The sequence below is a fragment of the Nocardioides kribbensis genome (assembly GCF_015070375.1).
Classification (GTDB): domain Bacteria; phylum Actinomycetota; class Actinomycetes; order Propionibacteriales; family Nocardioidaceae; genus Nocardioides; species Nocardioides kribbensis.
The window spans coordinates 1204335-1249133 of the sequence record NZ_JADCLL010000001.1 but is presented as its reverse complement, the minus strand read 5'-3'; the positions used below and the strand labels follow the sequence as shown (position 1 = coordinate 1249133).

Annotated in this window: 41 protein-coding genes, 1 rRNA gene, 1 other RNA gene, 2 pseudogenes and 1 other annotated feature (1 of these 46 cut by a window edge); of the genes and pseudogenes, 28 read left to right on the top strand and 17 right to left on the bottom strand. The window is 70.6% G+C overall.

What is annotated here, in order from left to right; all coding sequences use genetic code 11:
• The first annotated feature begins 9 nt into the window (after positions 1–9).
• The 9 genes from rrf (at position 10) to IR170_RS05710 (ending at position 5879) form a co-directional block, all read left to right on the top strand.
• Positions 10–126: ribosomal RNA gene (rrf, locus tag IR170_RS05750) — 5S ribosomal RNA — on the top strand.
• Positions 127–503: 377 nt separating this feature from the next.
• Entirely contained in the window at positions 504–1127 is a 624-nt protein-coding gene (locus tag IR170_RS19345; RefSeq protein ID WP_251534299.1) for a hypothetical protein, read from the top strand.
• A gap of 155 nt (positions 1128–1282) precedes the next feature.
• A complete protein-coding gene (locus tag IR170_RS05740; RefSeq protein ID WP_193661503.1) occupies positions 1283–2554 on the top strand; it encodes a CpaF family protein in 1272 nt (423 codons plus the stop codon).
• Positions 2554–3408, top strand: coding sequence for a type II secretion system F family protein (locus IR170_RS05735; protein ID WP_056903509.1), 855 nt, complete (start codon positions 2554–2556; stop codon positions 3406–3408). Before IR170_RS05740 ends, IR170_RS05735 begins: the two co-directional genes overlap by 1 nt.
• 77 nt (positions 3409–3485) lie before the next feature.
• On the top strand, positions 3486–4352 hold the full coding sequence (locus IR170_RS05730; protein WP_319804918.1) for a type II secretion system F family protein: 867 nt from the start codon (positions 3486–3488) through the stop codon (positions 4350–4352).
• A 33-nt stretch (positions 4353–4385) separates the two neighbouring features.
• Entirely contained in the window at positions 4386–4595 is a 210-nt protein-coding gene (locus IR170_RS05725) for a hypothetical protein (RefSeq protein WP_193661501.1), read from the top strand.
• Entirely contained in the window at positions 4595–4990 is a 396-nt protein-coding gene (locus tag IR170_RS05720) for a TadE/TadG family type IV pilus assembly protein (protein WP_193661500.1), read from the top strand. Before IR170_RS05725 ends, IR170_RS05720 begins: the two co-directional genes overlap by 1 nt.
• The gene (locus IR170_RS05715; RefSeq protein ID WP_193661499.1) at positions 4987–5436 is read left to right on the top strand and encodes a hypothetical protein; all 450 of its coding nucleotides are present in this window, start codon (positions 4987–4989) and stop codon (positions 5434–5436) included. The genes IR170_RS05720 and IR170_RS05715 overlap by 4 nt, the downstream gene beginning before the upstream one ends.
• Positions 5433–5879: a pilus assembly protein TadG-related protein gene (locus tag IR170_RS05710; protein WP_193661498.1), complete on the top strand. Its 447-nt coding sequence runs from the start codon at positions 5433–5435 to the stop codon at positions 5877–5879. The genes IR170_RS05715 and IR170_RS05710 overlap by 4 nt, the downstream gene beginning before the upstream one ends.
• Positions 5880–5897: 18 nt before the next feature.
• On the opposite strand, the gene IR170_RS05705 is transcribed toward IR170_RS05710, so the two are convergent.
• Together IR170_RS05705 and IR170_RS05700 are read right to left on the bottom strand one after the other, a co-directional pair.
• A complete protein-coding gene (locus IR170_RS05705; protein WP_193661497.1) occupies positions 5898–6833 on the bottom strand; it encodes a calcium-binding protein in 936 nt (311 codons plus the stop codon).
• 17 nt (positions 6834–6850) lie between these two features.
• Entirely contained in the window at positions 6851–7768 is a 918-nt protein-coding gene (locus IR170_RS05700) for an alpha/beta hydrolase family protein (RefSeq protein WP_193661496.1), read from the bottom strand.
• Between the two features lie 98 nt (positions 7769–7866).
• Between IR170_RS05700 and IR170_RS05695 the strand changes: the two genes are divergently transcribed.
• Together IR170_RS05695 and prfB are read left to right on the top strand one after the other, a co-directional pair.
• Positions 7867–8367, top strand: a complete 501-nt coding sequence (locus tag IR170_RS05695; protein ID WP_193661495.1) for a CAP domain-containing protein — start codon at positions 7867–7869, stop codon at positions 8365–8367.
• Positions 8368–8399: 32 nt separating this feature from the next.
• Positions 8400–9518 carry a peptide chain release factor 2 gene (gene prfB / locus IR170_RS05690; RefSeq protein WP_056863612.1) on the top strand — a complete coding sequence of 373 codons (1119 nt, stop codon included), beginning with the start codon at positions 8400–8402 and terminating at the stop codon, positions 9516–9518.
• Between the two features lie 12 nt (positions 9519–9530).
• On the opposite strand, the gene IR170_RS05685 is transcribed toward prfB, so the two are convergent.
• Positions 9531–11360 (bottom strand): hypothetical protein, encoded by a 1830-nt coding sequence (locus IR170_RS05685; RefSeq protein ID WP_193661494.1) that lies wholly within the window; start codon positions 11358–11360, stop codon positions 9531–9533.
• A gap of 114 nt (positions 11361–11474) precedes the next feature.
• The gene (locus IR170_RS05680; RefSeq protein WP_193661493.1) at positions 11475–12149 is read right to left on the bottom strand and encodes a hypothetical protein; all 675 of its coding nucleotides are present in this window, start codon (positions 12147–12149) and stop codon (positions 11475–11477) included.
• A 78-nt stretch (positions 12150–12227) separates the two neighbouring features.
• Between IR170_RS05680 and ftsE the strand changes: the two genes are divergently transcribed.
• The 5 genes from ftsE (at position 12228) to IR170_RS05655 (ending at position 16602) form a co-directional block, all read left to right on the top strand.
• On the top strand, positions 12228–12917 hold the full coding sequence (ftsE, locus tag IR170_RS05675; RefSeq protein WP_056864531.1) for a cell division ATP-binding protein FtsE: 690 nt from the start codon (positions 12228–12230) through the stop codon (positions 12915–12917).
• Positions 12918–12986: 69 nt separating this feature from the next.
• On the top strand, positions 12987–13901 hold the full coding sequence (gene ftsX / locus IR170_RS05670) for a permease-like cell division protein FtsX (protein ID WP_056863615.1): 915 nt from the start codon (positions 12987–12989) through the stop codon (positions 13899–13901).
• Between the two features lie 65 nt (positions 13902–13966).
• Complete coding sequence (locus IR170_RS20230; protein WP_193661492.1) at positions 13967–15223, top strand: peptidoglycan DD-metalloendopeptidase family protein; 1257 nt, start codon at positions 13967–13969, stop codon at positions 15221–15223.
• Positions 15224–15260: 37 nt separating this feature from the next.
• The gene (gene smpB / locus IR170_RS05660) at positions 15261–15740 is read left to right on the top strand and encodes an SsrA-binding protein SmpB (RefSeq protein ID WP_056863617.1); all 480 of its coding nucleotides are present in this window, start codon (positions 15261–15263) and stop codon (positions 15738–15740) included.
• Positions 15733–16602, top strand: a complete 870-nt coding sequence (locus tag IR170_RS05655) for an amidohydrolase family protein (protein WP_193661491.1) — start codon at positions 15733–15735, stop codon at positions 16600–16602. Before smpB ends, IR170_RS05655 begins: the two co-directional genes overlap by 8 nt.
• 1 nt (position 16603) lies before the next feature.
• On the opposite strand, the gene IR170_RS05650 is transcribed toward IR170_RS05655, so the two are convergent.
• The gene (locus IR170_RS05650) at positions 16604–18295 is read right to left on the bottom strand and encodes an HNH endonuclease signature motif containing protein (RefSeq protein ID WP_193661490.1); all 1692 of its coding nucleotides are present in this window, start codon (positions 18293–18295) and stop codon (positions 16604–16606) included.
• Positions 18296–18562: 267 nt separating this feature from the next.
• Here IR170_RS05650 and IR170_RS05645 point away from each other — a divergent pair, with 267 nt between their 5' ends.
• Positions 18563–19099: a hypothetical protein gene (locus tag IR170_RS05645; protein ID WP_193661489.1), complete on the top strand. Its 537-nt coding sequence runs from the start codon at positions 18563–18565 to the stop codon at positions 19097–19099.
• Between the two features lie 77 nt (positions 19100–19176).
• Positions 19177–19547, top strand: a transfer-messenger RNA (tmRNA) gene (gene ssrA, locus IR170_RS05640).
• 741 nt (positions 19548–20288) lie between these two features.
• Here the strand turns inward: ssrA and IR170_RS20225 are convergent.
• The 3 genes from IR170_RS20225 to IR170_RS05625 all read right to left on the bottom strand — a co-directional run bounded on the left by IR170_RS20225 (position 20289) and on the right by IR170_RS05625 (position 23392).
• Complete coding sequence (locus IR170_RS20225) at positions 20289–21110, bottom strand: abortive infection family protein (RefSeq protein ID WP_193661488.1); 822 nt, start codon at positions 21108–21110, stop codon at positions 20289–20291.
• 377 nt (positions 21111–21487) lie between these two features.
• Positions 21488–21829, bottom strand: coding sequence for a hypothetical protein (locus IR170_RS05630; protein WP_193661487.1), 342 nt, complete (start codon positions 21827–21829; stop codon positions 21488–21490).
• Positions 21830–21979: 150 nt separating this feature from the next.
• Positions 21980–23392, bottom strand: coding sequence for a Fis family transcriptional regulator (locus IR170_RS05625; RefSeq protein ID WP_193661486.1), 1413 nt, complete (start codon positions 23390–23392; stop codon positions 21980–21982).
• A 180-nt stretch (positions 23393–23572) separates the two neighbouring features.
• On the opposite strand from IR170_RS05625, the gene IR170_RS05620 reads away from it, so the two are divergent.
• Genes IR170_RS05620 through IR170_RS20220 form a run of 5 tightly spaced genes read left to right on the top strand, consistent with a single transcriptional unit; the run spans position 23573 to position 32362 of the window.
• On the top strand, positions 23573–25474 hold the full coding sequence (locus IR170_RS05620; protein WP_193661485.1) for a hypothetical protein: 1902 nt from the start codon (positions 23573–23575) through the stop codon (positions 25472–25474).
• 47 nt (positions 25475–25521) lie between these two features.
• Positions 25522–27084, top strand: coding sequence for a class I SAM-dependent DNA methyltransferase (locus IR170_RS05615; protein WP_227488419.1), 1563 nt, complete (start codon positions 25522–25524; stop codon positions 27082–27084).
• Positions 27077–28267, top strand: coding sequence for a restriction endonuclease subunit S (locus IR170_RS05610; RefSeq protein ID WP_193661483.1), 1191 nt, complete (start codon positions 27077–27079; stop codon positions 28265–28267). The genes IR170_RS05615 and IR170_RS05610 overlap by 8 nt, the downstream gene beginning before the upstream one ends.
• On the top strand, positions 28264–29166 hold the full coding sequence (locus IR170_RS05605) for a hypothetical protein (RefSeq protein ID WP_193661482.1): 903 nt from the start codon (positions 28264–28266) through the stop codon (positions 29164–29166). Before IR170_RS05610 ends, IR170_RS05605 begins: the two co-directional genes overlap by 4 nt.
• Positions 29167–29191: 25 nt before the next feature.
• A complete protein-coding gene (locus IR170_RS20220; RefSeq protein WP_193661481.1) occupies positions 29192–32362 on the top strand; it encodes a type I restriction endonuclease subunit R in 3171 nt (1056 codons plus the stop codon).
• A 164-nt stretch (positions 32363–32526) separates the two neighbouring features.
• On the opposite strand, the gene IR170_RS05595 is transcribed toward IR170_RS20220, so the two are convergent.
• Entirely contained in the window at positions 32527–32940 is a 414-nt protein-coding gene (locus IR170_RS05595; RefSeq protein WP_193661480.1) for a hypothetical protein, read from the bottom strand.
• A gap of 87 nt (positions 32941–33027) precedes the next feature.
• On the opposite strand from IR170_RS05595, the gene IR170_RS05590 reads away from it, so the two are divergent.
• On the top strand, positions 33028–34662 hold the full coding sequence (locus IR170_RS05590) for a hypothetical protein (protein ID WP_193661479.1): 1635 nt from the start codon (positions 33028–33030) through the stop codon (positions 34660–34662).
• 32 nt (positions 34663–34694) lie between these two features.
• On the opposite strand, the gene IR170_RS19835 is transcribed toward IR170_RS05590, so the two are convergent.
• From IR170_RS19835 to IR170_RS20515, 3 genes and pseudogenes are all read right to left on the bottom strand, one after another.
• A complete protein-coding gene (locus IR170_RS19835; RefSeq protein ID WP_264674770.1) occupies positions 34695–35351 on the bottom strand; it encodes an IS3 family transposase in 657 nt (218 codons plus the stop codon).
• Between the two features lie 28 nt (positions 35352–35379).
• Positions 35380–35466 (bottom strand): annotated as a pseudogene (locus IR170_RS19830) (IS3 family transposase); the annotation flags it as partial.
• Between the two features lie 72 nt (positions 35467–35538).
• Positions 35539–35682 (bottom strand) — a sequence feature (AL1L pseudoknot).
• An 80-nt stretch (positions 35683–35762) separates the two neighbouring features.
• A pseudogene (locus IR170_RS20515) lies at positions 35763–35909 on the bottom strand (transposase); the annotation flags it as partial.
• A gap of 71 nt (positions 35910–35980) precedes the next feature.
• Between IR170_RS20515 and IR170_RS05580 the strand changes: the two are divergent.
• Positions 35981–36592: an ATP-binding domain-containing protein gene (locus IR170_RS05580; protein WP_227488418.1), complete on the top strand. Its 612-nt coding sequence runs from the start codon at positions 35981–35983 to the stop codon at positions 36590–36592.
• 187 nt (positions 36593–36779) lie between these two features.
• Here IR170_RS05580 and IR170_RS05575 read toward each other — a convergent pair whose 3' ends face one another.
• On the bottom strand, positions 36780–37037 hold the full coding sequence (locus IR170_RS05575; protein WP_193661478.1) for a hypothetical protein: 258 nt from the start codon (positions 37035–37037) through the stop codon (positions 36780–36782).
• Between the two features lie 33 nt (positions 37038–37070).
• On the opposite strand from IR170_RS05575, the gene IR170_RS05570 reads away from it, so the two are divergent.
• Positions 37071–38519, top strand: a complete 1449-nt coding sequence (locus IR170_RS05570) for a hypothetical protein (RefSeq protein WP_193661477.1) — start codon at positions 37071–37073, stop codon at positions 38517–38519.
• A gap of 45 nt (positions 38520–38564) precedes the next feature.
• Here the strand turns inward: IR170_RS05570 and IR170_RS05565 are convergent, their stop codons facing one another.
• The 3 genes from IR170_RS05565 to IR170_RS05555 form a co-directional block, all read right to left on the bottom strand.
• Entirely contained in the window at positions 38565–40040 is a 1476-nt protein-coding gene (locus IR170_RS05565) for a toll/interleukin-1 receptor domain-containing protein (protein WP_193661476.1), read from the bottom strand.
• Between the two features lie 25 nt (positions 40041–40065).
• Positions 40066–40290, bottom strand: a complete 225-nt coding sequence (locus tag IR170_RS05560) for a hypothetical protein (protein WP_193661475.1) — start codon at positions 40288–40290, stop codon at positions 40066–40068.
• Positions 40291–40764: 474 nt separating this feature from the next.
• Positions 40765–41640, bottom strand: a complete 876-nt coding sequence (locus IR170_RS05555; RefSeq protein WP_193661474.1) for a GyrI-like domain-containing protein — start codon at positions 41638–41640, stop codon at positions 40765–40767.
• Positions 41641–41760: 120 nt separating this feature from the next.
• On the opposite strand from IR170_RS05555, the gene IR170_RS05550 reads away from it, so the two are divergent.
• Positions 41761–42861 (top strand): DNA glycosylase AlkZ-like family protein, encoded by a 1101-nt coding sequence (locus tag IR170_RS05550; RefSeq protein WP_193661473.1) that lies wholly within the window; start codon positions 41761–41763, stop codon positions 42859–42861.
• Here the strand turns inward: IR170_RS05550 and IR170_RS05545 are convergent.
• Complete coding sequence (locus IR170_RS05545; protein ID WP_319804917.1) at positions 42852–43796, bottom strand: TetR family transcriptional regulator; 945 nt, start codon at positions 43794–43796, stop codon at positions 42852–42854. The genes IR170_RS05550 and IR170_RS05545 overlap by 10 nt on opposite strands.
• Positions 43797–43960: 164 nt before the next feature.
• On the opposite strand from IR170_RS05545, the gene IR170_RS05540 reads away from it, so the two are divergent.
• Positions 43961–44799, top strand: the 5' portion of a protein-coding gene (locus IR170_RS05540) for a cyclase family protein (RefSeq protein WP_193661472.1). The gene runs 121 nt beyond the window's last position; only the first 839 of its 960 coding nucleotides appear in the window; it begins with the start codon at positions 43961–43963; its stop codon lies beyond the right edge, outside the window.

The window sequence follows — 44799 nt, the reverse complement described above, 5'->3', positions numbered from 1 at the left end:
CGCAAGAGTTACGGCGGCCATAGCGAAAGGGAAACACCCGGTCCCATCCCGAACCCGGAAGTTAAGCCTTTCAGCGCCGATGGTACTGCAACCGAGAGGTTGTGGGAGAGTAGGACGCCGCCGGACATACACTTCGTAGAGGCCACCTTCGGGTGGCCTCTACGACATTTACACCGAGGAGAGTGACCCCCGTGGCCGACGAGCGACGCGGTAACCAGCGCCCCGCACGCAGCGGGGGTCGCAGCAGTGACCAGCGAGGATCGGGCCAGGGGCGCTCTGCTCAAGGTGGATCGAGTCAGGGCGGTTCCGCCGGGGGCCGCGGTCGCTCGGCGTCCGGCGGTCGCAGCGGCGGGCCCCAGCGTGCCCAGGGTGACCGCCCTGGTCGCAAGAGCGACTGGAAGCGCCCGGCTGATCGCCAGCAGGAGCCTCGTACCGCCTCGCAGGCGGAGTACGACGGCCCGGAGCTCCCGGACGAGATCACCGGGGCCGAGCTCGACCGCTCGGTGGCCAACCAGCTCAAGGGGCTGCCGGACAAGCTGGCCTCGAGGATCGCCCGCCACCTGGCCGCGGCCGGTCTCATGATCGAGGACGACCCGGAGACGGCGTACCGGCACGCCCTGGCTGCACGCGCCCGCGCCCCGCGGCTCGCCGTGGTGCGTGAGGCGGCCGGGGAGGCGGCCTACGCCGCCGGCCACTACTCCGAGGCGCTGGCGGAGCTGCGCGCTGCCAAGCGGATGAACGGGGCCACGGCGTACCTGCCGATCATGGCCGACTGCCACCGGGCGCTGAAGCAGCCCGAGCAGGCGCTCAAGCTGGCCAAGAGCCCGTCGGTGGTGAACTTCGCCCCCGAGGCGAAGGCCGAGATGACGATCGTCGAGGCCGGCGCCCGACGTGACATGAAGCAGTTCGACGCCGCGCTGCGGACCCTCGAGCTCGCGCCCTTGAACAACAAGTCGCGTGCCGCGTGGGTCGTGCGGTTGCGCTACGCCTACGCCGACACCCTCGTCGCGGCCGGTCGCGAGAAGGACGCGCTCGAGTGGTTCCACCGCACGCACGCCATCGACGCCGACGAGCTCACCGACGCCGCGGAGCGGGCTGCGGCGCTGGAGCGCAAGCTCGGCGACTGACGCTCACCTCGTCCGTCACTGCTGTCCCACCGGTCCCGACCGACGTTCTCCACAGTTTGGGGACACCCCGTCGCGGTAACACTCCGTCGTACCTACCGTGGTGGTAGGCGCATCGGGTGCCTACCTCACTCCTCCTCGGGACGGGAGAGACACGCATGGCGCAGAGCACCGCGCACGACGAGCTGGTGGAGCGTCTCGACGTCGACGTGCGCTCGCTCGTGCGCCGCGAGGGAGTCGATCCCCAGCTTGACTCCGCGGTCGTCCGGCGCATCGCCGAGGGCGTGGTGCGCGACCACGACGAGCGCAGCCTCACCGGCGCGGTGGCGCCCGTGGCCGACGTCGAGGCCCTGGTCGGGGAGCTCGTCGCGCGTGTGTCCGGCTTCGGCCCGCTGCAGCCCTTCCTCGACGACCCGAGCGTCGAGGAGGTCTGGATCAACGACCCCAGCCGCGTGTTCGTCGCTCGTAACGGGCGCCACGAGCTCACCCACCTGATGCTGTCGCCCGGGCAGGTCACCGAGCTGGTGGAACGGATGCTGAAGTCCAGCGGCCGCCGGATCGACGTCAGCAGCCCTTTCGTGGACGCCATGCTGCCCGAGGGCCACCGCCTGCACGTGGTGCTCGAGGGGATCTCACGCGGCTTCTCGGCGGTCAACATCCGCAAGTTCGTGCTGCGTGCCGCCCGGCTCGATGACCTCGTGGAGCTCGGGAGCCTCACTGCCCCTGCCGCGACGTTCCTCGAGGCGGCGGTGCGCGCAGGGCTGAACGTCCTGGTCGCCGGCGGGACCCAGGCCGGCAAGACGACCATGCTCAACTGCCTGGCCGCGGCCATCCCGGGCGGGGATCGGGTGGTGTCCGCCGAGGAGGTCTACGAGCTGCGCTTCCCCCACCCCGACTGGGTGCCGCTGCAGACCCGTCAGGCGGGCCTCGAGGGCACCGGTGAGATCCGGCTGCGCGACCTGGTCAAGGAGAGCCTGCGCATGCGACCGAGCCGCATCATCGTGGGAGAGGTGCGTGCGGAGGAGTGCCTCGACCTGCTCCTCGCCCTCAACGCCGGGTTGCCCGGCATGTGCACCCTGCACGCGAACAGCGCCCGCGAGGCGCTGGTGAAGATGTGCACCCTCCCACTCCTGGCGGGGGAGAACATCTCGGCCCGCTTCGTCGTGCCGACCGTGGCGTCGTCGGTGGACCTGGTGGTCCATCTCGGGGTCGACGGCGCCGGGGTACGGCGGGTCAACGAGATCGTCGGGGTGCCCGGGAGGGTGGAGCAGGACGTGATCGAGACCGAGCCCGTGTTCCTGCGCTCGGGCGGGGAGCTGCGCCGCGCCCACGGGTCGGCCCCGCGGCCGGAGCTCTTCGAGCGGGCCGGCATCGATGTGCGAGCGCTGCTGGCGGGGGACGAGAGCGCCGGATACGGGCGGCGGTCCTGATGGGGGCGCTCGTCGGGCTCGGTGTCGGCGTCGGACTCCTGCTCGTCTGGTCGGCCTTCACATCGCCGCGCGCCGCCGCCCCCGGCCCGCCGCGCGCGGGCCGGGTCGAGACCCTGCTGGCCAGGGCGGGTCTCGCCGACGTGTCGGTCACGGCGTTCGTCGTCCTGTGCCTCGTGCTCGGGTCGGTCGCGGCCCTGGTCGTGCAGGTGGCATCTCGCACCCTGCCGGTCTCGCTGGCCTTCGGTGTGCTCGGTGCCTACCTTCCCGTGGCCGTCGTCGCGGGGCGGGCACGGACCCGGCAGGCGGAGCTCGCCGAGGTCTGGCCCGAGGCGGTGGACAACCTCGCCAGCGCGGTGCGCGCCGGGCTCTCGCTGCCCGACGCGCTCGCCAACCTGGCCACGCGGGGCCCGGAGCCCCTGCGCGACGCCTTCGCACAGTTCGCGCTCGACTACCAGGTGACCGGGAGGTTCGGCGACTGCCTCGACCGGCTCAAGACCCGGCTGGCCGATCCCGTCGGTGACCGGGTCGTCGAGGGCCTGCGGGTCGCCAGGGAGGTCGGCGGGGGCCAGCTCGGGCGGCTGCTGCGCAACCTGTCCGGCTACCTGCGCGAGGACGCGCGCACCCGCTCGGAGCTGCAGTCGCGTCAGGCCTGGACGGTGAACGGCGCCCGACTCGCGGTGGCGGCACCGTGGCTGGTGCTGCTCCTGATGTCGTTCCAGTCCGAGGTGATCCGACGCTACGCCTCGCCGGCCGGCGTGGTCGTCCTGAGCATCGGCGCCGTGACCTGCGTCGTCGCCTACCGCGTCATGATGCGCATCGGGCGGCTCCCCACGGAGCGGAGGATCCTGTCGTGACGCCGGCCTGGTGGGGCGCGGTGCTGGGCGCGGTGGCGGGGGCTGGTCTGCTCCTGACGCTCGCGAGGGTGCGTGCGGTGCGACGCCCACAGCTCGAGCCGCGCGTGCTGCCCTACGTGCGCGACCTGCCGCAGGTCGCCGGCACCGCCGTCGCTCGTCCGGGTGGGGCCGCCGGCCGGTCGAGCACCGTGGTGGGACAGGTCTTCGGGCCGCTGGTGAGCAGCCTCGCCGCCACCGTCGAGCGGGTGCTCGGCGGAGCCACCTCGGTGCGCCGGCGCCTGGAGCGCGCCGCCCTCGACTCCTCCGTGCAGGAGTTCCGGGTGGAGCAGGTGCTGTGGGGTCTGTGCGGCTTCGCCGTCGCCGCGGCGTGGGGCCTGCTCCAGGCGCTGTCGGACCCCACGGGCGCCCCGCGGTCGGCGCTGCTGTGCGTGATCGCCTTCGCCCTCGGCGTGCTGGCCCGCGACAACCGCCTCTCCGCGCAGGTCGCCGCGCGGGAGCGACAGGTGCTGGAGGAGTTCCCCACCCTCGCCGAGCTCCTCGCGCTCGCCGTGGCCGCAGGGGAGAGCCCGGTGGGGGCACTCGACCGGGTGGTGCGGCGCAGCGGGGGAGCGCTGAGCGCCGACCTCGCCGCCGTGCTCGCCCAGATCCGCACCGGCGAGCCGGTGGGCGCGGCCTTCGACCGGCTCGCGGCGACCACCGGGCTGCCGCTGGTCTCACGCTTCGCCCAGGGCATCGCCGTCGCCGTCGAGCGCGGCACCCCCCTCGCCGACGTGCTGCACGCCCAGGCGGCCGACGTGAGGGAGGCGGGGCGTCGCGAGCTGATCGAGTCGGCGGCGCGCCGCGAGGTGTTGATGATGGTGCCGGTCGTCTTCCTCGTGCTCCCCGTGACCGTGCTCTTCGCCTTCTGGCCCGGTGTCGTGGGCCTCAGCCTGGTCGCCCCCTGACCCGGCGCTCGACCTCTCGGAAAGGAACCCCCTGTGACCACTGTGCCCCTGCTCCTCCTCCGCCTGCACCTCCTCCTGCGGCTGCGGCTGGCTCTTCCGGGTCGCCGGCGCGACGGCCGCGGTGACGTGCCGGGCTGGGTGCTGGTGACCGTCATGACCGCGGGCCTGGTGGTGGCGTTGTCGGCGGTCGCGCGAGACCAGCTCACGGCCCTGCTGCGGGACGCGCTGAACTCGGTGAAGTAGTGGGTCGGCGGGAGGACGGCTCGGCGGTCGTCGACTTCGTCCTGGTGCTGGTCGTGCTCGTGCCGGTGGTGCTGGGGGTCCTCCAGGTCTCGCTGACCCTCTTCGTGCGCAACACCCTGGCCGCGGCCGCGGCCGACGGTGCCCGGATCGCCGCGACCGCCGACGCCGACGGCGGTGACGGGGCGGCGGCGGCGCGCGAGCAGGTGGCCGGCGTGGTCGCGGCGCGGTACGCCGAGGACGTGCGGGTCGAGCGGGTGCTGCTCGACGGGGCGCCGGCGTACCGGGTGACGGTGACGGCGCGGGTGCCGGCGCTCGGCATCGGCGGCCCGGCCGTGGAGCTCGACGTCGCGGGCCACGCGGTCGAGGAGCCCACCGTGGAGGGGGCGACCCCGTGAGCCGGTGCCGCGGGACGGGTGAGGACGCGGGCAGTGCGCTCGTCGAGCTGGTGTGGCTCGGCGTCCTGCTGCTGGTGCCGATCGTGTGGATCGTGCTCAGCGTCTTCGAGGTGCAGCGCGGGGCGCTCGGCGTGAGCGAGGCGGCCCGCGCCGCGGGCCGGGCCTTCGCCCTGGCCCCCGACGACGCCACCGGCAGGGAGCGGGCCGAGGCCGCCGCCCGGCAGGCCCTCGCCGACCAGGGACTCGAGGACGTCAGGGTCGACGTCGCCGTCAGCTGCGTGCCGAGCCCCGACTGCCACAGCCCGGGCTCGGTCGTGACCGTGCGCGTCGACTCCGGCGTGCGGCTGCCGCTGCTGCCCGACGCCCTGGGCGGGGGAGCGCCCAGCTTCGCCCTGGACGCCAGCCACACGGTGCCGATCGGCCGCTACCAGGAGGCGGGGGCGTGAGGGCGCGCGGCCAGGACGAGTCGGGGCAGATCAGCCTGCTGGTCATCGGCTTCGCCTTCGTCCTGCTGATGGGCGTGGCGGCGGTGGTCGACGCGACCGCGGCCTACCTGCACCGCTCCGGCCTCAACACCCTCGCCGACGGGGCCGCGCTGACCGCGGCCGACCGCGCCGGTGAGGGCGAGCAGGTCTACACCGACGGCCTCGGCGGGGAGCGGCTGCGGCTCACCGAGGCCACGGCGCGCGGCGCGGTGCAGGCCTACCTGCAGCAGGTGGGCGCCTACGCCGAGTACCCCGGGCTCGCCGTCGCGGTGAGCGTGGCTCCCGGCAGCGACGAGGTCACCGTCGGGCTCCGTGCGCCCCTCGACCTGCCGCTCAGCATCCCGGGATCGCCCGGCGGCGCCGTGGTCGGCGCGACCGGGTCGGCGGTGGCGAGCATCGGCTGAGCCCGAGGCTCGCCACCATCAACGGCGCACCTCGACCGACACGAGACGGTCGCGACCCGGGCCGCCCGCGGCGGTGTCACGGTCGGGGCCGCCGTCCAGCAGGTCGTCGCCGGCGAGGCCGCGCAGCAGGTCCCGGCCCCGACCGCCGTCGACGTCGTCGGCGCCGGCCCACGCCACGACCAGGTCGTCGCCCGGCCCGGCGAGGAGCAGGTCGGCCCCCGCGGCGCCGACGAGGAGGTCGTCGCCGCCCCCGCCGCGCACGGTGCCGGCGAGGGTGGCGGGGTCGGCCGGGCCCACCTCGCCCTGGAGGCTGAGCCGGTCGTCGCCCGGGCCACCGGCGAGGCGGTCGCCGCCGCCCTCGCCCTGCACGTCGTCGACGCCGTCGGACCCGCGCAGCACGTCGGCGTGGGGTGAGAGGCGCACGCGCCCCCACGGGCCGACCAGCCGGTCCTCGCCCTCCCCGCGGGCCGTGCCGGCCCCGAGGTCCACGGTCACGGCGGCGGCGGAGCCCTCGAAGGTGACCACGTCGAGGGGCTCGCCCGAGCGCGGGTCGGGTCCGGCGTCGAGGACGTCGTCGCCCGGTCCGCTGACCAGCACGTCGCCGATGCGGTAGGGGCCGTAGGGCTCGGGGGCGTCGACGTACCCGTCGAGACCGCCGAGCAGCACGTCGTCGCCCGCGCCGCCGTCGAGCCGGTCGCCGCCCGCGCCACCGCAGATCACGTCGTCGCCGCCGAGGCCGTCGACGACGTCCTGCCCGTCGCCGGCGTCGATGACGTCGGGTCCCTCGGTGCCCACGAGGTGGTCGTCGCCGGCGGTGCCGAGGAGCGTGGGCTCGGCGCAGGCCCCGCTCGGTGCCTGCGCCCCGGCGGGGGCGACGAGGCAGGTGGCGACGAGAGTGGAGGCGCCGACGGCCAGGGTCACGAGGCGTGCCTGGCGGGCGAGGTGGGAGATCACGCCTTTACTCTAGGGACCTACCACCGCTTGCGCAGGCTGGCCACCTCGGACTCGGACACGATGCGCTGCAGGCGGCCCAGGGCGTGGTCGCGGCTGCGCAGGAAGCGGTCGAGGAACGCTGTGCTGGTCGTGCGCAGCACCGGGTCGCCGCCGGTGTCGAGGTCGTGACCGACCCCGCTGAGGGTGATGAGGCCCTTGGTGCGGCGGGCCTGCTGGTAGGTCTCGCGGGCGCCGGCGTAGGGGATGACGGTGTCGGCGTCGCCGTTGAGCATGAGCAGCGGCGGCCCGCCGACGGGGCGGAAGGTGGGGTCGAAGGACGTGCCGGCCTTGGCCACGACCGCACGGATGCGGCCGTCGCGCTGCTCGCTGTCGACCAGCGCCAGACCGACGATGGCGCCCATCGACGTGCCGATGTAGCCCACCGGGCCGCCCTGGCGGACGCGGCCCGAGAGCAGGCCGCCGGAGCGGTCGGAGACCGCGCGGACCGTGGTGAGGGTGCGTCGCACGTCCTTGGCGTAGCCGGCGATGTCGAAGCCGCCGGGGAAGGTCGGCGCGGCCACGACGTAGCCCGCCTCGACGAGGTAGCCGTGGAGCGCGGCGGCGGAGGCGCCGTCACCGCCCGAGCCGTGGCCGGCCAGGACCAGCGGGGAGACCCGGCACACCGGCGTCGCGCCGGCGCCGTCGGAGGTCGCGGGGTAGGCGACCGTGGCCGGGAGATCGCGGCCGCGCGAGCTCACGGTGACCGTGGTGGTGCCGACGTGGAAGGGGCCGCTGGCCTCGACGCAGCCGGCCCGACGCGGCTCGGCCGCCGCGGCGGGGGAGGGCTGGGGCGTGATGGCCACCAGCGGCGCGAGCATCGCGGTCAGAGCGGCGAGGGCGAGCAGGGCAGGGGAGAGCGGCCCGCGGGCCGTGGAGGTCTGTGGGAAGAGGCGCACCAGCCCGAGCCTGCACCAGGCCGGGAGCGGCGCGCATCGCCAGGATGGCGTATCCCGACCCCGGGACGACCCGCCCGGTTCGTCGTACGGTGGGGTGCGTGAACTCTCGGACCCCCGCCCCGACCACCTCCCGCCCGACTCCCTCCCGCCTGGCCGCCCTCGTGGCCGCGCCCGCCGTGCTCGCCGCCCTGGTGGCGGCGCCCGGACCGGCCGTCGCCGCCGGCGCCGAGGCCCAGCAGCGCTACCAGGGCGCCGCCGTGCGCCACACCAACGGTGAGCGCACCGAGCGCGACCTGGTCGCCCTGAAGCGCCAGAAGTGCGTGCAGAAGTACGCCGTGAAGCAGGCCCGCTGGATGGCGGCCAACGAGACCATGGCCCACCAGGACCTGCAGCCGATCCTCTCCGACTGCGGCCTGCGCAGCGTGGGGGAGAACGTCGCCTACGGCTACGCCGGCGGCAAGGCGGTCGTCGCGGCGTGGATGGACTCGCCCGGGCACCGCGCCAACATCCTCGAGCCGTCCTACCGCCTGCTCGGCCTCGCGGCGCGCACCGACGACGACGGCACCTGGTACGTCGCGCAGGTCTTCGGTCGCAAGTAGGCCCCGCTCGCCCGGGGACGTACCCTGGGCCCGTGGCAGGACCCGATTACGACACCGAGATCAAGCAGCTCCAGGCGACGATGCGCACCATCGAGCAGGTGCTCGACATCGGCGCCATGCACAAGGAGATCGCCGACCTCGCCGAGCAGGTGGCGGCGCCCGACCTCTGGGACGATCAGTCCAACGCGACCCGCGTGACGGGTCGCCTCTCCGACCTCCAGGGCCAGGTCGACCGCTTCGCCGCCCTGGAGAGCCGCATCGAGGACCTCGGCATCCTCGCGGAGCTGGGCCAGGAGGAGGGCGACGCCGACTCGCTGGCCGAGGCCGAGCGCGAGCTGGGCAAGATCAAGGCCGCGGTCGAGGGCCTCGAGGTCCGCACCCTGCTCAACGGCGAGTACGACGCGCGCGAGGCGCTGGTGACCATCCGCGCCGGCGCCGGCGGCGTCGACGCCGCCGACTTCGCCGAGATGCTGCTGCGCATGTACACCCGCTGGGCCGAGCAGCACAGCTACCCCGTCGAGGTCTTCGACACCTCCTACGCCGAGGAGGCCGGGCTGAAGTCGGCCACCTTCGCGGTCCACGGGGCCTACACCTACGGCACGCTCAGCGTCGAGGCCGGCACGCACCGCCTCGTGCGGATCAGCCCCTTCGACAACCAGGGCCGCCGCCAGACCTCCTTCGCCGCGGTCGAGGTCGTGCCCGTGCTCGAGCAGACCGACGAGATCGACGTGCCCGACGAGGAGATCCGCGTCGACGTCTACCGCTCCGGCGGCCCGGGCGGGCAGTCGGTCAACACCACCGACTCCGCGGTGCGGCTGACGCACATCCCCACCGGCACCGTCGTGTCGTGCCAGAACGAGAAGAGCCAGCTGCAGAACAAGGCCAGCGCCATGGTGGTGCTCAAGGCCAAGCTGCTGGCGCTGAAGAAGGCCGAGGAGAAGGCGCACCTCGACGGGCTGCGCGGCGACGTGCAGGCCTCGTGGGGCGACCAGATGCGCAACTACGTCCTCAACCCCTACCAGGTGGTCAAGGACCTGCGCACGACCTACGAGTCGGGCAACCCCTCCGCGGTCTTCGACGGCGACCTGGACGGCTTCCTGGAGGCCGGCATCCGCTGGCGCCGCGGCAGCGAGAAGGCCGACGAGAACTGATCGCCCGACCGCTCAGCGCGGCCGCACCACGCGGGACCACGCGCTGAGCGGGCTCGCGCCCTGCGCGTTGAGCGCCGTCACCGCGAGGCGGTAGCGCCCCGCGCCGAGCCGCAGGCTCGTGCGCCGGCGCTCGGGGGCGAGCAGCGGGCCGGTGCTGCTGCGCACCACGGCACCGTCGCCGTCGAGGCGCTGGGCGGCGACCCGCCACCCGGTCACCGCTGAGCCGCCGTCGTCGACCGACGGCGTCCAGCGCACCGCGAGGGTCAGCGGCCGCCCGGACCGGCCGGGCCGGACCCCGTCGACCGCGGGCGCTCCCGGTGCCGTGACTTCCACCGGGTCGGGGTCGGGCTGCTGCGCTCCGGTGGCGCAGTCCCCGAGCACGGACAGCACGTAGGAGCCCAGGCTGCCGTAGTCGTCGTAGTCCGTGCTCCAGCCGCCGGCGCCGACGCCGTCGACGGCCACCCACAGCGGCTCGTCGGTGACCGCCAGCGACACGGTGGCCCCCATCCCGGTCAGCCGGCCCTGCACCGACTGCACCAGCGGGTCGGCCGTGGCCAGCGTGGCGCCCGAGGCGTCGAGGAGGCTCAGCTCGAGGTCGAGGTCGGGGCTGGCCAGCGCGGTCGCGCCGGTGACGGAGACGGGCCCGGTGCACGGGCCGAGCGCGAACACGTCCACGTCCTCACGCGTCGTGACGTACGCCGGCCCCGCGGGCGGCGCGGCGGCCGCGGTGGCGATGTCGGCCCCGGCCTCGTCGGCCCGCAGCGGCAGGCCGTGGGTGGCGATGAGGGCCAGGTCGTCCTCGGTGGTGGTGGCCCCGGCGTAGGAGCCCTGGCTCCACTGCACGACCGGGCGGCCGGTCGAGCCCATGATGGGGCCCCAGAGCCCGTGGCCGCCGTAGTAGTCCTCGGTGCCCCAGCCGTCGTGGTGCAGCGAGAGGGTGTGGCCGACCTCGTGGGAGACGGTCTCGGCGATGCTGGCGACGTCGTCGTAGTAGGCGGTGAAGGCCCAGGCGGGCTGGTAGCGGGCGTGGCTGCGGGTGGCGTCGAAGACGTCGAGGTAGGCCACGCCGGTGCAGCCGGGGTCGCCGCAGATCGCGGCGTGGGCGCGGGGGTCGCCGGTGATCATGGCGACCGTGCCGTACTCCTGGTCGGCCTCCCCGGAGCGGTCGATGCGACCCGGGGCGGGCGCCTCGGTGGTGACGTCGACGTCGAAGGGCGCGAAGTCCTCGGCGACGCGCTGCCACACGACCTGCACCACGGCGCGCTCGGCGGGGGAGAAGGTGGAGGGGTCGCCGTCGAGGTCGTAGCCGGTGACGGCGCCGTCGGGGAAGGACGCGTCGTTCCACGCCGTGCCGGCCACGGTGCCGCCGTCGACGTCGAGGTAGATCGTGCGCCGCGAGCCGGGGAGGCTGTGCAGCGCGAAGGTCTGGTCGTCGGGGAAGGGGGCCGCGAGGGCCTGCGCCTCGCGGGCGGCGTCGGGGGCCTCGGCGGGCTCGGGCCGGTGCGGGTCGAGGTCGCGGAAGAGGACCCTGCCGCGCTCGTCGACGCGGACCGTGGGGTCGCCGGTCAGCAGGTCGACCAGCGCGGTGGCGGTGAGGTCGTTGCGTGCCGCGGCCTCCTCGAGACGCCCGCCCAGCAGGCGCACGGCGCGCTCGCCGCCCGCCGGGGCGGGGAGGAGCCGGGAGGTGCCGGGCGCCGGGGACGCCGGGTCGGGGGCGGGGGCGCGCGCGGGGGCCGGCGCGGCGCCGGCCCCGGCGAGCGTGCCGCCGAGGCAGGCGAGCGCGGCCAGCGCCGCGACGATCGTGCGGCGTGGACCGGGCCGGGCGTGGTGGCGCAGCGACATGACGGGTCTCCCTCCCGCCGGGAGGCTAGTCGCCCGGGACCCTCCCGCGGGCGGCTTCGCCCGGATCCGCTGCCGCCCGCGGGCGGGAGGTCAGGGTGGAGATCAGCGTGGACGTCAGGAGGTGGCGGAGCCGGCCAGCGCCACGGCGGCGCACCAGCGGCTGCCGCGCTCGAGCAGGTCGGCCCGCTCGGTGGAGCGCGGGAGGGTCAGCGAGCAGGAGAGCCAGGCGTCGCCGAAGAGGCCGGCGTACTGGACGCGGGTGACGGGTCCGGCCTCGCAGACCAGGCCGAGCGAGGGGGCGCCGTAGTCCTCGGCCTGCCGCGGGCGGGCGCAGCCGTCGGCGGTGGCCAGCGTGCGGACCAGCTGCCGAGCCCGGTCCTTCGGCACCGGAGGAGCGAAGACCCAGGCCCGCGCCGCCTCGCGGCCCGCGCCGCTCCAGGTGCAGCTCCACTCGTGGGCGACGTCGCGCACGCCCCCGGTCAGCTCGACGCGCTGGCCGTTGGCGTAGGACTCGGCGTCGGCCGGCGCCCCGCCCAGCGCGTCCTCGACCGCCGCGGGGTCGACGGTCGGGCACAGGTCGCCGCGGGTCACGGCCAAGGTCGTGGTGTCGAGGTCGGCCAGGCCCGCCGGCGGGGCCGGCGACGCCGACGGGGTGGGCTCGCTCGGAGCGGGCGCGTCGTCGCCGCCGGTGCACGCGGTCAGGGCCACGACGAGGGCGAGCGCCGTGGCGCCCAGCCGGGCGACGGTGGCGGCGGTGCGACCCGGGAGGGGGCGGCCGGAGGCGGTCATGTGAGCCACGATACGAGCGTCGCCGGGGCGGGCGTCGAGGTCCCCACGCGGGTGGTGCCCTGGCGTACGCTCCTGCGGGTGATTCGCTTCGAGAAGGTGACCAAGACCTACCCCGGCACGGGCGCGCCCGCCCTCGACCAGGTCAGCGTCGACGTCGAGAAGGGCGAGTTCGTCTTCCTCGTCGGCGCCTCGGGCTCGGGCAAGTCCACGGCCCTGCGCCTGGTGCTGCGCGAGATGCGGCCCACCGACGGTCGCGTCTACGTCGCCGGCAAGGAGATCAACCGTCTGGCGGGCTGGAAGGTGCCGCGGTTGCGGCGCCAGATCGGCACCGTCTTCCAGGACTTCCGGCTGCTGCAGAACAAGTCGGTGGCCGAGAACGTCGCCTTCGCCCTCGAGGTGATCGGCAAGTCGCGCTCCGAGGTCCGCTCGACGGTGCCGGAGACGCTGGAGCTCGTGGGTCTCGAGGGCAAGGCCGACCGCATGCCCGACGAGCTCTCCGGCGGTGAGCAGCAGCGCGTCGCGATCGCCCGCGCCTTCGTCAACCGGCCGATGATCCTCATCGCCGACGAGCCGACCGGCAACCTCGACCCGACCACGTCGGTCGGGATCATGAAGCTGCTCGACCGGATCAACCGCACCGGCACCACGGTGGTCATGGCCACCCACGACCACGGCATCGTCGACCAGATGCGCAAGCGCGTCATCGAGCTCGAGGACGGCCGGGTCATCCGCGACCACGCCCAGGGCGTCTACGGCTTCCAGCACTGACCTGTCCCTCCGGGACCGACACACCCCCGGGCCGCGGCCCGGACCACCTCAGGAGATCTCCCTCCCCTCATGCGCTACGTCTTCTCGAACCTCGGCCAGGGCCTGCGACGCAACCTCTCCATGCACCTGGCGGTGATCCTCACCCTCTTCGTGTCCCTCACCCTCGTCGGACTGGGACTGCTGGTGCGCGCCCAGGCCGAGAAGGCCGTCGACCAGTGGGGCAGCGAGCTGCAGATCACCGCCTTCCTCTGCCGCTCCGACGACCCCGACCCGAACTGCCAGAGCGCCGTGACCGACCAGCAGAAGGAGGAGATCGAGCGGGTCGTCGAGGCCAACCCCGAGGTCGAGTCCTACTACTTCGAGTCGCAGGCCACGGCCTTCGCCAAGGCCAAGGAGCTGCTGGGGCCCGACGAGGCCGACCGCTTCGAGGGGCCCAACGCGATCCTCACCGAGGACGACCTGGCCGAGTCGCTGTGGATCACGCTCAAGGACCGCGACGAGTACCAGGGCATCACCAGCGAGATCGTCGGGCTCGACGGCGTCGCCAACGTGCGCGACCAGCGGGAGGTGATCGCGCCGCTGCTCAAGATCATGACCGCGATGCAGGTCGGCTCGCTCGGGGTCGCGGTGTTCCTGGTCGTGGCCGCGCTGCTGCTGGTGGCCAACACGATCCGGCTGGCGGCCTTCGCCCGACGCAAGGAGATCGGGATCATGCGCCTGGTGGGCGCCTCGACGGTCTACATCGCGCTGCCGTTCCTGCTCGAGGCGGTGGTGACCGCGTTGGTCGCGGTGGGGCTCTCGGTCGTCTCGCTGGGGGCGTTCATGTACTTCGGCGTCGAGCAGCGGTTCACCGACTACCTGGGCTTCATCCCGTGGGTGGGCGTCGACGACTACCTGCTGACCGTGGCTGTCGTGGCCGTCCTCGGGCCGGTGCTCACCCTGTTGCCGACACTCCTGCTGACGCGCAAATACCTCAAGGTCTGAGCGCGGCGGGTTACCGTCGACCCGCTCTCTTCCCCGAGCAGTCCCCGATCAGTCGAAGGCATGACGTGCGCTCCTTCCCCAGCGCCGCCCGCCGTCGCCTGGCGTTGGTCCTCGCGACCTCAGCGCTGGCGACCGGCGCCGTGGCCGTCCCATTCGCCCAGGCAGACGACGACCTCCAGGACCAGCAGAAGCAGGTCGAGAAGCAGATCGAGCGCGCCCACGACGAGCTCGACGAGACCAGCGCCGCGATGCGCCGGGCCCAGGGCGCCCTCGACGCCGCCCAGGCCGAGCTGGACGCCGCGGTCGCCGAGCTCGCCGCCGTGCGCGAGCGGCTCGACGCGGCGCGCGAGCGCGACGCCGAGATGGCCGAGGCCCTGGCCAAGGCCGAGGACCGGCTGGCCACCGCCGAGAGCGACCTCGCCGAGGGCCAGCAGGCGCTCGCGGACCAGCGCACCGAGGTGACCGACTCGGTCAACGAGCTCTACCAGCAGGGCGACCCGCAGCTGATGTCGCTCACCGCCCTGATGAACTCCGGCTCCCTGGGCGACCTCACCCGCCAGCAGCAGACCGACCGCGTCATCTCGAGCAACCAGACCGAGGTCTACGACGAGCTCGACGCCGCCGAGGTCCTGCTCCAGGTGCGCGAGGACCAGCTCTCCGAGGCCCGCGACGACGTGGCGCAGCAGCGCGAGGCGGCTGCGGCCAACCTCGCGACCATGCGCGCCCTCACCGCCCAGGCCGTGGCCGGGCGCGAGAAGGTGCGCGACAAGGTCGCCGTACGCCTCGACGCGCGGCGCGAGGCGTCGGCGGCGCTGGCCAAGGACCGCGCGCTGCTCTCGCGGCTGCGCAACCAGGAGGCCCGGATCAAGCAGCAGATCATGGAGGCGGCCCGGGCCTCGCGCGGGACGAGCGTCTCGGCGCCCGCCGACGGCTTCCTGCTGCCGCCGGTGACCGGCCCGGTCACCTCGCCCTTCGGGATGCGCACCCACCCCATCTACGGCTACTACAGCCTGCACGACGGCACCGACTTCGGCGTCGCCTGCGGCGAGGGCATGCGCGCCTCCGGCGACGGCACCGTGATCTCGAAGTACTACTCCTCGGTCTACGGCAACCGGCTCTACGTCAACCTGGGCCAGGTCAACGGCAAGAACCTCACCGTGGTCTACAACCACGCCTCCGGCTACCGCGTGGACGTCGGCGACCGGGTCTCGACCGGGGAGATCGTGGGCTACGTCGGCGACACCGGGTGGTCCACCGGCTGCCACCTGCACTACACCGTGCTGGTCAACGGCAACGCCGTGGACCCCATGACCTGGATGTGACCGCAACCCGATTGACCCGACCTGGGACAATGGACGGATGGCCAGGGAGCAGGGGCGCAAGCTCATCGCGCAGAACAAGAAGGCGCGTCACGACTACCTCATCGAGGACGTCTACGAGGCGGGCCTGGTGCTCGTCGGCACCGAGGTGAAGTCGCTGCGCCAGGGGCGCGCGTCGCTCGTGGACGGCTTCGTCGACATCGACCGCGACGAGGCGTGGCTGCACGGCGTGCACATCCCGGAGTACTCCCAGGGCACCTGGACCAACCACTCCGCGCGTCGCAAGCGCAAGCTGCTGCTCAACCGGGTCGAGATCGACAAGATCGAGCGGCGGGTCTCGGAGAAGGGCCTGACGATCGTGCCGCTGTCGCTGTACTTCCTCGACGGCCGGGCCAAGGTCGAGATCGCCACCGCCAAGGGCAAGAAGACCTGGGACAAGCGCCACGCGCTCGCCGAGCGGCAGGCCGTGCGCGAGACCGAGCAGGCCGTGGGCCGTCGGATGAAGGGCATGCGTGACTGACGTCGCGCCGGTGCGCGCGTTCTGGGAGGGCCTCGGCCTGCCCGGGCTGTACGACGTGCACACCCACTTCCTCGCGCCCCCGGTGGAGCGCAAGGTCCACGCCGTCTTCGACGCCGCCGGTCCGAAGATCGGCAGGCCCTGGCCCATCCGCTACCGCCTGTCCGTCGAGGAGCGCGTCGCGCTGCTGCGCGAGATGGGGGTGCGGCGCTTCTCGACGCTGCCCTACGCCCACCGCCCCGGCATCGCCGGCTTCCTCAACGACTGGGCCGCGGGCTTCAAGCGCGACGTGCCGGAGTCGCTGTGGTCGGCCACCTTCTACCCCGAGCCCGAGGTCGGCGACTACGTCGCCGCGTCGATCGAGGCGGGCGTCGAGGTGTTCAAGGTGCACGTGCAGGTGGGGGAGTTCGACCTCGACGACCCGCTGCTGACCCCGGCGTGGGGCGCGCTCGAGGACGCCGGCACACCCGTGGTGGTGCACGCCGGCCACGCACCGGTCGGCAACGACTTCACCGGACCCGCGCCGATGGCGCGGCTGCTGGCGGCCCACCCCCGGCTCACCGTGGTCGCCGCACACCTCGGGGCGCCGGACTACCTCGACTTCGCCGACCTGGCCGCGCGCCACGAGCGGGTCCACCTCGACACCACCATGGTCTTCACCGACTTCTGGGACACCGACTACCCCGACGGGCTCACCGAGCGGCTGCGCGACCTGCAGCCCCGGGTGCTGCTCGGCACCGACTTCCCGACCATCCCCTACCCCTATGCCCACCAGCTGGAGTCGCTGGCCCGCCTCGACCTGGGCGAGGACTGGCTGCGCGACGTGTGCTGGCACAACGGGATGCGGCTGCTCGGTCCGGCCTGAGTCACCCGGCGCGGACGAGGGTGGTCCAGCCGTGGGGGTTGGTCCAGGCGTAGGTGCCGTCGGGGTTCCGGTGGTAGCGCCAGGCCGGGCTGCCCTCCGAGCCGGTCGTCTTCAACCGGTGGTGGTGGCGGCACAGCGGCGCGAGGTTCGACGGGTGCGTCTGGCCGGGCTTCCCGCCGTGGTCGAGGGGTCGGTAGGGGGTGATGTGGTCGAGGTCGCAGCGGCGTGAGGGCACGGTGCAGCCGGGGAAGATGCAGCGGGGGTCGCGGATGGTGACGTGTTCGCGCATCCAGGGTGGTGGGTCGTGCCGGTCCACGGCGCCGGCGGTGGTGGGGTCGAGGTCGATGACGGGGCGTAGGTAGACCTTGGTGCCGGCCAGCCAGCGGCGCAGGGTGGTGGTGGAGACGACCCCGAGGCCTTCGACGACCGCGGTGCCGGGTGGTGGGCCGGTGCGGTCGATCTGGGACAGGTGGCTGGTCTCGTGGTGGCGGTGGACCGGGGAGGGGCGCAGGTCGGGTCCGGTGGTGCGGTAGGGGTTGCTCGCGGGCTGCTCCACGGGGGTGGGGTGGCTTCGAGACGCTCGCTGCGCTCGCTCCTCAGCCACCGGGGCCGGGGCCTGTCCGGCGGTGGTCTCGGGGTCGTTGCCCGCGGCGGGGCTTCGAGACGCTCGCTGCGCTCGCTCCTCAGCCACCGGGTTCGCGACCTGTCCCGCGAGGACGGTCTCGTGGTCTACGGGGGTGGGGAGGTCCCGGGGGTCCGGTGGGGGTTCTCCGGCCGGGGCCTCGGTGGGTGGCGGGGGCTCCTGCTCGTCGCGGGTGGCGTCGAGGGCGGCGAGGATCTCGGCGCGCTCGAGGTCCTCGGGGCGCAGGTGGACGTAGACCACCCGCTCCTTGGCGGTGGTGGGTTCGACGGAGTCGAGGGCGGTGAGTCCTTGGGCGCGGTCGGTGATGACGCCGATCGCGCGGGCCTTGCGGACCTCCAGCGACTCGACCGCTGCTCCGGTCGAGGTCTGGTGGCGTCCGAGCTCGGCGGCGGTGGCGCAGATCAGGTCGTGGAACCGGGTGAGGTCCTGGGTGTCACCGAGCACCTCCAACCAGGAGGTGCCGGACGCGGACCCGCGGTCGACGTCGTGGGTCACCCGCACGTTCCACCCGCCGCGGGCCTTCTCCTCGAGCGCGGCCTGGGCGTGGGGGTCGTGCCTGGCCGCGGCTTCTGCGACGAACAGCTCGATGCGTCGCGCGCCCAGGCTCTGTGCGCGGTGGCCGAGGGCGGCGACCTTGCGGTCGACGTACGCGGCCCCGGTGTCGTTGAGGACCTGGGTCTGGGAGGCGATCCGGCGCGCGCGCCAGCCGGGGAGGGTGAGGTCCTCCACCATCGCCCACACCCGGGGCAGGCGGTGGACCAGCTCCATGACTTCCGCGAGGTTGCAGCCGGCGTTGACCGGGGAGATGTCCAGGGCCAGGGCGAGGGGTTCGGCGGCGAACTCGTCGAGGCCGTGGCGGGTCATGCCCGGCACTGACCAGGCGTAGGCCCGGTCGGGGTTGAGGGCTCCCCAGCGGGCCATGACGCGCAGGGTGCGACGCTCCGCGGCGCGTACCGAGCGGGCGGTGTCGGCGGCGTACTCCAGGACGTCGTCGGCGTCGAGGGACTCGATGTCGACCACGGTGCCGGTGGTGTCGATGTCGAGGAGCATGCGCCTAGTTTATTCGAACAGGCATTCGATGACTAGAGGCGTCGGGTGATCTGTGGAGGGGGTTGCGCTGTCGTGTGAGGGTGGTTTCGAGACGGTCGCTGGCGCTCCCTCCTCAATCACCGTGCGGCTGTGGTTTCGAGACGGTCGCTGGCGCTCCCTCCTCAACCACCGGGGACGCTGGGGCTCCCTCCTCCACCACCGGGGACAGCGGGTGGGACAGTGGGCGTGGGGCGTCCTACCGCGCCCTGACCCGATCCGAAGGACACCATGACCTCCCGCTCCGCCGTGCGCCGCACGCTCGCCCTCGTCCCCGCCGCCGTCATGGCGCTGTCGCTGACCGCCTGCGGCGGGTCCGACGACTCCGCCGAGCCGGAGGCCGACGCCAGCGCCTCCACCTCGGAGTCCTCCTCCGAGGACGCCTCGGAGCCCGCGGAGGACTCCGGCGTCGAGGCGACCGGCCAGGACTACGTCGATCTCATCACCGTGCTCTTCGAGCAGCAGGCCCCCGAGGGCGGCTACGACTCCGCGGAGGACTTCAACGCCCAGGCCGACTTCCCCGAGGGCGTGTCGGTCGGCCGCTTCGAGAAGACCGACCAGGAGGTCTGCATCCAGGACACCGACCCGGCGATCGCGCTGGTGTTCTCGGTCAACGACGCCCGGGTCGGCCTGCTCAAGGGGTCCTGCGACGACGGCGAGGAGCAGGCCGCGGTCGTCTCCAGCGGGGGCAACGAGACCGAGCTCGAGGGTGACGAGGACCTCGCGACCCCGGTGCGCGACTACCTGCTCGAGGGCACGGCCGGCTGAGCGGCCCCGCGCCCGACGTCGCCGGGAACAACCGGCGGCGCGGGCGCGCTAGGATGGGCGAGCACTACAACTCAAGAGGGGCTGATCGGTTTCGACTTGGGACGTTAGTCCCAGGGGAAGCGGGTCGAGGAGCCAGCGTCATCTCGTAAACGATCGCTGGAAACCAATAACTGCCAACGCTAAGCGCAGTTCCTTCGCTCTCGCCGCCTGAGCGGTGATCGAAGCGTCAGACCGGGCATCCGTCTCCGTCCCGGACCCTGGCGTCATCTAGGAGACTTGCTGCTCAACTCCTGTCAGGGGGGTTGATCGGGACTCAATCCTGACTGGGCCTGTCGGCGACGCGTCTGCGCGAGCGCCGGGGCCGAGAAAAGCGACATCGCAGACTGCACCCGGAGAAGACCTGGTTCGACGCTCGAGGACGCGGGTTCGATTCCCGCCAGCTCCACCACGGGGTGTTCGCGGAATAGCGGGCACCCACTTCGCGAAATACGGGGTCGTGCGGCAACGCGCGCGCCCATCGCTGATCGCCTCTTAAAGCAAGGCCGCGCCGACATCCGTCGGCGCGGCCTTGCTGCGTTCCACCTTCGCTACACGTCTGCGATACGCCGCTGGCCGGGCTGGGGCCTTGGGCAGTGCGCCTCGTGAGCGCGTTGCGCGCAAGGAACGAGAGATCGGGCGCTCGCCGCCCCGCTCGTCCGCCTAGGTCAAACGTGAGTGCGGCTCCTCGGTCGCGTTTCTTGCGGCGCTAGGTCATGGCGCTTGACAGGTGGGTGCGCAGCGCCAATCTGCTGGCAACCGGAACGCGGCGGCGGTTGTGCGGCCGATGCGGACCGCGGTGACCGGCTCAGCGCCGGCGCAGGGCCCGGAGCAGCGCGATGACGTCTTCCCGGCGGCGCGGGTGAGGTTGTCTCATACCAGCGCAGGATCCGACCCATCAGGTGACCTGCCATCACGGCTGCGGCTGAAGGATGAACGTAGTCATCGTCGGCGAGGGCGACCTGGCGTTGCAGCTCGTCAGCTGAGCGCCACTCGTGGGTGATCGACACTCGGGTCATGTGCCCGCCGTAGCGGAACGGTCGCCAGGTACGGCCTTGCCTGCTCGCAGGCAGGGACCGCTGCCGCGCAGAGCCCGAAGCGGCTAACCGCTCCGGATTCACAGCCGCACCGCCGGGTTCCGCGACCGCGCGGTTCAGCTTCGTCGACCCATCTGACGATCATGAGTGCTGAGCATGAGCTCGGCCACGTGAGCGGCTTCCCGGATGACGTAGCGTCCCGTCTCCGGCGACACCCCCGTCGGCAGGGTGCGCCCATGCCCAGCGCCTTGCAGATTGCGCAGCTCGTTCACCGTCGACGCGACCGTCTTGGCGGACTGGTAGATCGCCCGCAGCTGCTTTCCCCCCGGGCGGGTCGCATCGACCATGCTGGGCAGCAGGCCGAGCTGATCCAACGCAAGGTGCAGCACCTCATCGAAGCTGAGCGTCCGGGGCGGCATCATCGAGCGCTCCTCGAGCACGAACTTGCTGGTCGCCTCCACCAGGTCCTTCGCGGTGCCGAGCAGCGCCCCGGGGTCGTCGACGTTGCGCTGAATGCGCGCCATCTGCTCGTCGAGCGCCTGCCGTCCACCGGTCTCGAGGTCGACCCGCCCCGCTGGTGCGGCGTAGCCGTTCTCATCGAGGATCCAGCCCTGCTGCAGCAGCGCACGCTTCAGATGCGCGGCTTCGTCTGCGAAGTCGCCGGCGCGAGCGTCGAAGCACCCGTGCACCCGCAGCGCCGTGAGCAGCTCCTTCACCAACGTGACCGCACCCTGCTGACGCCGCGACGCCGCAGTCGCCACGCGCACCACACGCTGTTCCTTGTTCGGCGTCTGGGTGGCCGGATCGTAGGGGTCGTCCTGGTGGTACCCGGCCGCAGTGAACACTCGGGTGAGCGTTGAGTGGCTTGGACCGCTGCCGGCGAAGAAGAACCTGCCGAACGCGGCGGCGATCTCACTGCTGATGGGGGTACGACTCACCGCGCTAGTCTCTCCCGCGGGCCTACGACGCGCGGGACGAACGTGCCAAGAGATCCCGATAGGCGCGCGACGCGGGGGTGGACCGCGACCCGGCAACGCCGCCCTTTCGCCAGGATCTCGACGGTCCCGAGTGCTGCGCAAGCTCATCCAGCGAACCTCCCACACCCGTGGCGGTGACAGGGACGTCTGCTGCCTACGGTGCACCGAGGGCGGCAGCCAGGTGGGACCAGAGCGTGTCGGTTCGCCCCCCACACCGGGTCGAGCACTTCGGCTCGAAGGCTCGTCGCGGTGTGACTCCGCTTGCTGGTCGACCGAAACGGCAGAGGGGGGCCGTCGGTGTCGGTGTCGACGAGGTCTGAGCTCTGGCGCCTGGTGTGTCAGAAGCGATCCCGGAACCAGTCAAGGACCCCGCGGGCGTCCCTGATCTCAGTCGACGACGCCCCGTGCTGCCCGCCATCGTCCTGGTATTCGTAGTCCCGGCGGATCCCGACGTCGTCGGTGAACGTGTCGGTGAACGTCTCTTTCCGGGTGTACTTCCCGTCCGAGCTCCAGCTGTCGAAGCTTCGGGTCCAAGTCTCCGAGTGCCCCCGGTGCTTCTCGTCGTATTCGTCGACGAACTCGCTCAGGAAGGTGGCTTCGTCGTCCGTCAGGCGCGCGCCGGAGACGTCCAGGTGCTCGCCGATGTGGTCACGGAGCCGCTTCTTCTCGTTCCGGTCCACACTCGCTCCTCGTCGCGATGATGGCCGTCAAAGTGAGGCTAGGCGTGCCCGCCCTCGAACGGATCGAAACCTGTGCGAACGCCATGGACGAAATCTGCATGGTGAACGCTCGCGGCATCGCGAGCTCTTCGAGCGGAGCGTGTGCTTGGCTCAGGCGGCGCCGGCGCCGGCGCCGACGTCGCCCACGCGGGTCGCGACCGCACCGGTGAGAGAGGTCTGAGCCTCGGTGAGCAGGCGCCGGATGGTCGTGGCGGCGCTCTTCGCCTGCAACCCGATCTTCTCGGCGTCCTTGCCCACGCGGGCCGCAACCGTCTTGAGGTCGTCAACCTTGCCGAGGCACTCGAGCGCCTCCACGATCTTTTCCTCGACGGTGGCGAGCTCGAGCGCGTCGACCCGGGACGACGCGGCAACAGCCATGGTGCGCAGCAGCATCACCACGGTGCGCAGCAGGTCGGGGTCGTCGGTTTCGGGGTCGAAAGCCATGACGATGCGCCGTGCGCCCATCATCCGGATCGTCTGGCCGCCGTTCTGCTCGGCGGTCCGCACGAGGCCGAGCGCGGCAACAGCGTTGCGGTTGCGCTCGGCCTCGTCGAGGTATTCGGTCCACCCCGTCCGCGCCGAGTCGGTCATCTCGAGCACCACCCGGACATCGCCCCCGCCGACGGCGAGGACGCCGTCGCCCTTCTTGTTGCGCGGGAGGACGCCGACCATCGCCCCGGTGTCGTCGTAGGCGTCGCCGAGCCCGGCAGCGACGTCCTGCATGACCGCGTTGATGCCGTCCTCGTAGGCGCCGCCCTTGATGGGGGTGACCTTGGCCAGGATGGCGCGCGCGTCCTGCACCTTGATCGCGGTCGCGAGCTGGTCGACCTTGGTGGTGAGCTCCTGGTGCTGCTCGTTGAGCCGCCGGGTGAGCTGCTCCTGCTGGTGGGCAAGAGACGCCGTGTGCTTGGCCATCGGCGAGGTCGGGTCGGCGGGGTCGAACTGGCGCGCGACCTTCTCGACCAGCGTCTCGGTGCTCGTCACGACGCGGGCGTCTAGCTGGGTGCCAAACCGGTCGAGCACCGGGCGGAGGCGCTCGAGGAGCTCAGGGTTGTCGCCGCCGAGGACCTTGCGCACCTCGGCGGTGAGGCCGGCGGTCGCGTCGGTGACGGCGGTCGTCAGCGTCGCCCGGGTCTGCTGACCGGCCTCGGTGAGCTGGGTGCGCACCTCGGTGGCGGTCTTGGTCATCGCCGCCGACGCCTCGCCGACGACCCGGCTGGTCTCGGCGACGGCGGTGTTGGTGGAAGCAGTGGTCTTGTCGCCGACCTCGCGGATGATCCGCTCCAGCGCCTGGCTCTCCTGGGCCTGGCCGGTAGCCGCGAGGGCGTGGGCGCCCATCTTGACGGCCTCGGCGACGTACGCAGAGAGGTCGGCCTCGACGAAGGCGTCCGGGTCGTCGACGACGGGGCCGCGGGCGCCGAGCGTCCAGCGGCGGGCCTCGCGGGCGACGTCGGCGTCGCGGATGACGAGGTGGTCGACGACGACCCCATCGAGGGACTCGGTGAAGCGGGTGGGCTGGTTCATGACGTCCTCCTGTGGTGAGCCGCGGGATGCGGCGCGGTGGAGTCAGAACGATGCGTGATCCGCCGCTTCGCGGCTATGCAGGGCGGTGACAAGGGGGCTTGTCGCTGCTCTCCGTTGCGGTGTGCCCGGCCGCGTCCTAGGTTGACGGTCGATAACGCCGACGCCGAAAGGAGGCCACCCATGAAGACTCGTGCAGCACGCTTGACACTGCAGGACATCGCGAACCTGGCCCTCGTCGATCGGTCCGTCGTGTCGAAGTGGCGCACCCGCCCGGCGCCGGCGACCGTCCCGGCGCCCTTCCCGGACGCGCTGATGAACGAATCGGGTCTGGAGACCTTCGACCTCGACGAAGTCGTCAACTACCTGACGCAAACCGGTCGCGGCAACAACGACCAGCTCAGGGTCGACGCCCTGGCCGCCGCTCCTCCGGTGGGGGCCGATCTCGACGTCCTGCAGGCGCTGCTGTGCCTCCACGCTCTGACCGGGGAGGAACTGGCCGCACTGGACGGCGGCAAGCTCGCCGCCCTGGCCCTCGTCGAAGACCCCCACGATCGGCGCCTACTCGCCGAGGTGCGCCGCGCCGACCCTGCCCTCGTGGGCTACGTCGACGACTTGGTGGCTGCGTCACTGGGGCCAGGCGACGCCTGGCGCCGCGTCGAGGCCGGACGGCTGTGCCGCGAACGCGGTGAGCGCGGCTTCCACCCCGGCCTCCACGAGCTGGTCGCCGCGGTGACCGCGGCCTGCCGCGAGCACGTCGCCGATCTCGACCCGGCCGTGGCGCCGCCCGCCGGGCTCGACCTCGTGACCTTGGCCGAGGGGTTCTCCGGTATTGCGAGGTCCGACGATCCGTCCGCTCCCGAGGCTCGGCGACTCCGTCGACTCACAGCGATCCACGAGCTCCGGGAGGTCCTGGCCCCGCGTGCCACCGTCCGCGTTGCGACCATCCTGGCACCGGACACGTCGGCCGCGCTCAGCGAACTCGACCAGCTGGTGCTCGACCTCGGGCCCGCCGACATGGCGGTGGTGCTCGGGCCTGCCTCCTTGCTATGCGATGCACTACGCGGGCAGGATCAGTCCGATCGCGCCGAGACACTCCGTCCGGGCAACCTGGTGATGGCGATCCGCCTGCCGCGCGGGTTGTGGAAGCACGCACACCGGCAGAACCTCGCGTTGTGGGTGCTGCGCGGGGGCGCGCGCTACGAACGAGTGCGGATAGCTGACCTCACCGAGGAGGTACGGATCCCGGACGAGCTCACTGCCGACGTCGCCGCCGCCCTGGACCGCAGCGAGCAGGAGCGCGCCTACCGCTACGCCCGATCAAGCGACCTCCCGTCCATCCTCGCCGGCGGCTCAGTCGTGCCTCGCGGGGTTCGGGCGGTGCACTGGGGTCGCGGCGCGGAGGAGGGCCACCTCGATCGCGTCCTCGCCGCCTCCCTGATCACCAGCGAAGCGCTGGCCGGCTTCGACCTTGCTGTGGAGGCTGCGCCGGGAAACGTCGCACGTCGCAGGCGCTCTATTGCCGAACTGCGCGACGCCGGCCAGTTGCGGGTGCTTCGCGGCAGTCGGATCGACAAGCCCCACGCGGTCACAGGCGGGACCGTTTCCGTGCTCACGCCGTCCGGCTCCTACGACGACGTACGCCTCGACCCGTTCGACGTCGAGCGCTACTATCCCCGCGCACGCCGTACCGAGCCCGGCGACGTCGTGTTCGAGCACCAGCCGCCCCGTGCCGTTGTCGACCCAGTCGGCGGCAGCCTGGTCGCCAGCCCCGCGCGCATCATCCGCCTCGCAGAGCGTGCCCCGATCGGCCCCTACTTGCTGGCCTCCGCCATCAACGCGATGACCCACAGCGAGTGGGAGACCTGGGCGGTCGCCGAGATCGACCGCAGTCAGCGCGACCTCATTGAGCGGGCCGTGCGTGACGCCGCTCGGCACCGTGCTGAGCTCACGCAGCGGCTGGAGGCAGTTGACCGTCTCACCACCAGCCTGGTCGAGGGCGTCGCGGCTGGATCAGTCGCCCTCACACCCTCGACCGAGACCTCCAATGCACCATCCCTCCCCGTAGAAAGGCGCACCGCCTGATGCCGCCCCGGAAGAAGCAGAACTCCGAGCCCGAGGCTCCTTCGACCATGAAGGAGCTCAAGGCCACCCTCTGGAAGGCCGCCGACAAGCTCCGCGGGTCGCTCTCGTCGAGCCAGTACAAAGAGGTGATCCTCGGTCTCGTCTTCCTCAAGTACGTCTCGGACGCCTTCGATGAGCGGCGCGAGGAGATCAGGTCTGGTCTGGCCGCAGACGGCTACGACGAGGAGCAGATCGCCGAACTCATCGACGACGACGAGGAGTACCAGGGCTACGGCGTCTTCGTCGTCCCACCCCAAGCGCGGTGGGCCTTCCTGGCGGAGAACGCCAAGGGCCAGCCGGCCAGCGGCGACCAACCGGCCCGCACCATCGGATCACTGATCGACGACGCTATGTCGGCCGTCATGACGGCCAATGAGAGCCTCGGGGGTACGCTCCCGCGGCTCTACAATCGCGACAACATCGATCAGCGCCGCCTCGGCGAGCTCGTCGACCTGTTCAGTAGTGCTCGTTTCAGCCGCCAAGGGGAGCACAAGGCTCGGGACCTGATGGGCGAGGTCTACGAGTACTTCCTCGGCAACTTCGCGCGTGCCGAAGGCAAGCGGGGCGGTGAGTTCTTCACCCCGCCCAGCGTCGTCAAGGTGCTCGTCGAGGTGCTCGAGCCCGACCATGGGCGGGTCTACGACCCATGCTGCGGATCGGGTGGCATGTTCGTGCAGACCGAGCGCTTCATCCGCGAGCACGACGGCGACCCCAAGGACATCCACGTCTACGGACAGGAGTCGATCGAGGAGACCTGGCGCCTGGCCAAGATGAACCTCGCGATCCACGGCATCGACAACAAGGGGCTCGGCGCCCGCTGGGGCGACACCTTCGCCCGCGACCAGCACGCGGACGTCCAAATGGACTACGTGCTCGCCAACCCGCCCTTCAATATCAAGGACTGGTCACGCAACGTCGAGGACCCGCGCTGGAAGTACGGCGTACCTCCGGCGAACAACGCCAACTACGCTTGGATCCAGCACATCGTGAGCAAGCTGGCCCCCGGCGGCCGGGCCGGCGTCGTCATGGCCAACGGGTCGATGTCCTCGAACTCGAACGGCGAGGGCCAGATTCGGGCCCAGATCGTCGAGGCCGACCTTGTCTCATGCATGGTCGCGCTGCCCACCCAGCTCTTCCGCAGCACCGGAATCCCCGTGTGTCTCTGGTTCTTCGCCAAGGACAAGGGTGAGCGCGCCGGGGAGGTGCTCTTCATCGACGCCCGCGACATGGGGTACATGGTCGACCGCGCGGAGCGGGCCCTGTCCGACAAGGATGTCGTGACGATCGGGGACACGTTCCACGCTTGGTTCGGCTCGGACTCAGCCGCGGCGAAAGGGGTGCAGTACGCCGACGTAGCCGGGTTCTGCCGCTCTGTGTCGCTCGCAGACATCAAGGAGAACGACTATGCGCTGACTCCCGGACGCTACGTTGGTGCGGTCCAGATCGAAGATGACGAGGAGACCGCGGCGACGAAGGTCGAGCGGCTGTCGGAAGCGCTGTTGGCCGTGTTTGAGCAGTCGGCCGAAGCCGAGACCCGGGTCCGTAGGCAGATGGAGCGGATTCATGGCTGACTGGCGCCAGATGACACTGCGCGACGTGTGCGCGGAGTCGGGTGGGGGCATTCAGACTGGTCCGTTTGGGTCCCAGCTCCATGCGTCCGATTACGTCGTCGACGGCACGCCGAGCGTCATGCCGCAGAACATCGGCGACAACAGGATCGTCGACGACGGCATCGCGCGCGTGTCTGCGCCAGACATGCTGCGACTCGAGAAGTACTGGTTGCGAGCCAACGACATCGTCTACTCCCGTCGCGGCGATGTTGAGCGGCGTGCCCTGGTCCGTCCCGAGAACGACGGTTGGCTGTGTGGCACGGGATGCCTGCGGGTTCGGATCCTCGATCAGGATGTGCACGACTCCCCCTTCATCTCCTACAGCCTCGGGTTGCCGGAATCACGTGCCTGGATCACGCGACACGCAGTAGGAGCGACGATGCTCAACCTCAACACTGAGATTCTGGGACGCGTGCCCCTTGCGGTGCCTGACATCGAGATCCAGAGGGCGATCGGTGGGGTGCTGGGTGCTCTCGACGACAAGATCGCAGCCAACGACCGGGTCGTGACGGCGGCCGACGCCCTCGCCGAAGCGCTCTTGGCGCGAGTAGCGACTGGGAACGTCGCCTTGAGCGACATCGCACAGATCACGATGGGCTCCTCGCCGCCCGGCGCCTCATACAACGAGTCGGGCGATGGCATGGCCTTCTTCCAAGGCGTCCGCGACTTCGGGGTGCGATCGCCTAGCCGTCGCGTGTTCACGACTGCTCCTGTGCGAGTGGCCGACGCGGAGGACACGTTGGTCAGCGTGCGCGCTCCGGTCGGTCGTACCAATCTGGCGCGCGAACAGCTCTGCCTCGGGAGAGGTCTTGCTGGTCTCCGCTCGCGCAGCGGCCGGCCCATGACGTTGTTTCATCAGATTCGGGCCGCCAGGCACGCTTGGGAGCCATACGAGGCTGAAGGCACGGTTTTCGGAGCCATCAACAAGGGTCAGATGGAGCGCATCACGGTTCCGGGTGTCCCTTCTACCCGGGCTGAGACACTCGAAAGTACTCTTCGCCCCATTGAGGAACGCATCCAAGCGGCACTCAAGGAGTCCGAAGTCCTGAGAGCCACGCGTGATGAGCTCCTTCCGCTGCTGATGTCGGGCAAGGTTCCGGTCCGCGACCTGCCCGACGATCTGACTGAGGCGGCACTACGATGACGACCACAGTCGGCTCCGAACTCGCGGGCGTGGCGGCCTACCTCCACGTCACGCAGCTCGAGCGACGGATGTCCGAGGGTGAGGAGCTGCGCTACGTCGGTGGCGCCCAGCGGATGATGGGCTACGACCTTCACGTGGTGACCAGCGACCGGGTTCTGTGCGTGTCGAGCAAGCGCGACTACGACGTCCAGCAGCAGTTCCAGGTCGCCGAGGTCGTCAGGGCTTTTACGGCCGACGACCGGGGCGACTCGATAGTGCACGTGATCCTTGTGGATGACGGACACTTCCTTATGCGGCCGCACCCCACCGCAGAGAGTGCGGGTGCGCTGGCGCAGGAGATCACGCGTGCCGCCGCAGCGAAACATCCACCTCGCGAGGACCCCCTGATGCCCCGAGATCGGCCCGGACCGACTCTGCTCGAGCAGGCCGGCTTCGACTACCTGCAGATCGTGGTGCCTCGCGAGGAGGTCGAGGCCGGCGACGTCCTGACGACCCTGGGCATGCTGGCACCGCTGATCCAGTCGCGTCGAATCGCACGGGCGTTCATGGAGCGGGTCGCGATCTACGTCGCTGGATACGACGACGTCACCTGGGAGCTGTTCGAGATCGACGCGGTACGCGATTTCGTGCACAGTCTCGATGAGCGGTTTCCCTACTGGCTGTACTTCCTGGACAAGCGGACCGGCTCGTTCGATGCGATCTGGCGCTGCATGATGCCGCCGCTCCTCACCGCCGAGGCGCAGCAGCAAGTGTTCCCGACCCACCTTGAACCCCTGCTGCGCAACTGGTGGACGCCGGCCATGGACAGGGTCGCCGAGTTCGCCGGATTGAGCGAGGCCGAGCACTACGCGCTCTGCGAGCGCTACGCCGACTACTTCCAAGGCCGGCGTGACTTCTGATGACCGATCAAGAGATGAGACGCCCGTGGTGACTGAGGCGGAATGGGAGGAGATCGCACTCGAGGCGCTCTCCACGCACGGCTGGACCACGCTGTCCGGAAGCGAGATCCTCCCCGGCAAGGAGAACGGACGGACGTCCTGGACCGACATCGTCCTTCCCGCCCGGCTGCTCGCGGCGATGCGCAAGCTGAACCCGCTCGTGCCCGGGGAGTACCTCGAGCAGGCGCTCGCGGCGATCCTGACGCCCACCTCACAAGACGCCCTGGCCGAGAACTTCCGAATGCACCAGTTCCTGGTCGACGGCTACCGCGGCATCAGCTACATCGACAGCTCCGGAGTGGATCAGAACCCGACCATCCAACTTGTCGGCCCGCGGGTCGACGACAACGAGTTCCTCGCCGTCAATCAGGTCACCGTCCGCACCGCCGAGCAGGAGCGCCGCTACGACGTGGTGCTCTACCTCAACGGGCTGCCGGTGGTCATCGTCGAGCTCAAGAAGGCGGGCTCTGCTCAGGCCGACCTGGCGGGCGCGCACGCGCAGCTGGCGACGTACCTGCGCGAGTTCCCCATGACGTTCCGCTGCTGTGTCCTGGCGATGGTCAGCGACGGCATCCGAGCCCGCTACGGCACCCCGTTCACGCCGTTGCACCACTTCTCGCCCTGGAACGTCGACGACGACGGTCGCGCGATCACCCCCGGTGCATCGGTGACCGACTCCGACCAGCTCGGGATCGAGCTCGAGTACGTCATCGACGGCGTCGGCAACCAGGAGCGGTTCCTGCAGCTGCTGCGCGGATTCACTGCCTTCGACGCTGGAGCCGATGGCTACAGCAAGCGCATCGCGAAGCCACACCAGTACTTCGCGGTGACCAAGGCTGTCGCCTCCACGGTCAACGCCGTGGAGAGCAACGGGAAGGCCGGAGTCGTCTGGCACACGCAGGGCTCGGGCAAGTCGATGGAGATGGAGCTCTACGCCCATGCGGTGAGCCGCCAACCCAAGCTCAAGAACCCCACCATTGTGGTCGTCACGGACCGCACCGAGCTGGACAGCCAGCTCTTCGAGAGCTTCGCCCGCTCGCAGCTGCTTCCCGAGAGCCCGGTCAGCGTCACCAGCCGGGAGGAGCTACGTCGCGAGCTGACCGACCGCACGACCGGCGGTATCTACTTCACCACCCTGCAGAAGTTCGGTCTCACCGAAGCCGAGCGCGGCGCCGGTCTCGACCACCCTGAGCTCAGCGACCGCCGCAACATCATCGTCATCGCCGACGAGGCGCACCGCAGCCACTACGACGACCTCGACGGCTACGCGCGCCACATTCGCGACGCCCTGCCCCACGCGGCTTTCATCGCCTTCACCGGTACGCCGATCTCCTTCAGCGACCGCAACACGCAGGAGGTCTTCGGGAAGGTCATCGACACCTATGACCTGACCCGCGCCGTCGAGGACGGCGCCACGGTCCCCGTCTACTTTGAGCCGCGACTGATCTCGGTCGTCCTCGAGCAGGACGTCAGCGAGGAGACCCTCGACGCCGCGGCCACCGAGGCCACCAAGGGTCTCGACGAGACGGAGCGAGCGCGCATCGAGAAGTCGGTGGCAGTGATCAACGCGGTCTACGGCGCCCCGGCCCGGCTCAAGGCTCTGGCGGTCGACATCGTCGAGCACTGGGAGACCCGGTCGGAGCAAATGGAGAAGTTCATCTCCTCGCCGGGCAAGGCCATGATCGTCGGGGCCACCCGCGACATCTGCGCCCGGCTGTACGAGGAGATCATCGCGCTGCGGCCCGACTGGCACGACGACGCCGTCGACAAGGGCGTCGTCAAGGTCGTCTACTCCGGTTCGGTCCAAGACCAGGGGCTGATCGCCGAGCACAACCGACCGGGTGCCCAACGCAAGGTCATCCAGCAGCGGCTCAAGGACGCCGACGACCCAATCCAGCTCGTCATCGTCAAGGACATGATGCTGACGGGCTTCGACGCGCCACCCCTGCACACGCTCTACCTCGACCGTCCGCTCAAGGGTGCGCTGCTGATGCAGACCCTCGCGCGGGTCAACCGAACCTTCCGGGGCAAGGCGGACGGCCTTCTCGTGGCGTACGCGCCGCTCGCCGAGAACCTGAGCGCCGCGCTGGCGGAGTACACCGAGACCGACCGGGCGCAGAAGCCCGTCGGCAAGGACATCGACGCCGCGGTTGCAGCAGCACGTGCACTCATTGGGGAACTCGACTCGCTCTGCGGCGGGGTTGCGTGGCGGACGATGCTCGACGGGGGACCGAGGAGCTTCATCAAGGCCGCGGTGAACGTCACCAACTACCTGAGGTCGCCGGCCACCCCCGGAAACCAGGTTCAGGACGGAGAGACGACTGTCGCCGACCGGTTCCGGACGCTCGCCAACCAGCTCTCGCGCGCGTGGGCCCTGGCCGCGGGCAGCCAAAACCTCGACGACCTGCGAACCGAGGCCCGGTTCTTCGAAGAGGTCCGGGTATGGATGGCGAAGTTCGACGCCGAGGCCCGGCAGGCGGAGGGCCGCCCGGTGCCAGAGGAGATTCAGCGCCTCCTCGCGTCCCTGGTCGCAACGTCCACGGCGACCGGCGAGATCGTCGACATCTACGACGCAGCGGGTCTGCCCAAGCCTTCGCTGTCCGATATCGGCCCGGACTTCCAGCGCGAGGCCCTCGCAGCCGACAACCCGCACCTAGCCATTGAGGCACTGCGCGACCTCCTTACCCAGGAGTCCACCAAGGCAACGCGCAGCAACCTCGTTCGCCAGCGTGCGTTCTCCGAACGCATCCGCGAGCTGATGAACCGCTACACGAACCAGCAGCTCACATCCGCCGAGGTCATTGCCGAGCTGATCGAGCTCGCCAAGGAGGTCGGCGGCGAGTCCGACCGCGGTAAGCGCTTCGCGCCGCCGCTCGACTCCGACGAGCTCGCCTTCTACGACGCTGTAGCGAGCAATGAGTCGGCAATCGAGGTCCAGGGCGAGGACGTCCTCGCTCAGATCGCCCGCGAGCTGGTCGAGGTCATGCGCCGGGATGTCAAGACCGACTGGACCGTGCGCGATGACGTGCGCGCCAAGCTTCGGTCTTCGATCAAGCGTCTCCTGGTGAAGTACAAGTACCCGCCTGACAAGCAGCCCGCAGCCATCGGTCTCGTCATCGAGCAGATGGAGTCGATGGCTCCGAGGTACGCGACATGATTTCGCGCACGGGAGCGGACCAAGATGAAGTGGACCGGCGCCTCCGCTCGACGCCTTCTACCTGCAGTTGGCGAGGCCGCTACCGCGCTGGTCAGAGGAGGGCGACGAGGAGGTTTCCGACGTTCGCACCATGATGAGGCCTGATCGAGTAGGAGGCAGCGTGCTCATCGCTTACCGGTACCCCATAGGTCGGACGGGCGTCGCTGTTGGCTGGACACGATGCGGACGTGCAGGTCGATGAGGCCCTCGGCGTACTCCTCGGCGAGCCCGACCAGGACTCGAGAAGCTGGCAGTCCCTCGGCGGCCGCGCGGTTCTTCAGCCCCTCCCAAGCTCCCTCGCTGATGCGCGCTGATTTTGAGGAGGCGCTGCTCTTCGTGACCTCGGGGGTCTCGAGATCGAAGTTCGCATAGTCCCTGGCGAGCGTGGCCAAGACGAACGAAGCGGTCAGGCCATCGCCCGAGGCGCGCCGTTGGATGCGTCGCCACGTCTCATCGCTGATCCGTAGCGATCGAGGTGGGTCGTAGGCGTCGCCATCGGGCTGGCGAGGTCGCCGGGGAAGGTCTGGTCGCCTCGTCATGCGTTATCTCCTGTAGCGAGTATGCCTGTCCAGCCGCATGGCGATGGAAGAGTTCGGTGTGTGACTCGACGACCACACTCCCCAGCCTTGGTGCCCCTGCCTGCGTTCTTCCCGCGATCGACCCCGTCGACGTCGACCGGCGCGGGCGACGTCACTCAACTCATCGAAGGCTGTGAGGCGGCAATGGTCGTTGTGAACGGTATCGGCAATCTGCCGCTCCAGGTCCTTGAGGCGGGCGCAGGAACGGCCGTGCAGTTGCTGGTCGTCTTGCACCCCGGCGCAGGGGACGTGGTGGAGATGCTTCGCCAAGTTGAGCGTTGGGGCCGGCACCGATCACGTCAGATGGTCCGGGTGTCGGCGAGCCCCTGGGGGGCTCGCAATCTCGACCTCGTCATGCTGCTACAGGGCACCGGTGAGCATCGAGACAGCTTGCAAGTGGCCATGGGCTCCGCGGGACCTGCGACCGTCGGAGCCGCAGCCTGTCAGGTGGCGCTCGAGGCTGACGGCGACGTCGCGTACGAGGTGCATGAGTGGTTCCAGGCACTGTGGCAAGAAGCGGCTCCGTTGACGACTGAGGTGATCAGCGCCTATCCGGAGTGGGCACGAGCATCGTCGTCCGGTCTGGTCGACGAGTGGGCAACATTCCGACAGATCTTGCGCGATCACCGTGAGGATGGAGTGTCCCTAAATCCCAGGGCGCTGGGAGTTGAGGACGCGTTGCCTGGTGACGGACAGGCGTTGCCTCAGGAGGCAGAACCTCTAGGGGAAGCCGACCCGGCCGGGAACGGTGGGGCCGACCAGGGCGACGTGGTGGTAGACGCACGTGACAGCGTCATCGAGATAGCGAAGCCCTCACCGTTGGTCCGTGAGATCAAGGCGCTCTACGCGCGTGGTCGGTTGGTCACCGTCCACTTGTCCGAGAAGGTGCCGACCTACCGGCTTGATGTGACTGAGGTGCTCGGTCAGTCCCCGCGCAGCAGGTGGGGGCGTGCATCGGCAACCGGCTCCATCAAACTGGACCTGCTGGTGCCACAAGCCCGGGCAAGAGTGGAGAAGCTGCGCCGTGAGGCGAGCAGCATCCTGTCTCGCCATTCATTTCTGCTGGACGAGAACCAGCACTGGATGCCTCTCAACGTCGAACCTCATTTCGCCCAGCGGCTGGCCTCCATGTCATCGATCAGTGACCTGCCGGAGCTCCTCGGCAAACCCGTGGCTGAGTACATCCAAGACGAGATGGAGACGCTGTTGGAGTCGCTGTACAAGTTGTTGGAAGAACGAAGGACCGACATCGGTATGGGGCGCGACGAGGTGGCCGACCGGCTGGCACAGGCCGCCCACCGCTACCTATCGGAGCGTTCGAAGGTCGATGTGCGACCTCGCTTCAGCAGTGAGGGACTGACCTTCAGCGGCGCGCCGGAGCTGTCGTTCTACCGCCCGTTTCGGCTGTTGTCGGCGGCTGCCGAGACAAGTCGAAAGCGCCTAGTGAATCCCGACACAAACCTGAAGCGAGAAGCCGAGGGCCCGCCGCTGCCCACGTTGGACGTTGTAGGGGGCGATGGGCTACTCCATAGGGAGCGCACCTTCGAGGTGGCAACCATCGCGGAGCGACAACTGCAGCGCATCCGAGCCATCATTGCGAGTGGGCCTTCGGAAGCAGCATGCGTGGAACTCTTCTCGGTTCTCCGCGACCCGGACCCAGAGCCACAACCCTCCCTGTTGTGACCGCATGGGTGAACCTTTGTCGCGTGCCGAGTTCAGTAGAGGCTCTGAACTGACGCGCTGACGGTAGTCGGCGCGGGGTTCTGCGGGTAGTGCTCGTCCTCGAACTCGACGGGTGGGACGAGTCCGATCTCGCCGTGCAGGCGTCGGTGGTTGAACCAGTCGATGTACTCCGCGACCGCGATCTCGAGGTCGTCGATGTTCTTCCACGGACCCTTGTTGCGGACCAGTTCGGCCTTGAACAACGAGTTGAACGCCTCGGCCAGCGCGTTGTCGTAGCTGTCGCCCGTCGATCCCACCGACGCGACAGCGCCGGCCTCGGCCAACCGCTGGGTGTAGCGCACCGCGAGGTACTGAACGCCCTTGTCGCTGTGCGCGATCACGCCGGTGGTGTCCTGACCCGCGTGCTCACGGGTCCACAGACCCATCTCGAGGGCATCCAACGCGAGGTCGGTGCGCAGGCTCTTCGACAGCTGCCAACCCACCACCCGGCGGGAGAAGACGTCGATGACGAACGCTGCGTAGACCCAGCCGGCGAAGGTGCGGCAGTAGGTGATGTCCGCGACCCAGACCCGGTTCGGTGCCGGCGCCTTGAAGTCGCGATCCAGCAGGTCCGGGCGGGTGTCCGGGCCGGTGCCCCGGCACGGTCGTGCGCGGGCCCTTGGCTCTGCTGATCCCGCGCAGGCCGTCAGCGCGCATCAACCGGTGCACCGTGCACCGCGCGATCCGGTGACCGCGCCGGTTGAGCTCGGCGTGCATCTTGCGGACCCCGTAGACGCCGTAGTTCTCCTCATGGACCCGGCGCATCAGCGCCAGCCGCTGCTCGTCAGCGACCGCTCGTGCCGATGGCGGCCTGCTCTTGGCGGCGTAGTAGGTGCTCGGGGCGATCTGCATCCCAGCTGCTCGTAGGACGGTGCAGATCGGCTCGACCCCGAACTTCTCGCGGTGCTGGTCGATGTAGGCGACCAGCACCGCGGTGCTCACTTCAGCTTGCGGTCGAGCTCCGCCGCGGCGAAAAACGCCGATGCCGTCCGCAGGATCTCGTTCGCTCGGCGCAGCTCACGGTTCTCGCGTTCGAGCTCGTTGATCCGCTGCGCCTCGGCTGTTGTGATGCCGGGACGGTGGCCCTCGTCGACCTCCGCCTGGCTGACCCAGTTGCGCAGCGTCTCGGGGTTGATCCCAAGCTGCTCACCGACCCGACGCAGAGCACCAGACCTCGTGGCCGGGTCACGCCGCAGATCGACCGCCATCCGGATCGCCCGCTCCCGAAGCTCCTCGGGGTACTTCCTCGGTGCCGCCATGACTCTCATCCTTCCGTGGAATGAGAGCCTCCATCAGACCCGGCACGCGACATGTGCCCTGGGGCGAGGCAACCTACAAGGTCGGCGACCCAGTGCTTTTCACGGAGACCAACCGCTTCAGGCCGGTGATCTTCAACAACCTGAAGGGCACGATCACCGACATCGAGCGGGTGCCGGGCCGGATCACTTTCGACGTTGAGCTCCAGCGAGAGGTGACCGAGACCGACGTTCGATTCACCGACCTGCGCTGGGTTGAGGGCTCGACCGTCCAGTTCGACGTCTTCGAGAGGCCCGGCTCAGACGACGATGACGACCAGGTCAACACCCTGGTGCCCTTCCAGCTCGCCTACGCCGTGTCGATCCATAAGGCGCAGGGCCTGGAGTACGACTCGGTCAAGGTGGTCATCACCGACGCCAACGAGGAGCGAATCTCCCACAGCATCTTCTACACGGCGATCACGCGGGCCCGGCGTCGGCTCGACATCTTCTGGACGGCGGAAACGCAGCAGCGGATCCTGTGCCGCCTGGCGGTGCGCGAGAACATCAAGGATGAGAGCCTGCTGAAGGCACGCCGCGGCATCGTGCCAGTAGGAACCCGACCAAGGAAGACGAGGGAGCGCCCGCGACCGTAGCCGTCCGCTGAGGCGCCCGTGTGCAGTACTTGCGCTCCGAGCCCCCACCTCGCAAAGTGATGGGCCATCCGACCTCGGTCGAGTGGCCCGTTCGCGCCTGCTCGGGGTTGTCCGCTGTCAGTTGGGGCTCGCCTGTGCGCTCCCCTCGTCTATTCGTTGAGGATGTCGAGCGGAGCCTGTGCTTGGCTCAGGCAGCGCCGGCGCCGACGTCGCCCACGCTGGTCGCGACCGCACCGGTGAGAGAGATCTGAGCCTCGGTGAGCAGGCGCCGGATGGTCGTGGCCGCGCTCGTCGCCTGCAACCCGACCTTCTCGGCGTCCTTGCCCACGCGAGCCGCCACTGTCTTGAGGTCGTCAACCTCGCCGAGGCAGTCGAGCGCCACAATCTTCTCCTCGACGGTGGCGAGCTCGACCGCGTCGACCCGAGATGACGCGGCAACCGCCATGGCGATGTCGGAACCGCATGACAAGATTTGCGTGTGCCAGAGCCGCTGTTCACCTCCTTCATCAAGGAGAACCGTCCCCTGTCGCGCGAGCTGTGGCGGCGGTCCGAGCCGCTGGGTGGACGTATCGGAGGCGTCACCCGGGTCGAGGACTTGGAGTCGTTCGCGCCGCACCTACTCGGCGAGCGCATCGCGGAGCTGGGTATCGAAGCGCCAACGCTCGGCCGGCTACGCCCGGCGTCGGAGCGAGAGGGCGGCACCAGGTGGAACGAGGACCGGAGCCGGGGACTGCCGACACGGCGGTACTACGTCGCCGTGGAGGTCGCCGGCGACTCGTCCTTGCTCCAGCAGTGGCCCGATGTGACAGGGGCTCATCTAGATGCCGTTGATGCGGAGGTCGTCGCCGAACTGGGAGGTCTGGATGCGATCACGCATGGCTCACTAGAGGACGCGGCCCGCTTCCAGCGGGCAGGCGAGATGTGGGAGCTGGGCGCGGATGACGACCCCCGCGAGGGGCGCGCGGTGAGGTTCTCCCTGTACACGTACTTCGATCTCATTGGCGAGGAAGAGGCCGCTGTTGCGCGCGGCGAACTCGTCCTGGCTGACCTGGTTCGGGAGCGGCGCCAGCTCATCGCTCCGATCGTGGCCGCGATGGCAGAGCAGGTGGAGAAGTTCTTGGAGGTCGAGCTTCCTGAACACCTTGCGGAGTTGGTGGAGGCGAAGCGCATCCAATTGATCAACCGGCAGGCTGTTCGCGACAGCCTGAGCTTCCCTGAGGAGTGGCAGGGTGCAGAACCGCAGTTGGAAGACTCCGAAGACCAGTCGGCTGACGTGGCAGTGGAGTCGGTCGCGGGTGAGGAGCCACCGGAGCAGCCCGCGGTCACGATGGGGCCTTCGCCGGGTGTCGCGGAGGAGGTTGAGCTCAACCCCCGGTCGCGGCTCAGTCGAGCGACCTTCGAGGACGTCTTGTTCTCGTTGCGGCACTGGGCGAACGCTGTCGAGCGGACCCCGACTGCGTTCGGTGGGCTCGTAGAGGACCGCATCAGCGATCTGCTCGCGGCGACATGGAACGCGACCCTCCCCGGCGCGGCTCGGGAGGTGTACACACGGGGCGGAAAGTCGGACATTTTCATTCAGGCTGACGTCCTTGACCCTGGGCGCGGACCAGCGACGGTGTTCATCTGCGAGGCCAAGTGGGCCCACGATCACGACACGATCCGCAAGGCACTCGACCCGCAGCTGTTCGGCTACCTGAACGTCCATGACACCTCGGCGGTCCTGCTCGTGTTGATGCGGCAGAAGGACTTCGCGGGAGCGTGTGCCACCTACCAAGAAGTCCTCGAGAGAGTCGACGGCTACCAGGGCACGGTACCGGGGCCTGTGGACGGGTGGCCGCTCCTCGAGTTCCTCCGTGACGACCGGAGGGTCACGGTGTGTGCGGCGTTCATCCACCTCCCCGTCCCCGGGAGCCCCGGCGGGGAGTAGCGCCAACGTCCGACCGCGACCCGCGCCCCCCGGGACGCTCGAGCGCTACCGGCGGGCCTTACCGATCAGGATCTTGGCGATCGTCTCGGCGACCTCGCGCGCAGGTTCGTCGACGAGCGCCCAAAGCGGGACTGCCTCCTCGGCCGGCACCTGCGCGACTGGGTCGCCGAGACCCATGGTGGCCTGGCTGCGGCGGCCGAGCGAGCCAATGTCGCCGTCGGTGAGCAGTGTGGTTGAGTCGAGTTCCGCTGCGACAGCCACGTCACCGGAGCTGCCCAGTGCAGTCTTCAGGATCAGCGCTGCGACGAACCCGAGTCCCTTGACGAGGTCCTCGACCAAGGACCGCTCGTCGAGGACCGACCCCATGTTGTCCCGGGGAAGGCTGAACACGATCGAGATCTGCCCGGCTTCGCTGACTCGGCTGCCCTCGAAACGGTTCATGATCACCGGACCGGAACGGTCTAACGCGGTCGGACGGACCTGTACGCCATCACGGGTGCTCACGTCGAGCCTCTCGGTTGCGCCGGTAAGACCCAGTTCGCGGATGATGGCGACTTGGGCGTCGCCAAGGCCGGCGATGACCCGCTGGCTCAGCGCCGTACCGGGCAGCGAGAGAGCGTGGAGCACGACAACCGCGGTCGAGAACTCCGCGTGCCACGCCTTCCTCCAAGAGATGGGCAGCGGGCGGGGCAGGGTGCGCCGAGGAATCGCTGGGGTCTGCGGAGCCGCAGTGGCCGTCTCGGTAAGTGCGTCGGCACCCTCGGTCAGGCGGTGCATCTCGATCAGGATGCGTTCCCTGGCGCGGTACCAGGGAAGGTGCGGGCCCTCGCCGGGGATCGGCTGGGGGAGGGCCTCGAGTTGTGCCCGCAGCTGTTCGACCTGCTCCTCGACCGTTGGGGTCACCTCCGACGGTTCGGCTGCGGGCACGTCGGTCTCCTCGATGCTGACGGACTCCACCTGCGGCGTGGAGGTCGTCAGCGTGGACGGGAAGACAGGTACCGGCCCGAGCGGCTCGGGGGTGAACTCGGGTTGCCCAGTCAGGTCACGGAGCAGGTCCTCGAGGTCGTCAGTCTCGAATCCTTTGATCTTGTAGCGCTGAATACCGCTCATCCCGATCGGCACGTCGTCGTTGCAGCCCGGCAGGAGGATGATCCGGCAGCGCTTCTGCAGTGTCTCCCGGGTGCCGTGGTCTTGGAGGGACTTGACGGCGTTTGCCTCGTCGGCGACGCCCTTGTGGGCCTCGGGGTCGCCCGTACCTTCCCAGCCGTGCCGCCAGGCGACGGAGATGACGATGAGGATGAAGTCGCTCTCGGCGATCCTCCGAGGTCCCCAACGGGTCCAATCCTCGTTGGGGTGGAAGGCGTCGATGTCGGTGTCGATGCCGTGCCTGCGGAGCGCTTGCGTAAAGCGCAGCACGCTGTCCTTGTGCTGCGCGGTGCGGACGTCGTCCCAGCCGGGGTCGCGGTGAGCCCAGCTGACGATTGCTGTTGGGTGCGAACCCATGACGGGAGAGGTGGACACGGCGCTCAATCTTAGATGTCGGACATCAGACGTCGCCGTTGTGCTGTGCCCGGGACTGGTCAAGGTCGTGCCATGCGTCGTGGACCTGCCAGTACGGGACGCCTTCGAGGTTGTCGCCGCGGGGGACGAGCGCGGCGCACAGGCGGCACGACAGGTCGTTGTGGCCCTTTTGGTCGTAGCCGAGGTCCCACCAGTAGCGCGCACGGTGATGCGGTTCAGGGCCGCCTGCGGTCTCGGGCATCTTCGGCATGTGCTGGTCCGCTCCTCGATGAATGTCCGGCTCGGTGCTCCGGGCAGGGCATCACCATAGTTGCGTGGTCGGTCGAACTCGATCACTACTGGAGGGGGTCATTCCCGGCGCAGTCTTCCGACGCTGAGTCTGTGAACCCGCTGACCTTAGGGGGTACCGGCATCCGTGTGAGAACCCCACTTTGCTTGTGCGTGCGCGTCTCCCGTTCGCGCACCTGCACGCGTCATACTGGGCTACTGAAGTGAACCGGCCATGAGCGCGGCGGCCCGTGTGCAAACTTGCGTTCGCTCGTGTGCAACTGAGTTGGTGGGAGCATCCAGCGCCGGCTCTGACCTGCAGGCTTCGATTTTCGCGAAGATCCCACCACCACACACCGGTCCGCAGCCTCACCGCGGTCCAACCCTCTTGACGCAGAGCCCCCTCGGCACCGCCGAGGGGGCTCTGCTGCGTCTGCTGCCGGGCTCCGACCAGCCCCTAGGCGGGCTCGACCGGCAGCCACAGGTCGCACGTCGCCGTGCCGGCAGCGGCGTCGTAGGCCTGCACCGCCACGACCTCGGGTCCGGGGCGCAGGCGCCACGGCTGCGAGGGGAACCACGAGGTGGCGGTCGCGGCCCACGTGTCCTGCAGCGCGGCGGGATGCGGGCCCTCGGTGCGGAAGACCGCCCAGGTGCCGGCCGCCACCTCGAGCACGTCGAGGCCCGCCGGGGGCACCGACGTGGTGGCGACGCCCTGGAGGTAGGTCAGCTCGGTGCCCTCGGCGCGGTCGGGGTCGAGGTCGTCGCTGACCGACAGCACGCCCCGCGGCTCGACGTCGTTGAGGCGCTTCAGGTCCTCCAACGACCCTGCGGGGAGGGAGGCGACGTGGTCGGCGATGGCCTGGTTGACCCCCTCGTGGACCAGCGGCACGCGTGCGGCGTGGCCCACCAGGTGCAGGGCGGGCAGGGTGACGATGCGGGTGTCCATGGGGACGCTCCCTTCGACGCTCAGGTGGAACCTGAGCCGTGGTTGTGTGCGTGTGGGACCACCGTGGCGTCGTACGTCGCCCGGACCGGCGCCGTGCACCGCGCGGAACGCCCGCCCGAAGGCCTCGGTCGAGCCGTAGCCGTGGCGGACCGCGATGGTGAGCAGGTCGTCGTCGGTGCCGACGAGGTCGGCCGCGGCGAGCGCCATGCGCCGGCGCCGCACGTAGTCCGACAGGGGCATGCCCGCCAGCGACGCGAACATCCGGCGCAGGTGGTGCTCGCTGGTGCCGCCGCGGGCGGCGAGCGTGGCGACGTCGACGGCCAGCGACGGGTCGTCGGCGAGCTGGGCCTCGACGGCGTCGACGGTGAGGTTGAGCACGGCGATCACGGGTCCCTCCTTCCGCTCACCAGCCTCGCGGGCCCGGCACCCCTCGCGCCCGATCATCGCGGACCGATGCGGTCGGCCGGGCCGTGGCCCCGGGCGATGGTGGGGGCCTAGGGTCGCCGCATGGCGCAGGTGCACCGGCTCTCGCAGGAGCAGGCCCGGCGGATCACGCTGCGGGCCCAGCTGCTCGGGCGGCCGCGGCCCGACGACGTGCTCGCCACGCTGCGCCACCTGACCCGCCTCCAGCTCGACCCCACGGCGGCGGTCGCGCCGAGCGCCGACCTCGTGCTCTGGAGCCGCATCGGCGACGACTACGACCCCCGCGAGCTCGAGGACCTGCTGGCCCAGCAGCGGGTGGTCGACCTACGCGGCTTCGCCGTGCCGGCCGAGGACGTCGCCCTGTGGCGCGCCGAGATGGCGGCCTGGCCCGGGCCGGGGGAGCTGCGGCCCTGGCAGGAGCAGCTCGCCGGCTGGGTCGAGGCCAACGAGGAGAGCCGCCGCGAGGTGCTCGACCGGCTGCGCACCGACGGCCCGCTGCCGGCGAGCGCGCTGAGCACGCGGTTCGCGGTGCGGTGGACCTCCAGCGGGTGGAACGACGACCGGTCGCTGCGCCGCCTGCTCGACCTCATGGTGCAGCGCGGCGAGGTCGCCGCGGCCGGTCGCGAGGGCAGGGAGGCGCTCTGGGACCTCGCCGAGCGCGTCTACCTCGACCAGGCGCCGGTGCCGCTGGAGCAGGCCTGGTCCGAGCGCGCGCGCCGCACCCTCGTCTCGCTGGGCCTCGACCGGCAGCGCTCGGGGGCCGGCGCCCTCGGCGCCCCGCCGGGGGAGCCGGCCGTGGTCGAGGGCCTGCGCGGTCGCTGGCGGGTCGACCCCGCCGCCCTGGCGCGTGCCGACGAGCCCCTGGCCGGGCGCACGGTGCTGCTCTCGCCGCTGGACGCGGTGGTCAAGGACCGCCGTCGCCTCACCGACCTCTTCGCCTTCGACTACGTCCTGGAGATGTACAAGCCGGCGGCCTCACGGCGCTGGGGCTACTGGGCGCTGCCGGTGCTCGACGGGGAGCGCCTCGTCGGCAAGGTCGACGCCACCGCCGACCGTCGTGGGGGAGTCCTGCACGTCGACGCCGTGCACGAGGACGTGGCCTTCGACGCCGACCTGCGAGGCCGGGTCGAGACGGAGGTCGAGCGGCTCGCGGCGTGGCTGGGGCTGGAGCCGGCTCAGCCCTGAGCCGCGCGCGAGGGGTCGTGGCGGACGAGCCCGAGGGCGAAGTCGACGTACTGCTCGGCGACCTGCTCGGCGGTGGCGGCACCGTCGCGTCGGAACCACTGCGCCAGGGCCGTGCACATCGTGACGACCGCGCGGGCGGCCTCGTGGGGGCGGGTCGTGGCGAAGACGCCGGCGCGCACGCCGGCCTCGACCTCGACGTCGACCAGCGCCTGCTCGGCGCGGCGCAGGGCGGCCACCCGCTCGCGCGCGCCGGGCTCCAGGCTGCGCATCTCCGAGGCCCCGACGAAGGCCAGCTCGCGACGGTGGGTGTGGTAGAGCGCGAGGCACTCCACGAGGTTGGTGAACCGGCCGACCGGGTCGTGCCCCTCGGCCAGGGCGGCGGCCGTGCGGGCCCGGAGGTCGTGCATGGTGAGGTCGAGGAGCGCGACCAGCATCTCCTGCTTGCTGGCGTAGTAGTGGTAGAGCCCGGGCACCGAGAGCCCGGCCCGCTCGGCGATCGTGCGCATGGTCGCGCCGTGGTAGCCGAACTCCAGGAAGGACGACAGCGCCCCCGCCAGCGCGGCGTCGAGCTCGAGCGGCGGCAGGTGGCGCCAGTCCTCGACCGAGGGCGCCGATCGCGACGGCGCGGCGGCCGTCGGACCGTCGCCGGCGCCGCCGAAGAGGTGGTCGACCGGCACCTCGAGGGCCTCGGCCAGGTGGGCGACGCGCTCGCTGGAGACCCCGGTCTTGCCGTTCTCGATCGCGCTCAGCGTGGCCGAGCTGACGCCGAGGACGTCGGCGAGCTGACGCAGCGTCAGGCCGCGGCGGTGCCGCAGCGCCCGCACGGCCAGGCCGAGCGCGGAGCGGTGGTCGGGGGTGGGGTCGGTGATCGGTGGCTCCTCTCGGTCCGGGTCGCCTGGCGGCGTGGCGGTCGGGCGCGGCGACGATCCTGACACAGGTCACACGTTTCAGCATCCCTGAATTCCTCCCCTGCGCCGGAGCGCGTCGCCAGGGCCTGCTCGACCCTTGACAGCAGTCCAGTGGTCTTGCACTGTGAGGCGCGTCATAGTGAAACCCGAGTGTGCGTTCGCTCGCTCGGTCCGTGCTTCCAGGAGGACAGATGACCGACTCCACCGTGCCCCCGCTCGACGAGCTCCTCAAGGACTCGCCCACCAACTGGGGCAAGTGGGGTCCCGACGACGAGGTCGGCGGGCTGAACTACCTCGGCCCCGAGCAGGTCGTCGCGGCCGCCGGGCTGATCAGCTCGGGCAAGGTCTTCACCCTCCAGCGCCTCATCGGCGACCCGAAGGGCGACCCGGTGTGGCCCGGCCGCACCCCGGCCGAGCGCACCCAGATCCTCGACGAGTCGAACTGGGACGGCGACGACGGACCCGCCTTCCCCGGCGGTCTGCACTACGCCGACGACAAGATCAACGCCTTCCTCCAGGGCTCCACGCAGTACGACGCCCTGGGCCACGTCTGGTACGGCGGGCAGCTCTGGAACGGCTACGACGCGCGCACCACGATCGGCGGCCTCGACAAGGCCAGCATCCAGCCCATCGCCGAGCGGGGCGTGGTCGGTCGCGCCGTGCTGCTCGACATGGCCCGCTTCCGCGGCAAGCAGACGCTGGCCGCGGCCGAGACCTACACCCACGAGGACCTCCTCGCCTGCGCGGAGGCCCAGGGCGTCGAGCTGCGCAAGCGCGACATCCTCGTCATCCGCACCAACTACCTCCAGCTCTTCTTCGAGCTCGGCGAGAAGTTCTACGAGGGCTTCTGCGAGCCGGGCCTGGTCTACAGCCCCGAGCTCGTGCAGTGGTTCGCCGACATGGAGATCCCCAACCTCGTCACCGACACCATCGCCAACGAGGTCACCTTCGACCCCAACAACGGCGTCGCCCTCGTGCTGCACAACGCCCTGATGCGCAACCTCGGCGTCACGCTCACCGAGATCGCCGA

Coding starts and splice junctions, on each gene's coding strand:
- IR170_RS05605 (WP_193661482.1), top strand. CDS start 28,264: ATGACGACCACAGTCGGCTCCGAACTCGCGGGCGTGGCGGCCTACCTC.
- IR170_RS05550 (WP_193661473.1), top strand. CDS start 41,761: ATGGCGCAGGTGCACCGGCTCTCGCAGGAGCAGGCCCGGCGGATCACG.
- IR170_RS05595 (WP_193661480.1), bottom strand. CDS start 32,940: ATGACGAGGCGACCAGACCTTCCCCGGCGACCTCGCCAGCCCGATGGC.
- IR170_RS05560 (WP_193661475.1), bottom strand. CDS start 40,290: ATGCCGAAGATGCCCGAGACCGCAGGCGGCCCTGAACCGCATCACCGT.
- IR170_RS05625 (WP_193661486.1), bottom strand. CDS start 23,392: ATGAACCAGCCCACCCGCTTCACCGAGTCCCTCGATGGGGTCGTCGTC.
- IR170_RS05575 (WP_193661478.1), bottom strand. CDS start 37,037: ATGGCGGTTGCCGCGTCATCTCGGGTCGACGCGGTCGAGCTCGCCACC.
- IR170_RS05645 (WP_193661489.1), top strand. CDS start 18,563: ATGACCTCCCGCTCCGCCGTGCGCCGCACGCTCGCCCTCGTCCCCGCC.
- IR170_RS05685 (WP_193661494.1), bottom strand. CDS start 11,360: ATGTCGCTGCGCCACCACGCCCGGCCCGGTCCACGCCGCACGATCGTC.
- IR170_RS05580 (WP_227488418.1), top strand. CDS start 35,981: ATGAGAGCCTCCATCAGACCCGGCACGCGACATGTGCCCTGGGGCGAG.
- IR170_RS05615 (WP_227488419.1), top strand. CDS start 25,522: ATGAAGGAGCTCAAGGCCACCCTCTGGAAGGCCGCCGACAAGCTCCGC.
- IR170_RS05735 (WP_056903509.1), top strand. CDS start 2,554: ATGGGGGCGCTCGTCGGGCTCGGTGTCGGCGTCGGACTCCTGCTCGTC.
- smpB (WP_056863617.1), top strand. CDS start 15,261: ATGGCCAGGGAGCAGGGGCGCAAGCTCATCGCGCAGAACAAGAAGGCG.
- IR170_RS05680 (WP_193661493.1), bottom strand. CDS start 12,149: ATGACCGCCTCCGGCCGCCCCCTCCCGGGTCGCACCGCCGCCACCGTC.
- IR170_RS05740 (WP_193661503.1), top strand. CDS start 1,283: ATGGCGCAGAGCACCGCGCACGACGAGCTGGTGGAGCGTCTCGACGTC.
- IR170_RS05620 (WP_193661485.1), top strand. CDS start 23,573: ATGAAGACTCGTGCAGCACGCTTGACACTGCAGGACATCGCGAACCTG.
- IR170_RS05610 (WP_193661483.1), top strand. CDS start 27,077: ATGGCTGACTGGCGCCAGATGACACTGCGCGACGTGTGCGCGGAGTCG.
- IR170_RS05650 (WP_193661490.1), bottom strand. CDS start 18,295: ATGCTCCTCGACATCGACACCACCGGCACCGTGGTCGACATCGAGTCC.
- ftsX (WP_056863615.1), top strand. CDS start 12,987: ATGCGCTACGTCTTCTCGAACCTCGGCCAGGGCCTGCGACGCAACCTC.